At 43.8% G+C, this 57671-nt stretch carries 57 protein-coding genes, 1 tRNA gene and 2 pseudogenes (2 of these 60 cut by a window edge); 48 read left to right on the top strand and 12 right to left on the bottom strand.

What is annotated here, in order from left to right; translation table 11 throughout:
- The 3 genes in view from H8R94_RS07035 to rsmI are tightly spaced (at most 51 nt apart) and all read left to right on the top strand, a layout consistent with a single transcriptional unit that may run on beyond the window.
- Nucleotides 1-115 carry the 3' portion of a PSP1 domain-containing protein gene (locus tag H8R94_RS07035; RefSeq protein ID WP_178009637.1) on the top strand. It extends 764 nt beyond the left edge of the window, so only the last 115 of its 879 coding nucleotides appear in the window; its start codon lies beyond the left edge, outside the window; its stop codon occupies nt 113-115.
- Nucleotides 115-855, top strand: a complete 741-nt coding sequence (locus H8R94_RS07030) for a tRNA1(Val) (adenine(37)-N6)-methyltransferase (protein WP_118280603.1) — start codon at nt 115-117, stop codon at nt 853-855. The genes H8R94_RS07035 and H8R94_RS07030 overlap by 1 nt, the downstream gene beginning before the upstream one ends.
- Before the next feature lie 51 nt (nt 856-906).
- Nucleotides 907-1743: a 16S rRNA (cytidine(1402)-2'-O)-methyltransferase gene (gene rsmI, locus H8R94_RS07025; protein WP_186854230.1), complete on the top strand. Its 837-nt coding sequence runs from the start codon at nt 907-909 to the stop codon at nt 1741-1743.
- On the opposite strand, the gene H8R94_RS07020 is transcribed toward rsmI, so the two are convergent.
- A complete protein-coding gene (locus H8R94_RS07020; RefSeq protein WP_186854229.1) occupies nt 1738-3495 on the bottom strand; it encodes a DUF885 domain-containing protein in 1758 nt (585 codons plus the stop codon). The genes rsmI and H8R94_RS07020 overlap by 6 nt on opposite strands.
- 115 nt (nt 3496-3610) lie before the next feature.
- Between H8R94_RS07020 and H8R94_RS07015 the strand changes: the two genes are divergently transcribed.
- The 8 genes from H8R94_RS07015 to rpsR all read left to right on the top strand — a co-directional run bounded on the left by H8R94_RS07015 (nt 3611) and on the right by rpsR (nt 6804).
- Nucleotides 3611-4198: a nucleoside recognition protein gene (locus tag H8R94_RS07015; RefSeq protein WP_118280600.1), complete on the top strand. Its 588-nt coding sequence runs from the start codon at nt 3611-3613 to the stop codon at nt 4196-4198.
- On the top strand, nt 4195-4719 hold the full coding sequence (locus tag H8R94_RS07010) for a spore maturation protein (RefSeq protein ID WP_186854228.1): 525 nt from the start codon (nt 4195-4197) through the stop codon (nt 4717-4719). The genes H8R94_RS07015 and H8R94_RS07010 overlap by 4 nt, the downstream gene beginning before the upstream one ends.
- Before the next feature lie 79 nt (nt 4720-4798).
- Nucleotides 4799-5272: a divergent PAP2 family protein gene (locus H8R94_RS07005; RefSeq protein WP_118280598.1), complete on the top strand. Its 474-nt coding sequence runs from the start codon at nt 4799-4801 to the stop codon at nt 5270-5272.
- A gap of 67 nt (nt 5273-5339) precedes the next feature.
- Nucleotides 5340-5413 (top strand) — tRNA-Met (locus H8R94_RS07000).
- A 61-nt stretch (nt 5414-5474) separates the two neighbouring features.
- A complete protein-coding gene (locus H8R94_RS06995) occupies nt 5475-5681 on the top strand; it encodes a DUF951 domain-containing protein (RefSeq protein WP_118280597.1) in 207 nt (68 codons plus the stop codon).
- Nucleotides 5682-5785: 104 nt separating this feature from the next.
- Nucleotides 5786-6076, top strand: a complete 291-nt coding sequence (rpsF, locus tag H8R94_RS06990; RefSeq protein ID WP_118280596.1) for a 30S ribosomal protein S6 — start codon at nt 5786-5788, stop codon at nt 6074-6076.
- Nucleotides 6077-6096: 20 nt separating this feature from the next.
- Nucleotides 6097-6531, top strand: a complete 435-nt coding sequence (locus H8R94_RS06985) for a single-stranded DNA-binding protein (protein WP_118280595.1) — start codon at nt 6097-6099, stop codon at nt 6529-6531.
- 21 nt (nt 6532-6552) lie between these two features.
- Entirely contained in the window at nt 6553-6804 is a 252-nt protein-coding gene (gene rpsR, locus H8R94_RS06980) for a 30S ribosomal protein S18 (RefSeq protein ID WP_118280594.1), read from the top strand.
- Nucleotides 6805-6888: 84 nt separating this feature from the next.
- Here rpsR and H8R94_RS06975 read toward each other — a convergent pair whose 3' ends face one another.
- The gene (locus H8R94_RS06975; protein ID WP_186854227.1) at nt 6889-7221 is read right to left on the bottom strand and encodes a winged helix-turn-helix transcriptional regulator; all 333 of its coding nucleotides are present in this window, start codon (nt 7219-7221) and stop codon (nt 6889-6891) included.
- 223 nt (nt 7222-7444) lie between these two features.
- Between H8R94_RS06975 and H8R94_RS06970 the strand changes: the two genes are divergently transcribed.
- The 3 genes from H8R94_RS06970 to H8R94_RS06960 all read left to right on the top strand — a co-directional run bounded on the left by H8R94_RS06970 (nt 7445) and on the right by H8R94_RS06960 (nt 9603).
- Complete coding sequence (locus tag H8R94_RS06970) at nt 7445-7840, top strand: pyridoxamine 5'-phosphate oxidase family protein (RefSeq protein WP_178009244.1); 396 nt, start codon at nt 7445-7447, stop codon at nt 7838-7840.
- A gap of 33 nt (nt 7841-7873) precedes the next feature.
- On the top strand, nt 7874-8647 hold the full coding sequence (locus tag H8R94_RS06965) for a protein-ADP-ribose hydrolase (RefSeq protein WP_186854226.1): 774 nt from the start codon (nt 7874-7876) through the stop codon (nt 8645-8647).
- Between the two features lie 65 nt (nt 8648-8712).
- Entirely contained in the window at nt 8713-9603 is an 891-nt protein-coding gene (locus tag H8R94_RS06960; RefSeq protein ID WP_118280591.1) for an SIR2 family NAD-dependent protein deacylase, read from the top strand.
- 8 nt (nt 9604-9611) lie between these two features.
- Here H8R94_RS06960 and H8R94_RS06955 read toward each other — a convergent pair whose 3' ends face one another.
- Nucleotides 9612-10895 (bottom strand): cytidylate kinase family protein, encoded by a 1284-nt coding sequence (locus H8R94_RS06955; RefSeq protein WP_186854225.1) that lies wholly within the window; start codon nt 10893-10895, stop codon nt 9612-9614.
- Nucleotides 10892-11335 (bottom strand): MarR family winged helix-turn-helix transcriptional regulator, encoded by a 444-nt coding sequence (locus H8R94_RS06950; RefSeq protein WP_186854224.1) that lies wholly within the window; start codon nt 11333-11335, stop codon nt 10892-10894. The genes H8R94_RS06955 and H8R94_RS06950 overlap by 4 nt, the downstream gene beginning before the upstream one ends.
- A 145-nt stretch (nt 11336-11480) precedes the next feature.
- On the opposite strand from H8R94_RS06950, the gene H8R94_RS06945 reads away from it, so the two are divergent.
- From H8R94_RS06945 to H8R94_RS06925, 6 genes are all read left to right on the top strand, one after another.
- Complete coding sequence (locus H8R94_RS06945) at nt 11481-12017, top strand: GNAT family N-acetyltransferase (RefSeq protein WP_118280589.1); 537 nt, start codon at nt 11481-11483, stop codon at nt 12015-12017.
- A 142-nt stretch (nt 12018-12159) separates the two neighbouring features.
- On the top strand, nt 12160-12807 hold the full coding sequence (locus tag H8R94_RS06940) for an L-2-amino-thiazoline-4-carboxylic acid hydrolase (RefSeq protein ID WP_186854223.1): 648 nt from the start codon (nt 12160-12162) through the stop codon (nt 12805-12807).
- 114 nt (nt 12808-12921) lie between these two features.
- Nucleotides 12922-13566 carry a DNA-3-methyladenine glycosylase family protein gene (locus tag H8R94_RS06935; RefSeq protein ID WP_178009248.1) on the top strand — a complete coding sequence of 215 codons (645 nt, stop codon included), beginning with the start codon at nt 12922-12924 and terminating at the stop codon, nt 13564-13566.
- 305 nt (nt 13567-13871) lie between these two features.
- Nucleotides 13872-14006 carry a hypothetical protein gene (locus tag H8R94_RS12285; protein ID WP_279286813.1) on the top strand — a complete coding sequence of 45 codons (135 nt, stop codon included), beginning with the start codon at nt 13872-13874 and terminating at the stop codon, nt 14004-14006.
- Between the two features lie 371 nt (nt 14007-14377).
- Entirely contained in the window at nt 14378-15007 is a 630-nt protein-coding gene (locus tag H8R94_RS06930; protein ID WP_186854222.1) for a hypothetical protein, read from the top strand.
- Entirely contained in the window at nt 14983-15522 is a 540-nt protein-coding gene (locus H8R94_RS06925; protein WP_186854221.1) for a hypothetical protein, read from the top strand. The genes H8R94_RS06930 and H8R94_RS06925 overlap by 25 nt, the downstream gene beginning before the upstream one ends.
- A 349-nt stretch (nt 15523-15871) precedes the next feature.
- On the opposite strand, the gene H8R94_RS06920 is transcribed toward H8R94_RS06925, so the two are convergent.
- Nucleotides 15872-16213 carry a transposase gene (locus H8R94_RS06920; protein WP_186854220.1) on the bottom strand — a complete coding sequence of 114 codons (342 nt, stop codon included), beginning with the start codon at nt 16211-16213 and terminating at the stop codon, nt 15872-15874.
- 379 nt (nt 16214-16592) lie between these two features.
- On the opposite strand from H8R94_RS06920, the pseudogene H8R94_RS12445 reads away from it, so the two are divergent.
- Together H8R94_RS12445 and H8R94_RS06910 are read left to right on the top strand one after the other, a co-directional pair.
- Nucleotides 16593-16781: pseudogene (locus H8R94_RS12445) on the top strand (class I SAM-dependent methyltransferase); the annotation flags it as partial.
- 122 nt (nt 16782-16903) lie between these two features.
- The gene (locus tag H8R94_RS06910; RefSeq protein ID WP_186854219.1) at nt 16904-18010 is read left to right on the top strand and encodes a Fic family protein; all 1107 of its coding nucleotides are present in this window, start codon (nt 16904-16906) and stop codon (nt 18008-18010) included.
- 108 nt (nt 18011-18118) lie between these two features.
- On the opposite strand, the gene H8R94_RS06905 is transcribed toward H8R94_RS06910, so the two are convergent.
- Together H8R94_RS06905 and H8R94_RS06900 are read right to left on the bottom strand one after the other, a co-directional pair.
- On the bottom strand, nt 18119-19276 hold the full coding sequence (locus tag H8R94_RS06905; RefSeq protein WP_186854218.1) for a sensor histidine kinase: 1158 nt from the start codon (nt 19274-19276) through the stop codon (nt 18119-18121).
- A complete protein-coding gene (locus tag H8R94_RS06900) occupies nt 19273-19953 on the bottom strand; it encodes a response regulator transcription factor (RefSeq protein WP_022024520.1) in 681 nt (226 codons plus the stop codon). The genes H8R94_RS06905 and H8R94_RS06900 overlap by 4 nt, the downstream gene beginning before the upstream one ends.
- A 93-nt stretch (nt 19954-20046) precedes the next feature.
- Here H8R94_RS06900 and H8R94_RS12165 point away from each other — a divergent pair, with 93 nt between their 5' ends.
- The 3 genes from H8R94_RS12165 to H8R94_RS06890 are packed head-to-tail and all read left to right on the top strand — an operon-like array spanning nt 20047 to nt 22014.
- Nucleotides 20047-20190, top strand: a complete 144-nt coding sequence (locus tag H8R94_RS12165; RefSeq protein WP_009263530.1) for a CD1871A family CXXC motif-containing protein — start codon at nt 20047-20049, stop codon at nt 20188-20190.
- A complete protein-coding gene (locus H8R94_RS06895; RefSeq protein ID WP_186854217.1) occupies nt 20183-21070 on the top strand; it encodes a 4Fe-4S binding protein in 888 nt (295 codons plus the stop codon). Before H8R94_RS12165 ends, H8R94_RS06895 begins: the two co-directional genes overlap by 8 nt.
- Before the next feature lie 41 nt (nt 21071-21111).
- Entirely contained in the window at nt 21112-22014 is a 903-nt protein-coding gene (locus H8R94_RS06890) for a TlpA disulfide reductase family protein (RefSeq protein WP_186854216.1), read from the top strand.
- A 56-nt stretch (nt 22015-22070) separates the two neighbouring features.
- Here H8R94_RS06890 and H8R94_RS06885 read toward each other — a convergent pair.
- Nucleotides 22071-22214 (bottom strand): annotated as a pseudogene (locus H8R94_RS06885) (DUF6061 family protein); the annotation flags it as partial.
- 289 nt (nt 22215-22503) lie between these two features.
- On the opposite strand from H8R94_RS06885, the gene H8R94_RS06880 reads away from it, so the two are divergent.
- Nucleotides 22504-23052 carry a hypothetical protein gene (locus H8R94_RS06880; RefSeq protein ID WP_118534968.1) on the top strand — a complete coding sequence of 183 codons (549 nt, stop codon included), beginning with the start codon at nt 22504-22506 and terminating at the stop codon, nt 23050-23052.
- A gap of 75 nt (nt 23053-23127) precedes the next feature.
- Here H8R94_RS06880 and H8R94_RS06875 read toward each other — a convergent pair whose 3' ends face one another.
- Entirely contained in the window at nt 23128-23544 is a 417-nt protein-coding gene (locus tag H8R94_RS06875) for an Lrp/AsnC family transcriptional regulator (RefSeq protein ID WP_186854293.1), read from the bottom strand.
- 57 nt (nt 23545-23601) lie between these two features.
- Between H8R94_RS06875 and H8R94_RS06870 the strand changes: the two genes are divergently transcribed.
- The 4 genes from H8R94_RS06870 to H8R94_RS06855 all read left to right on the top strand — a co-directional run bounded on the left by H8R94_RS06870 (nt 23602) and on the right by H8R94_RS06855 (nt 28023).
- The gene (locus tag H8R94_RS06870; protein WP_186854215.1) at nt 23602-24945 is read left to right on the top strand and encodes an MATE family efflux transporter; all 1344 of its coding nucleotides are present in this window, start codon (nt 23602-23604) and stop codon (nt 24943-24945) included.
- Nucleotides 24946-25315: 370 nt separating this feature from the next.
- Complete coding sequence (mgtE, locus tag H8R94_RS06865; RefSeq protein WP_186854214.1) at nt 25316-26710, top strand: magnesium transporter; 1395 nt, start codon at nt 25316-25318, stop codon at nt 26708-26710.
- Between the two features lie 13 nt (nt 26711-26723).
- Nucleotides 26724-27566 carry an NAD(+) diphosphatase gene (nudC, locus tag H8R94_RS06860; protein ID WP_118280578.1) on the top strand — a complete coding sequence of 281 codons (843 nt, stop codon included), beginning with the start codon at nt 26724-26726 and terminating at the stop codon, nt 27564-27566.
- 1 nt (nt 27567) lies between these two features.
- Nucleotides 27568-28023: a GNAT family N-acetyltransferase gene (locus H8R94_RS06855; RefSeq protein WP_118280577.1), complete on the top strand. Its 456-nt coding sequence runs from the start codon at nt 27568-27570 to the stop codon at nt 28021-28023.
- Nucleotides 28024-28089: 66 nt separating this feature from the next.
- On the opposite strand, the gene H8R94_RS06850 is transcribed toward H8R94_RS06855, so the two are convergent.
- A complete protein-coding gene (locus H8R94_RS06850) occupies nt 28090-28755 on the bottom strand; it encodes a class I SAM-dependent methyltransferase (RefSeq protein WP_118280576.1) in 666 nt (221 codons plus the stop codon).
- A 246-nt stretch (nt 28756-29001) separates the two neighbouring features.
- Here H8R94_RS06850 and H8R94_RS06845 point away from each other — a divergent pair, with 246 nt between their 5' ends.
- From H8R94_RS06845 to H8R94_RS06830, 4 genes are all read left to right on the top strand, one after another.
- The gene (locus H8R94_RS06845; protein ID WP_118280575.1) at nt 29002-30186 is read left to right on the top strand and encodes an MFS transporter; all 1185 of its coding nucleotides are present in this window, start codon (nt 29002-29004) and stop codon (nt 30184-30186) included.
- A 149-nt stretch (nt 30187-30335) separates the two neighbouring features.
- Complete coding sequence (locus H8R94_RS06840; RefSeq protein WP_118534971.1) at nt 30336-31535, top strand: hypothetical protein; 1200 nt, start codon at nt 30336-30338, stop codon at nt 31533-31535.
- Nucleotides 31536-31733: 198 nt separating this feature from the next.
- Complete coding sequence (locus H8R94_RS06835; protein WP_118280573.1) at nt 31734-33596, top strand: AAA family ATPase; 1863 nt, start codon at nt 31734-31736, stop codon at nt 33594-33596.
- An 80-nt stretch (nt 33597-33676) separates the two neighbouring features.
- On the top strand, nt 33677-34288 hold the full coding sequence (locus tag H8R94_RS06830) for a hypothetical protein (protein ID WP_118280572.1): 612 nt from the start codon (nt 33677-33679) through the stop codon (nt 34286-34288).
- A gap of 91 nt (nt 34289-34379) precedes the next feature.
- Here the strand turns inward: H8R94_RS06830 and H8R94_RS06825 are convergent, their stop codons facing one another.
- A complete protein-coding gene (locus H8R94_RS06825) occupies nt 34380-35576 on the bottom strand; it encodes a helix-turn-helix domain-containing protein (protein WP_158575192.1) in 1197 nt (398 codons plus the stop codon).
- 153 nt (nt 35577-35729) lie between these two features.
- Between H8R94_RS06825 and H8R94_RS06820 the strand changes: the two genes are divergently transcribed.
- The 7 genes from H8R94_RS06820 (at nt 35730) to H8R94_RS06790 (ending at nt 47164) form a co-directional block, all read left to right on the top strand.
- Nucleotides 35730-37781, top strand: a complete 2052-nt coding sequence (locus tag H8R94_RS06820; RefSeq protein ID WP_118280570.1) for a hypothetical protein — start codon at nt 35730-35732, stop codon at nt 37779-37781.
- 29 nt (nt 37782-37810) lie between these two features.
- Nucleotides 37811-39190, top strand: a complete 1380-nt coding sequence (locus H8R94_RS06815; protein WP_118280569.1) for an MFS transporter — start codon at nt 37811-37813, stop codon at nt 39188-39190.
- Between the two features lie 35 nt (nt 39191-39225).
- Nucleotides 39226-39852 (top strand): MATE family efflux transporter, encoded by a 627-nt coding sequence (locus H8R94_RS06810; protein WP_118280568.1) that lies wholly within the window; start codon nt 39226-39228, stop codon nt 39850-39852.
- Nucleotides 39798-40571, top strand: a complete 774-nt coding sequence (locus H8R94_RS06805; protein ID WP_118280567.1) for an MATE family efflux transporter — start codon at nt 39798-39800, stop codon at nt 40569-40571. The genes H8R94_RS06810 and H8R94_RS06805 overlap by 55 nt, the downstream gene beginning before the upstream one ends.
- Before the next feature lie 113 nt (nt 40572-40684).
- The gene (locus H8R94_RS06800) at nt 40685-43090 is read left to right on the top strand and encodes a glycoside hydrolase family 3 N-terminal domain-containing protein (protein ID WP_118534973.1); all 2406 of its coding nucleotides are present in this window, start codon (nt 40685-40687) and stop codon (nt 43088-43090) included.
- An 8-nt stretch (nt 43091-43098) separates the two neighbouring features.
- Nucleotides 43099-44190 carry a family 43 glycosylhydrolase gene (locus tag H8R94_RS06795; RefSeq protein WP_118280566.1) on the top strand — a complete coding sequence of 364 codons (1092 nt, stop codon included), beginning with the start codon at nt 43099-43101 and terminating at the stop codon, nt 44188-44190.
- A 103-nt stretch (nt 44191-44293) separates the two neighbouring features.
- Nucleotides 44294-47164 carry an alpha-L-rhamnosidase gene (locus tag H8R94_RS06790; RefSeq protein WP_118280565.1) on the top strand — a complete coding sequence of 957 codons (2871 nt, stop codon included), beginning with the start codon at nt 44294-44296 and terminating at the stop codon, nt 47162-47164.
- 78 nt (nt 47165-47242) lie between these two features.
- Here the strand turns inward: H8R94_RS06790 and H8R94_RS06785 are convergent, their stop codons facing one another.
- Nucleotides 47243-49084: a family 43 glycosylhydrolase gene (locus H8R94_RS06785; RefSeq protein ID WP_118280704.1), complete on the bottom strand. Its 1842-nt coding sequence runs from the start codon at nt 49082-49084 to the stop codon at nt 47243-47245.
- Nucleotides 49085-49223: 139 nt separating this feature from the next.
- On the opposite strand from H8R94_RS06785, the gene H8R94_RS06780 reads away from it, so the two are divergent.
- The 7 genes from H8R94_RS06780 to H8R94_RS06750 all read left to right on the top strand — a co-directional run.
- Complete coding sequence (locus tag H8R94_RS06780) at nt 49224-50444, top strand: helix-turn-helix transcriptional regulator (RefSeq protein WP_118280564.1); 1221 nt, start codon at nt 49224-49226, stop codon at nt 50442-50444.
- Between the two features lie 60 nt (nt 50445-50504).
- Nucleotides 50505-51560: a class II aldolase/adducin family protein gene (locus tag H8R94_RS06775; protein WP_118280563.1), complete on the top strand. Its 1056-nt coding sequence runs from the start codon at nt 50505-50507 to the stop codon at nt 51558-51560.
- Between the two features lie 10 nt (nt 51561-51570).
- Nucleotides 51571-52506 (top strand): AraC family transcriptional regulator, encoded by a 936-nt coding sequence (locus H8R94_RS06770; RefSeq protein WP_118280562.1) that lies wholly within the window; start codon nt 51571-51573, stop codon nt 52504-52506.
- 252 nt (nt 52507-52758) lie between these two features.
- Nucleotides 52759-54111: an ABC transporter substrate-binding protein gene (locus tag H8R94_RS06765; RefSeq protein WP_118280561.1), complete on the top strand. Its 1353-nt coding sequence runs from the start codon at nt 52759-52761 to the stop codon at nt 54109-54111.
- Nucleotides 54112-54288: 177 nt separating this feature from the next.
- On the top strand, nt 54289-55110 hold the full coding sequence (locus tag H8R94_RS06760) for a carbohydrate ABC transporter permease (RefSeq protein WP_118280702.1): 822 nt from the start codon (nt 54289-54291) through the stop codon (nt 55108-55110).
- Entirely contained in the window at nt 55103-55933 is an 831-nt protein-coding gene (locus tag H8R94_RS06755) for a carbohydrate ABC transporter permease (RefSeq protein ID WP_178010200.1), read from the top strand. Before H8R94_RS06760 ends, H8R94_RS06755 begins: the two co-directional genes overlap by 8 nt.
- A gap of 57 nt (nt 55934-55990) precedes the next feature.
- Nucleotides 55991-57671: the 5' portion of a glycoside hydrolase family 2 TIM barrel-domain containing protein gene (locus tag H8R94_RS06750; RefSeq protein WP_186854213.1), read on the top strand. Its footprint extends 1340 nt past the window's final position; the window shows 1681 of its 3021 coding nt (coding positions 1-1681); its start codon is at nt 55991-55993; the stop codon falls past the right edge of the window.

Below are 57671 nucleotides of genomic sequence, written 5' to 3'. Positions count from 1 at the left end.
CAAGGAAGAGCGCGACTACGCAGTAGGAGACCTCAAATTCAAGGCAAAGCGCAAGAATATCAAGGTCACAAAAGAAGAATTAAAAGAGTTGGCAAAACTCGAGGATAATAAATAATGGCAGGATCATTTTTACATGAGGGTGAGCGGCTGGATGAACTGCAACGCAACGGTTACAAGATCATCCAGGATCCCAAGCGTTTTTGTTTTGGTATGGATGCTGTGCTTTTGTCCGGCTTTGCCAAGGTAAAGCGCGGAGAGGAAGTGCTGGATCTTGGCACGGGAACCGGGATCATTCCCATCCTTTTAGAAGCCAAAACAGAGGGGCAGCATTTTACCGGTCTGGAGATCCAGCCGGAGAGTGCTGACATGGCGGCAAGGAGTGTGGCTTACAATCACTTGGAGGACCGCGTTTCCATTGTCACAGGAGATATCAAAGATGCAACAAATATTTTTGGGGCATCTTCTTTTGATGTTGTGACCTGCAATCCGCCCTATATGACTGACCAGCATGGCATCAAGAATGACGGCGATGCCAAGACCATCGCCAGACATGAAGTGCTCTGTAATCTGGAGGATGTGGTATCACAGACGGCAAAACTCCTTCGTCCGGGCGGCAGATGTTACTTTGTGCACAGACCTTTCCGCCTGGTGGAGATCTTATCCACAATGAGCCGTTACAAGGTTGAGCCAAAGCGGATGCAGCTGGTCTATCCCTATGTGGATAAGGAACCCAATATGGTTCTGATCGAGGGGATGCGGGACGGAAAATCCAGGATCACGGTAGAAAAACCTCTGATCGTATATCAGAGTCCGGGCGTTTATATGCCGGAGATCTACGATATTTACGGTTATTAAATGCTTGCGGGATAAAAGTAGAGCAAAGATAACGGAAAGGAGTGCCGGAGTATGGCAGGTATCTTATATTTGTGTGCGACACCGATCGGAAATCTGGAGGATATGACCTATCGCTGTGTCCGCATTTTAAAAGAAGTGGATCTGATCGCTGCTGAGGATACGCGAAATTCCATAAAACTTTTGAACCACTTTGAGATCGACACGCCCATGACAAGTTATCATGAGTTTAATAAGATCGAAAAGGCGCATACATTACTGGCAGCCTTAAAAGATGGCAAAAATATTGCCGTTATCACAGATGCCGGGACACCGGGCATTTCCGATCCGGGCGAGGAACTGGTGGCAATGTGTTATGAGGAAGACATCGAGGTCAATGCCGTTCCGGGTGCGGCTGCCTGTATCACTGCGGTGACGAGTTCCGGACAGGCGTGTCGGCGTTTTAGTTTTGAGGCATTTTTGCCAAAAGACAAAAAGGAGCGCGCGCGTGTATTGGCAGAGATGCAGCAGGAGACACGCACCATGATCGTTTATGAGGCACCGCATCATCTGCGTGCGACCTTGCAGGAACTTTATCAGGCACTCGGCGACCGCAGCATCACGCTCTGCCGGGAACTGACCAAGCGTTATGAGGAAAAGAAGAAAATGACGCTGGCGCAGGCTGTGGATTATTACAGGGAAAATGACCCGCGCGGTGAATATGTCCTTGTCATTGCCGGTAAGTCCAAAGAAGAGGTCATGCAGGAGGAGCAGAGCCGCTGGGAAGATCTGAGCATTGAGGAGCATATGCAGATCTATCTGGATCAGGACTACAGCAAAAAGGACGCCATGAAAGCCGTAGCCAAAGACCGTGGCGTCAGCAAGCGCGATATTTATCAGGCGCTTTTATGATGTTCCAAGCAGGGCATCCCGCAGGATATCAAAAGGCGCAGGTCCGGTCTGTAATATCTTTTTATGAAATTCCATATAAGAAAAATCATCTTTTTTTGCATCCTTATAGTCTTTCTGTAGGGATGCAAAATTCATATAGCCTACATAATAATGCAGGTAATTTGCAGGATCTTCCACGATCAACTGGTAGATCTGATCGACGACATCTTGATCTTTGATCCCATAATTTTCTAAAAATTCCAAAAGACTGGAACGATCCCAGCCATAATAATGGATGCCAATGTCGGCAGAGGCATAGAGACTTAGGACAATGCTCTCATTGAGGGCTAGGACGGACGCAAGTTGATCCGGCAGTCCGGCGTATTGATAAGACATATATTCCACATAGGTAGCCCAGCCCTCGGTATATGCCGGAAAGGATAAAAGGGCGCGCACCGGTTCCAATCCGTACTGATAGGACATGGCGGTCTGGTAAAGATGACCGGGAAAACCCTCATGTGCCATGGTGGTAAAGAGGGAAGTCGTGTCGGCATTGCTGTCTGGATTGAAAAAAATATTGTGATAGCCACCAGAATCCAAAGGCGCGATCAGATAGTAGGCGGGCGCACTGGTCTGCCGCAATTGTGGCGCAATTTCATGGATGGTGACGGTAACATTTTCACAAGTAGGAAAGTCATTTTGTATAGAATCCTGTAAATGCTCGATCATGTCATCGGCTGTTTTTAGGGGGCAGGCATAAGAGCCCAGCATGGACGCTAAGGCAGGATTGTGGGCAAAGAGGTCAGCCATTTGGAACAGGTCTTCCTGACGTTTGGCAGCGATTTCTTGGAAAACCGTATAGGGACTTTCCTTTGTGCCGGTGTTTTTTCTGACCAGAAGGGCGTAGTATGTACGTCCTTTTTCTTTGACAGAAAGACTTCCATTATCGTCTGTTTTGTCAATAATCGACGATAATTGATTAGAAAGCGACAAATAAGACGGTAAAACGACATCATAAATGATCGACTGATTCCGGAAGATATAGGACGCTTTTTCTGCTTCATCTAAAAAGGCAGCGTTTTTTATGCGGTCGTCAAAAGAAGTCAGAAGCAGGTGGTCCGCCTGCACCTGTGAAAAAGAGGCACAAAAATCAATGGTCTGTTGCAACGAGTCTGTGTTTTCCATAAGCCCCAATTTGGTCTGTTCCGTAGCAAAGGCATAGATCTGTCCGAAGTAGATATCCATTTCTTCTAAGAGGGACAGGTAACATTCAATATCCTCGGTATCGTGAAAGGAAAAAGAGGACAAAAGAACCGGCAGGGAAGAAGGAATACCGGCGGTCGGCGAGAGCAGATTTTGATAGTAGTAGTAGTCGCCCAGTTTTTCCTCCAGACCATAGTAATCCTTCATAAGGTCATAGACCAGCCTTTGCCGGGCAGTCAGATTATTGCGGTCAATGTCCTTTAAACGGTCAAGCAGATTTTTGATCTCATCCATTTCCTTGATATGTTCTTCCATGGTCAGTGTGCAGAGCGTCTGGTCCGAAAAAGTGATATGATAGGCATCCGGGTTTTCTAAAGTAAAGTGGCAGGACATAGGATCGGCTTCCATCTGCCTGCAAAACCAATCGTCTGTCAGATCCTCAAAAGTATCTGCATCGCTGGTCTGACCCGCATCAAAAAGCCTTGCATTTCCCAGATCTTCTTTGCTGCAGCCTACCGCCGAAAAGGCGATCAGGATAGCAAGGATCAGACAAAGAAATCGTTTTCCCATAATGCCTCCCAAAGAAATACCATAGTTACAGTGTATGTACAATGAAAAAAAATATGATTTCCGGCATAGATTTTCCTTAAAATTCATACATATGAAAAAAAGTCTTGGAGTGCCTATGAATTATCTTTGGGCAGGCATGCTCTTACTTGGCATCGTCTATGGAGGCTTTCGGGGAGAGATGGCGGCAATCACGGAAGCGGCACTTTCCTCTGCAAAGGAAGCCGTTTCTCTTTGTATCACATTGCTTGGTGTCATGTGTTTTTGGGTAGGTATGATGAACATTGCGCAAAAGAGCGGACTATTGCGTACTCTGGCAGAAAAACTGGATCCCCTGCTGAACTTTTTATTTCCTACATTAAAAAAGGAGACCAAGGCAAAAGAATATATCGCGACCAATGTCATCGCCAATATCTTTGGACTTGGCTGGGCGGCAACACCGGCAGGACTTTCTGCCATGCAGGAATTAAAGAAGGTCAGCCGGCAGAAAGAGGGCGTGGCAAGCCGGGAAATGTGTACTTTTCTGGTACTTAATATTTCTTCCCTGCAACTGATCCCGGTCAATATGATCGCCTATCGCAGTCAGTACGGATCGGCAAATCCATCCATGATCACGGGTCCTGCCATTCTTGCGACCGCTATCAGCACTTTGGTTGCCGTGATCTTTTGTAAACTGGCATGTATGGGGCGGGAGGATCGGCTATGAAATTGCTTCTATATATATCCGATGCCATCATCCCCATTCTCTTGTTTATCATCCTTTTTCACGCCCTGCTTGGCAAGGGGAGGGTCTATGAGGATTTTCTGGAGGGGGCGAAAGACGGCTTTCACACCGTGATCGGCATTATGCCGACGCTGATCGGGCTTATGTGTGCGGTCGGTGTCCTGCGTGCTTCCGGCTTTCTGACGGATCTGGCAGTCTGGTTGGGAAAGATCATACCCGAGGAAGTCTTTCCCTCCGTGCTTCTTCCAGCGGCTATCGTAAAAATGTTTTCCTCCTCGGCGGCGACCGGACTGGTCTTAGATATTTTTAAAGAATATGGACCGGACAGCAGCAATGGGCTGATTGTATCTTTGATGGGATCTTGCACGGAGACCATCTTTTATACCATGTCGGTCTATTTTATGAGTGTCGGCATCCGAAAGACCAGATGGACGCTGGCGGGCGCGCTGGTAGCGACTTTGGCGGGGCTGATCGCCAGTGTGATCCTGGGGCAGATGCTATAGGAACTGTACAAATTTTCAAATTCGTAGTAATATAGGGAAACTTGGTGACATATATTATAGAAGATAAGGAAGAAAACAAATGAACATGCTCATGGATCTCATCACAAACCGTATATTTGTGGCAACGGCGGCTGCCTGGCTGGTGGCGCAAGTCTTAAAGGTTATCATTGACGCGGCAAAAAATGGTTTTTCCGCGGAACGTCTCACGGGAAGCGGCGGTATGCCAAGTTCACATTCAGCCACAGTTACGGGCCTGGTCGTTTCGACTGCTATCGTGGAGGGACTGGGAGGATTTCCTTTTGTTATGGCTTTGTTTTTTGCTATTATCGTGATCTACGATGCAGCAGGCGTGCGCATGGAGACAGGGCGCGAGGCGCAGTTGCTCAACCGTCTTTTGGAGCGGGATAAAGCCGAGGGCAGAGAGCCTTTGTACGAAGGAAACTTAAGAGAAAAGATGGGGCATACCATACCGGAGATCATCGTCGGTATGATCTTAGGCGCGGTCGTGGCAGTCATTGTCTGTAGTATCATGCAGGGGCTGATCGCATACTGATGTCAGATCTTGTCGATGACAAAAATTTGACAATCCGGGATAAGAAGCCTATAATAAATAACGTTGACGCGGGATGGAGCAGTCTGGAAGCTCGCCGGGCTCATAACCCGGAGGTCATAGGTTCAAATCCTATTCCCGCAATTTTTTAGGAGATGTCCGATAGGATGTCTCTTTTTTACATCACAAACCAAAGGAAAAGCGTATGGAGAACAAGTGGGATTTTCAGGTAAATGATATTGTAACCATGAAAAAGAAGCACCCTTGTGGGAGCGACCAGTTTCGCATCCTGCGTGTGGGAGCCGATTTTCGTCTGGCATGTCTGGGATGTGGGCATCAGATGATGCTGCCGCGCACAAAAGTGACCAAGGCATGCAAAAATGTTTTGCACGAAAATGTAAAAAAGGCTTGAAAAAGAGGGAAAATCATGGTATCATATCAACTCGTGGTATATTAAAATATCCTTGCTTTGCCGTATATTGGCAAGGCCAAAAGACCAAAAGGAGGTAAAATCGCATGAACAAGTATGAATTAGCACTCGTTGTTAATGCTAAGATCGAAGATGATGCGAGAGCAGCAGTCGTTGAGAAGGCACAGGGTTACATTACCCGTTTCGGCGGCGTTGTCAGTGAAGTAGAAGATTGGGGTAAGAAGAAGTTAGCTTACGACATCCAGAAGATGAGCGAAGGTTATTACTACTTCATCCAGTTCGAAGCAGAAGCTGATGCACCTGCTCAGATCGAAGAAAACGTTCGTATTATGGATAATGTTCTTCGTTTCTTATGCGTCAGAAAAGACGAGGCATAGATAGTAGATAAGGAGTAGGAATGAATAGACTGATTATGATGGGTCGCTTGGTAGCAGATCCGGAAGTAAGATATGGGGCAGCCAATGGTTCTGCTGTAGCAAATTTTAGAATTGCCGTAGATAGAAGATTCAAGAGAGATGGAGATCCGGATGCAGATTTCTTCCGTATAACTGCTTTTGGACGTCAGGCAGAGTTTGCTGAGAAATATCTTAGAAAAGGTACCAAGATCTTATTAGAAGGTGAAATCAGAAACAACAATTACACCGGAAAAGATGGGAACATGGTATATTCCGATCAGATCATTGCGAATTCCATTGAGTTTGCAGAGAGCAAGAATGCTCAGTCAAACAATGGATTTGGCGGCGACATGGGAACTCCGGCACCGAATACAAACGCTGGAGACGGTTTTATGAACATTCCGGATGGTATTGAAGAAGAATTGCCATTCAATTAGCATTGATTAGGAGGTAGCGTCATGGCTTACAATAAGACAGCAGATGGTTCAAGAAGAAGACCAATGCACAGAAGAAAGAAAGTCTGTGTATTCTGTGGTAAGGACAACGTGATTGATTACAAGGATACAGCAAAGTTAAAGAGATACATCTCAGAGAGAGGTAAGATCCTTCCTCGTCGTATCACCGGTAACTGTGCAAAGCATCAGAGAGCTTTAACTGTAGCAATCAAGAGAGCTCGTCACGTAGCACTTATGCCATATGTTTGCGAATAAGATTCGTAGATAAGATATAGTATTCCAAAAGGAGCATTTCCGTAGAGATATGGGAATGCTCCTTTTTCTGTCGTGTATGTTTATTTATTCCTTTAAAAAGGACTCCTTGTAGGCGGTGCCCCATTCTGCCATTGCCGTGATGATGGGGCGCATGGACTCGCCCAGATCGCTGAGGGCATATTCTACACGGGGCGGAACCTCTGCATAGACGGTGCGGGTGATGATACCGTCTTCCTCCATGGATCTGAGGGAATCAGTCAGGACTTTCTGGCTGATTCCTTCCAGATCCCTTTTTAATTCATTGAAACGCCAAGGGCGTGACATGAGGTTTCGAATGATCAGTATCTTCCATTTACTTCCGATCAGTTGCAATGTGGTTGCAACCGGGCAAGCCGGTAATTCTTCTTTGGTCAGCATCAATCTCCTTTTCTCCTTACAGGATCACAACAGTTCAAATTAGAATGCTACATTAGAAATAAATCTTATATCAAATTATAGTATGCCCTTAGGATCTGCGCAATAGTTACCTTTTGGTAACTAAGTAATAGATTTGTGCGTACTTTTTTTCTGCCTTTTTCCATCATAAAATCATAAGCAGGAACAGGAAATGTTCAAAAAAAGAAAAATGGAGGAAGATTTCATGGAAAAAGTAGTAGAATTTTTACAGGAAAATCCTGTACAGTATTTAGCAACCGTAGGTCGTGATGGAAAGGCAAAGTGCCGTCCTTTTATGTTTGCGGGTCAGATGGATGGCAAACTTTGGTTCTGCACCAACAACACAAAGGATGTCTACAAGGATCTGCAGGAAAATCCGCAGATTGAGATCTCCGTATCCAGCCCAACTTATGCATGGATCCGTCTGCATGGAAAAGCAGTTTTTGAGGACAACATGCAGGCAAAAGAAATGTGCATCGCCAATCCTATTGTCAAGAGCCAGTATGGGACCGCGGATAACCCAATTTTTGAAGTATTTTATTTGGAAGATGCGCATGGTGTGATCGCGGACTTTTCAGGAAATCCACCATATGAATTTTAAAACAGTGATGAGATAAACAGGAGGAGCAGCCATATGAACCAGAGTGAGCGACGTATGTATTTGATCAAAGAATTGTTAAAAGAACAGCCGGGCTATAGAGATATGGAGATTCCGGCAAATGCTGACGCACAAAGGCGCTTGCTGCGTTCGCTTATGAATGTGCGTATGGCGGCGCCTGTGGATGATGGATTTTTGCAGATTCAGGATGCTTATCTGCAAGAGGAGAACAGGAAAAAGGGTTTTGTGACACTGGCGGATATGGAAGAACTGCAGGAAGATATCTATTTTTGGCGGGGAGATATCACAAGACTTGCGGTGGGAGCAATCGTCAATGCGGCAAATAGTGGCATGACGGGCTGTTATCAACCATGCCATAACTGCATTGATAATTGTATCCACACCTATGCGGGGATGCAGCTACGATCCTTTTGTAGTGAAATGATGGTAGAACAGGGCTACGCTGAACCGACCGGGCAGGCGAAGATCACACCTGCGTATAATCTGCCCTGCCAATACGTGATCCATACAGTTGGACCGATCGTGCAGGGAAAACTGACGCAGAAAGACCAGGATCTCTTGCGCTCCTGCTACCAGTCCTGTCTGGATCTGGCAGAGGAAAAGGGAATTGAAAGTATCGCCTTTTGTTGTATTTCGACCGGTGTTTTTTGTTTTCCGAATGCGCGTGCGGCAGAGATCGCTGTTGAGACTGTGAAAGAGCATAAGGCGCAGACCGGATCGGATATTAAGGTGGTTTTTAACGTCTTTAAAGAGGAAGACGAAGGGATCTATCGGAGATTATTAGGTTAGGATGAGCAAAATCGCGGATAGGGCATGAGAACAGCAAGCAGAAAAAGAAGTATGGAGCACAGAAGATGAGAGAGCAAGCGGACAAAATAGAACTTATCAGACAAAAAATTGAGGATGCAGATGCCATTGTGATCGGTGCCGGTGCGGGACTTTCCACGGCGGCAGGCTTTACTTACAGTGGCGATCGCTTTGAAAAGTATTTTTCAGATTTTGGGAGCGCGTATGGCTTTTCCGACATGTATTCCGGTGGCTTTTATGATTATGCCACGCTTGAGGAGTATTGGGCGTATTGGAGCCGCTATATTTATATCAACCGTTATCAGGATGTGGAGAATGGCACATATCGGAATTTGTATGCGCTGGTAAAGGATAAGGACTACTTCGTGCTGACGACCAATGTGGATCATCAGTTCCAAAAGGCGGGATTTGCAAAGGAAAGACTCTTTTATACCCAGGGCGACTATGGACTTTTTCAGTGCGGCAGACCCTGTCATGCTAAGACATATGATAATGAAAAAACTGTGCGGGATATGGTTCTGGCGCAGGGGTATGCCATTGCGGAGGATGGGGCTTTGTATCTGCCGGAGGGCGTAATGCCTAAGATGAGCGTTCCCGCTGAACTTGTTCCGCGCTGTCCTAAGTGCGGCAGACCTATGAGCATGAACCTGCGCGCAGACAATACCTTTGTGGAAGATGCGGGCTGGAAAGCGGCGTCCGCATCTTATGTGCGCTTTATGGAAGAGCATATGCGAAAAAAGATCGTCTTTTTGGAACTCGGCGTAGGTTATAATACGCCAGGTATCATCAAGTATAATTTCTGGCAATATGCGGCAAACTGGCAGAATGCCTTTTATATCTGTATCAATCAGGGGCAGGCATACCTGCCGGAAGATATCGAGGACAAAGGGCTGGCGGTCAATGCGGATATTATGCAAATACTTGAGGGGCTATTATGATGCTACAATCATAGTCCCATTTTTTTCTGGAAAAGATCGCCGATGATCTGGGCAGTTTCTGCCACACCAAAATCGTCGGATTTGATACAAAGATCGTAATTCTTTACATTGCCCCAATCTGTCTTGGTAAAGTGTCTGCAGTGGATGGTACGCTCATGGTTGACCTTTTTCACCTTTGCAGCGGCAGATTGCGGAGAAATATTGTCACGTGCTGAGACTCTGGCAGCCTCGGCATCCAGATCTGCACTGATGAAAACATGGTAGGCTGTCGGCATATCTTTTAATATGTAGTTTGCTAAACGACCTACGATGATGCAGGAACCCTTCTGGGAAAGTTCGTGGATCAGAGCAGATTCTTTTGCAAAAAGTTGGTCGACCATTGGCAGGTCAGTCTGCTCTAAAGGTCCGGCATACCAGGCAAAGAAATCATGCAGAAGCGGGTTTTTCAAAGTCTGTTCATTCTGCTCTATATATTCCGGTGAGAAACCACTTTTTTCTGCGGCAAGGCGGATCAGTTCGGAATCATAGTAATGAAAACCGAAACGCTCAGCCAGAAGTTTTCCGATCTCACGTCCGCCACTACCAAATTCACGGGAAATGGTGATGACATAACTGGAGGAAGTTTCTTCTGAGACAGCAGTCTCATCCTCTTTTCCAAGTAACTTATCGCGCTGCTTGCCAAATGCCCGGTTGAGGATACCGACCAGCGTGCCGACTAAGACAGCGGCAATAATGGTACCGGCACCAACACTTCCCAGTGTGTGCAATAAACTAAGACAGGTGACGGCTGAGATCAGGACCATGGTACAGTCAAAGCCGATCTTAACCTTGGAAAATTCAACATGGGTTACAGAGGATACCGCCTGCATACAGCCTTCTCCGGCGAGTGGGATCAGGTTTGCCGGCAGGTATAAAAAGATACCCAGTGCGACAAACACCGTGCTGGCAAGTACCATGACGATACGGATGCCCAGATTTTCCGGCGTTGGCAGGAAGGATACCAGATAGTTACAAAACGTCGTGAAGTAACCGAATACGACACCGATCAGAACCTGTAACCACTGAACGGGTTTGAAATTTTTTCGCAATAAGAGGATCTGGATCAGAACCAGTACGATATGGAAAAGGATGGTTGCCTTGCCCATCTCAATGCCCCAGACGCAGGTCATGGTGTAAGGGATGGAACTGACGGGTGATACACCCAGATTTGATTTTACGGAAAGCGCAATGCCGATGGTCATTACGAAAAGTCCGATAAAATGCATAGGGATTCTAGTTTTTAAATGTTTCATTTATTTGTGCCTTCTTTCTTATAAGTAGTTACCATGTTGTCATATACGCGACCGAGCAAGTCCTGTAATTGTTGCTTTTCTGCCGGGGTAAAGCCCTCTAAAGCCTGGGATTCGATCCGGGCAAATTCCAGATTGAGACGGTCAGCATACTTTTTTCCGCTTTCCGTGAGATAGACATGGAGAGAGCGGCGATTGCTGTCGGCAGTCTTTCGTTTGATATAACCTTTGTTTTCCATGCCATTTAAGATGGCGGTCAAAGACGCCGGCTCAATGTGGCAGAATATGGCGATTTCTTTTTGGATTGCCCCATCATGGCGGAGCAGATAATCGAGAACTTTTGGTTGTCCTGAGGTCAATCCGGTATCTTTGACACTGGAGATCAGGGCTTTTTGTATCATCAGATGATCAGACATCAAAAGATAATGGAATGTTTCCTGCATGATTGCCTCCTTAGTTAGATTTCTAATTGTTAGAAACCTAACTAAATATATACGAAGGAAGGGAGATTGTCAAATGAAATGGAAAAAACATTGGAAATATAGTAATATGGGGAAAAGAAATTTTTCAAAAGAGTAAGGGGTAAAAATGCTGGAGACAGAAAGATTATTATTGCGAAAATGGACAGAGGCAGACGCGGACAGTTTATATACATATGCAAAAGATCCGGAGGTGGGTCCGGTTGCGGGATGGCCGCCACATAAAAACGTGGAGGAAAGTAAAGAGGTGATCCGAAATGTCTTTAACGGACCGGAGTGCTACGCGATCTGTGAAAAGGAAAACAACATTGCGATCGGGGCTGTCGAGCTGAAACTGAAGGGACATACAGACATGACAGACCGGGACGATGAATGTGAACTGGGATACTGGCTGGGACAAAAATTCTGGGGCAGGGGTTATATGCCGGAAGCCGCAAGAGAACTTTTGCGCCATGGATTTGAAGATCTTGGAATGAAAAAGATCTGGTGTGGCTATTATGACGGCAACGATAAGTCCAAACGTGTGCAGGAAAAATTGGGCTTTGTTTATCATCATACCTGCGAGGATGTGCCGGTGCCTCTTTTACATGAGGTTCGCATTGGGCATACAAATCTAATGACAAAAGAGCATTGGGATGCTTTGTGATTTGGGGTTTAGAAATGAAGAAAGTCGTTATTTTTGGAGCAACAGGACATACCGGAAAATATATATGATCACTATGGTGGAAATGACATTTCGCATTACCCGTAAAAAATAGCGAAAAATGTATTTTAGGAAGGGCTGACCTATGATGGCGTACACGGATAAATATTGGAAATTACTGATCCCTCTTATGAAAAAGGAACTCAATAAGCGATATGGGAAGGAATATACGAAAGCGCTGATAGCAAAGGCGGATGGTGTATATCGGGATATGCTGGATCGTGTAGATGATGTGGGCGAGGACAATCCTATGGCATCCAATATCTATGAATGTCTGGTCGTTTTGGCGATCTGGAAGGCTGCCGATGGGAAAATATCCGTCAGTGATCTGCGGGAAATGTGTACGGCTATTCTGTCTATGCCTGTGCTGAAAATAGTAGGTTTATTTGTGAATGGAAATAAGGAAAGCGGTGTCAGAAAGTTCCGTAAGATGATAGAAAAAGATGCGGCATGGCTGGACGAGCACCCGGAATACAAGGATGTTTCCTGGGATTTCCATATTGATGATACAAAGCATCAAGAGGGATTTTACTATCATTTCACGCAATGTCCGCTCAATAATTTTGCTAGGAAAGAAGGCTATCTGGAGGTTTTGCCGGTCATGTGTGATGTGGATTTCCTCACAGCGAAACTCATGCACTTTACATTACATAGAGAGCATACGTTGGCAGGCGGAGGAGAAGTCTGCGATTACTGGTATGTGGGAGACGATTCAAGAAATACAAAGTCTTAAAGCAGAGAATAAAAGAAACGCAATAAGGGTGACTGGGGAAAGCAGTATACTGTTTGTAAGTTGGTAGGATGTCGGTGTGGAAAGAAAGTACAACAAAAAGCACGGAGGTGGGATATGTATTTTGCATATGGAGAAAATGAAATTTCATATCTCAAAAGTAAGGATGAAAAACTTGCGGAAGTGATTGAGAAGATTGGTATGATCGAAAGAGAAACGGATACAGACCTGTTTTCTTCGGTCATTCATCATATTATCGGGCAACAGATATCCACAAAAGCACAGGCAACTATCTGGCAGCGGATGCAGGAAGGTCTGGGAGAAGTAAATGCGGAAACGATTCTGGCGACGGATATTTCCAAATTGCAGTCTTATGGCATGACCTTCCGAAAAGCGGAGTATATCACGGATTTTGCAGAAAAAGTTCATAATGGGACTTGCAATCTGGATGCAGTCTGGCAAATGTCGGATGAGGAGGCTATCCGGGAATTGAGCAGTTTAAAAGGTATTGGTGTCTGGACCGCGGAGATGATCTTGCTCTTTTGTATGCAGCGTCCAGATATTTTTAGTTATGATGATCTTGCGATCCAACGTGGATTGCGGATGGTCTACCATCATCGTAAGATTGACCGCAAATTATTTGAGAAATATCGTCGGCGTTTTAGTCCCTATTGCAGCGTTGCAAGCCTGTATTTGTGGGCGGTGTCAGGTGGGGCGATTCCAGAGATGAAGGATTATAAACCGAAAACAAGCAAAAAATGAAAGTAATATTTGTAGGATAAGAAGTAAATCAGAGTTTGATGGAATATAAAGTCAATCGTAAATATACTTTCACCAGATAAGTTAGATATAGAATATAAACGGAAGATTTTGCAAAATGCAGACTTCCGTTTTTTTTGATAGAGCAGAAGATCGATTTTGTGGATACTCGCTACCTGAAAATGAATATTTTTTAAAAAGTGGGAATAGGCTAATGACAGAAGATACAGATCGTGTTAATATGTGTTTGTAAACCATATTACCGAAAAATGAATAATTTTTAGAAAGTGGAAATAGGAGATGGCGCCATGCAACTTATCGTAAGAAAAAAGTATTTAGAAGAGTTGATCGAATTGTATGGAACACCAGACATAAAAGTTATCACGGGGGCATACGTTAAAATAGGACTAAATCAAGAGAAACCTTATAAAACAAGGGTTTGAATGATTTAAGTCCTATTTTTTTAATACCAATTTTGAGGTAAGGATTAGGACGGCGCCGAATGAATCAATACCTACAATGTCATATTATCTGGCTGATTACTGGATAATGGGAAGATTGTGAGGTGAACTATATAATTTTGAGATAGGACTTAGTTTATGCCTGAATTTTATGTTCAGGTGTAATCTGGGTCCTATTTTTTTAAAAAGTCCACGAGAGAATATGTTTTTGCAAAAAAAGTCCGCGAGAGAATATTCTGTAATTTCAAATAATGAGTTAGACTGAATCGCATAGGCACAGGAAATGTGGTATACTGTGCCTATGTAAAAAAGAATGTGTTTTGCAAATCGGAATTTGTGAGGAGAAATTATTGATGGAGTACTTAAAAATATTTATATCTGCATTCGGAGGTGGAGCAACAATAGTAGTGTCAACTATATTATTTGCAAAAAATAAAATAGAAAAAATGATAGATAAAAAAATAGATTATTATTTTGATATGAAGATTGAAAATGAAAAAGGTATTATTGAACAGAAAATATATGTTAGCCAGCATAAGTTTGATAAAGAGTATGCAATAATTCAAGAATTAATGGAAAAGGCATTTGACTTCACATACCTTTCTCGGGAGGTATATTTTACTATTGGAGAACCAGAAAAGAATGATAGCGCTGTTAAGAAATATAAAAAAGCATGTGATGATTTCACTATATTTTATATGAAAAACTGTGCGTTTATTCCAGAAGAATTGGCTAAGCCATTTGACTTGTTTGTAAAGAAAATTAACGAATTTAGATTGACAGTTCAAAAGCATAATAAACTACTAGTTAAGGTGTTAAATAAAGATAGTACATCAAATAATGAGTCTATGTTATTGCAAACGTTGTTACTGCTAGAACCTAATGGTGGTGTTCATAGGAGTGTGAAGTTAAACTCTTCTGGTAACTTCACTTACAGCTTAGGAGGAGGAAGTAATGCATGGAAATATACAAGAAGGTTTTAGCTGTTTTGGTTTGTGTCTTTACAATTCCTGTGGTGCTTTTTCTAGGAGGATGTCATGAAAGGTCTGCATTGGAGGAAAAAAAGGAGATAGAATTTCCTGTGAATGAAAGAGGATATCCGCAAAACAATATTGTAATTATCAATGATACGTCTTATCCTATAGATATTGTAGGACATTCACATATAGATTCTAAAGTGGATTCTGAAATTGAGATTAAAATGGAGAAAAAGAGTAATATCGTTGAAATCGTTCTTCCCCAGTATCTTCCTATTAATAATTGGAGCATTGAGGAAAAAGAATATGTGAATTTGATTTCATACAATAAAACGGATTTTCCAATAAAAGATGGGGATATGATTGAAGGAATATCAACAGCGGTACAAAAATTTAAAATTCAAGTCTCAACGGATGAAACTACGGAAATTCTACTAAAGTGGGCAAATATAAATGAAGTAGATAAGCTATTTAAGGACAAAAAAGAGGACTATCTACTAAAAATATCAGTGTCTTATTAGGTAAAGCATAAACAAAGCATATCCCACAAAGGATTCGGTAAACAGCCAAATGTCATTTAGATAAGGATTGCTTTATAGTCAGAAATTCTTATACAGCGGATAAACATTTTGTTTATCTGCTGTATTTCTATCTTATAACACTTTTAACATAATAAATTTGCACAACAAACAGACAGATGCTTTCATCTGCCTTAAAAATGGTATATACTAATATTTGTTTAAGCTGCTCTATATAAAAAGCTTATCACAGACTGGGGCTTGACTTTGTGAGGGTCTGTTCTCCCAGAACGTATAGGAAGAAGCTCATGTCCGATTAGATATTCTACATCGGGTGGAGCTTTTTCTTTTTTTATTGATAGAAAGTAACAGCAAATCCGAATCGCTCGGTATAGTTGAGCTGATATGTATGTTTGTAGCCTTTTTTCTCATTTATAACAACATTAGTTGCTATAATTTCACAGAAATTATACAGAGCTATTCTTGACCATATTTCCTGCATAATATATTCTGGTTTCTTTGAATGAAAACGTGTTAGTCCTAAGGTATATTTCAATTCTCGAAAAGAGGTTTCTATTCTCCAACGTTTTGCATATAACCGTTTGATTTCATCAGAATTAAATTTATCTTGTGGCAGATTTGTAATAATGCATTCATAAGAACCTTGAGGTATTGGAAAACGTATCACTCTCATTTTCATTTCGTAAAAATTATTAAAATGCAGATCAAGATAATCAAAAGGCGTTTTCTTATCAATAACTCAGTATTTTTGGGGATTTGCTTTTACTTCATTTGTCTGCTTTTTAGTAAGCGTAACATTAACCCATTCATCAAATTCCCCACTCTCTGGAAGCATTGTAAGTTTTGAAGTTATACCATTACTTGTTATATCTTTGACACGAATTAAATAATACATTCCTTGGTGCATTGCAGGCGGCTGAAGGCGTTACAACCGAATTAATTACAAACCTGAATTCCGTTAATTTTGGTGACGCAACAACAAATGCATTTCCGGGTACATTACAGAATGGACAAAATTCAGCAAAATATGTACCATTTAATAAAATTGCACAATATTCCTGATTTGTAACGAGAGTGACGGAACGAATGCCGCAGATGAAAAATGGACAAAGATGATCAATGGTATGAAGATTTACACATCTAAACAACTTGTTGCCGCTTTGAAAGAAGCGGGTTTTACAGAGATCAAAACGTATTCAAATGCAAAAAATCATTGGATAAGTATTGTTGCAACGAAATAGCCAAATTCCAGCTTGTATATGAGATTTACAGATAGTGAAAAATAGTGTAAAAATAGTGAAATAATAATGGAAAAAAGTTTTTCTTTTGAATATAATAATATTGAAAAGGAGGACTTTTTTTCATGATTAAGGTAACTTTAACGAACGAAATATTAAAGTATATTACGGAAATCGAGCAAAACCGATATAAAGTATCTTCGATCAAGCTGTCCCAAACCGTTATGAATAAGCTGCGCAAGAACTCAAAGAAAAAAAGTACTTATGCTTCAAATAAGATAGAAGGCAATCCTTTATCAGAAAAACAGGTGGATGAGGTGATTGAGAATGATGAAAGAAAGCATTATTTGAAACCGGAGCAGGAAGTCCGGAATTACTTTCTCGCATTGAATTTTCTGGAACAAAAGATAACTAGAAAAGAGAAATTCTCTAAAAAACTTATTTTAGATGTACAGAAATTGGTAGAAAAAGGGGCATCCAAGGAAAAAATCGGTCTTAGAGGATCTATGCCGCCGGGAGTGTTATTTGCCGTATATGACTCTAAGACAGGACGGCCGGATTATATTCCCCCGGAATATTGTGATATTCCAGATCTGCTGGACGAATTGGTAACGTATGTAAATACGACAGACGATCATCCACTAATCGTAGCTGCAGTGGTACATTACCAATTAGTAACCATACATCCTTTTGAAGACGGCAATGGCAGAACCGCAAGATTACTTTCCGGTTACATTATGGATTTAAACGGATACGGATTTAACGGAATCGGGTCGTTGGAAGAATATTTTGCCTATGATATCGATGAATATTACGAATCCATCCAGATGGGACTTCCTGCATTATATTATTCCGGAAGAGATAATCCGCCCCATCCGGAAATCTGGATCAACTATTTTCTGAGGATGGTAAAGTTATACTCTGGAAAGGTTTGTGATCTGCAGATGGCTTCCAATGAGGAAGATGTTGCTGCAAGTTTATCGTTCCTGAAAGGAAAGGAAAAGGAACTTTTGAGACTTTTGATCACGGATTATAAAGGGAAATTTACACCGATTGAAGTCAGCAGGAAACTGTCAGTCACGAACAAAACAATTATTAACAGATTAGCTGTTTTGGTGAAAAATGGTTTTGTAGTTCCCATACTGGTCAACCAGAGGATCCGATCTTATGAATTAAGCAAATTTACCAGAGACAATGAAGAAGAAATCATGAAAGTTATTTTTTGCAACTGAAATAAATCGGAATTTGTGGAGAGATTTCCTGAACTTTCCTCCTGCCATTCATATGTTGTCGTGGACATAGATGGAAAAATATTAGTTGTAAATGGGGAAAATGGAACGCTACATTGAATGCTGTGCAAAAGTCACCTCGAAAATCGTTCCCCCAGTCTTGCCTGATTTGATACAAATACTGCCATCATGTACTCTAACGATTTCACGAACAAAAGCAAGACCTAGCCCTACGCCACCCAGCTCCCGGCTTCTGGATTTATCCACACGGAAGAATGGTTCGAACACTCTCTCCATAAACTCCTTTGGTATTCCGCTTCCCGTATCTTCTACAGACAGACAAACATGCTTGTTTCTCTGATATGCGGTTACTGTAACCTGTCCGAGCGGATGATTATATTTGATGGCATTCTCAACCAGATTGTATACAAGCCTGTAAATAAGGATATCACTGCCTATCATAGTGGCATCCTCACATTTTCCAATCAGCTTTATATTCTTTTCCACGGCAAGAGGCTCAAGGTCTGCCAAAACCTCTTCAACAATGGCATCCAATATAATTTTATCATCCCTTCCCACCGTCTGAAGTTCACTCATGTCAAGAAGAGTCTTTACCATCCTGTTTAATTTATCATTTTGTTCCGTAACCATTTTTATGGTCTGCAAAGTGTCTGCATCATTTCCCGGGTGAGAGGCAGAATTATATGAATCAAGCTGTACCTGCATTAACGCTAATGGAGTACGCAGCTCATGTGCTGCATTTGCAGTAAACTGTCTCTGTATCTCAAATGCTTCCGACAGACGCTCAAGCATCTTATTATAAGAAATACCCAGCTGGTTCAGTTCCTTAACATTGTTTTCCTCTATTCTTGAATCAGACAGATTCTGAGCCTGTACCTCTTCAATTTTATCTGAAAACTCCCTGATTGGTCTGAGTGCATGCCCGCTTATAAAATAAGTGACGACACCTCCCAAAAGCGCCAGCAAAACCGTGATTATCAGACTGTTTCTTTTATAGTCGGCCTTATTATTGTATACCTGAAACGAAAATTCATCCGCAAACTCATCCCACTTATCGTCCGGTATGTTGATATATATTTCATCTGATTTGTTTCCTTTTTCATCCCCCTGTGACTCTACCACATCCTGCAGAGAATCAATGTAATGCACACCATTTTTATAGACAAACATAGTCAGGCAGCCACATATAATAGCAATACACAATGTAGTAATGCACGTAAGTCTCCACTGTAGCGACATTCTTTTCATCTGTCAGACTCCTCCCGTATTTTATAGCCTTCACCTACCTTGTTCTGAATGGGATCATATCCCAGCTTCGCCTTAAGCTTTTTTCTAAGTGAAGACATATGTACCCTGATTGCTCCGCTAAAGCTGTCTGCCGTGGCATCCCACACATGCTCTATCAGCTCCTCCTGACTCACCGGCCTGCCTATATTGATAAGTAAATATTCCAAAATACCATTCTCTTTTCTTGTCAGTGGAACCGGCTCTTCCTTTGCATATGCCTCGCGTTTAATCGTATCAAACTTTATTTCTCCGCATTTAAGACATATATCATTCTGTACAAATTTTCTTCTTGTCAGGCTTCTGATACGTGCCTCAAGCTCCTGCAGATGGAATGGTTTTTCCATGTAATCATTTGCTCCTGCATCCAGTCCCTCTACCTTATCAGCAATCTGACCTCTTGCAGATAATATCAAAACCTTAGTTTCATCATTGTATTTTCTAAGCTCCTTAAGAAGTTCCATGCCATCCATCCCCGGCAGATTCAAATCCAAAACTATCAGATCATAATTCTCCGACAGTATACATTCAAGAGCCTCTTTCCCATCATAACAGGTATCCACCTCATAACCGGCAGCATACAGACTCTTTGCAACCATATCACATATTTGTTTCTCATCCTCAACAATTAATAATCTCAAAATGTTCGCCTGCTTCTTAACAATAATTTTACAACCTATATTTTATAATACCAAAGTCAGCTGGTCAACAATACAACAAAAAGGAGCAACATTATGTTGAAATACCAAAAAACATGTCAAATCATTCTGCTTATCCTTGGTGTATCCATGATAAGCTATGGTGCAGTCAGAGGTGAGGCGGCTACAGTGCTTGGTAAAGCAATAAAACTATGTCTGGAGTGTGTCGGAATTGGATAAGGAAAAGAAATTACTATCAAGAAAACTGGCAAAAGTACGTGGCTGGATACAGGCCGTAGCAACGCTGCTGACCAATATTCATATTCCAAATTTATTTAAGGGTAAAATATATCAGGGCAATGCAAAAACAGTATGCGTACCCGGATTAAACTGCTACTCCTGCCCTGCCGCGACAGGAGCCTGTCCAATAGGGGCATTTCAGGCAGTTGTCGGATCATCAAAATTTAAGTTTTCATACTACATAACCGGATTTTTTATTTTACTCGGTGTAACTCTCGGCAGATTTATATGTGGTTTTTTGTGCCCATTTGGATGGTTTCAGGATTTACTTCATAAAATCCCCGGGAAGAAATTATCCACAGCCAAACTAAAGCCTCTTAGGTACCTAAAATATGTCATTCTTATTGTTTTCGTTATACTTCTTCCGATGCTTGTAACGAACTCTATAGGAATGGGAGACCCGTTCTTCTGCAAATATATCTGTCCTCAGGGTGTTTTAGAGGGTGCTATACCGTTATCTATTGGAAATGCTGCTATCCGTTCTGCGCTGGGAAAGCTTTTTTCTTTCAAGTGTATGATTTTAATTGCAGTGATTGTACTAAGTATCTTATTTTACAGGCCCTTCTGTAAATGGATTTGTCCGCTTGGAGCAATCTACTCATTATTTAATAAGGTCAGCCTGCTCAAAATCACCGTTGATAGCAGTAAATGTGTCGGATGCGGTCAATGCTCAAAGGCATGTAAGATGGATGTGGATGTGTGTGAGACACCGGATCACCCCGAGTGCATACGCTGCGGTGCCTGCATAAAGGCCTGTCCGAAGGACGCCATCTGCTACCGGTTTATGGGAAAATCATGTCAAAAAAATGACAACAGATAACTATTAAACATTTTACTATTATTTTAAAGGAGAAATTACTCATGAAAAACAAATTATCATTTATTTCTATTTTTACACTCTGCATAGCATTATCACTTACAGCATGTGGCGTAAAGCAAGCTTCCACAACAGATTCTAAGAACACTCAGACTGAAGCCGGCTCAGAAGCATCCGGCAAATCAGATTCCAAGCTTGATGATTTATATCAGCAGGAAAATCAGCTTTTTGCAGATCACGCTGATGTGTGGAACAAGGTATTTGGCATGATGAACAAAAGTGATGCCGACCCAAACGGAAATTATGCTGATTATCTTGCCGGTACCGTAGAATCAAACAAGAATTCATTCACAGATGATGAGCTTAAAACACTTAATGAGGATATTGAAACCATACGAAAAATCGAGGAACAGATAGCAGAGCTTGAAAACAAAAATACATCATCAGACGATAACAAGAAGGACAGCTCTAATGCCTCATCTGTATTCAGTGATTTTTCCGGTGAGGATTTTGATGGCAATAAGGTTGATGACAGCCTGTTTTCCGGTAATGCAGTAACAGTCGTCAATTTCTGGTTTACCGGCTGCAAACCATGTGTCGCTGAATTATCCAAGCTTAACGAATTAAATGATGCTATCAAATCAATGGGCGGAGAAGTTGTTGGCATCAACACTGAGACCTTCGATGGCAATAAAAAAGCTATCAAAGAGGCTGCCTCTGTTCTTGAAAGCCAGGGTGTCAAATATCGTAATCTGTCAATTGACTCCTCTAGTGCTGCCGGTAAATATGCCTCAGAAATCATGGCCTTTCCAACAACTATACTTGTTGACAGAAATGGCAATATTGTAGGCGAACCAATGCTCGGCGGAATTGATAACAAGGACAACTATGATGCCCTTATGAAGCAGATTCAGTCTGTAATTGATGCAGACAGCACAAATAAATAGAGGTCTACATATAAAAAGCTCCTGTGCATTGCACAGAGAGCTTTTTTTGAACATTACTATAATGTCAAGGAATCTTCTGCATCTACCCACATCTGTAAATTCCCATCAAGATACAGTCTCGCATATTCTAGTGGTTCATCAATGGCAAGTGTGTTTAATGCACAATCTGATCCGGGTGTGGTTCTCAAATTCTTTTCTGCAAATATTGTTCTCATCGTATCTTATCTCCTTATCGTTCAATCAATTATTTGCTACAAAAATCAGAAGCATTTCAATCAGTTCACCATGTCACTTTTATTTTGTGTTATACTGTTTTATAGATTTTTCTTGGTCTCCGCTGCCGCTTCGGTCGGCACAGAGCAGATGTCCACCGGACATCTTGTGCCCTTGTATTTTCCCTTATCAGAGTTCGTAAACACTGGTGGGACGATATAACACAAGGGAAACAATAAGGGAAAGCTCAATCGGTATTTATGGAGGTAAAATAAAATGATGAAACTTGATAATTTTATTGGTATGATGACGGGACATTTTGATAATAAAGAGCAGTTTAGTATGATGCAGGCAACAGGAAAAATATATCCTTATGCTAAGCATGTAAATACAGTCTGCAATGACAAAATAAATAATATTCCTCAAGATTTTAATGGAAAATTTATTGTTGAAGAAAGTTACTATGAGACAAATGGTAACCGTCATGCATCACCGCACCTTTTCCTTATTACAGAAAATGAAGATGGAATTTTACTTTCCTCCTATGAGATTCCGGAAGGAGAAGACAAAAATACATTTTCATATGATTCTATGAAAAATGTTGATTATAGTGAACTGAAAAAATCTAAAAAGTTTAAGCCGGCACTTTATCATGAAAATGATGGCATCTGGGAGGGAGGTAGCACAAGTCAGTTTTCACCAGTAATGACCTTTAAGCTTTGGGAAAAGTTTTCTGATAGTTGTTTGGAAGTATCTGAAATTATGGAAGTTAATGGAAAGCGGACTTTTGGATACGATGATCCCATTATTTACAAACGTGTATAAGTTAAGGCGGAATTTCAGCATTAACGTATGAGTTGATTAAGTATTTGCAGTTAAATATGTGTCTTGTTCTGACTTCTATAGCCGCAACCCTTTAATATCTTTAATACGTGATAAGATCATATTGCAGCTGCAGCTGATAACGCCGGGAAGTGTATCAATGACTGTGTGCAGGAAGTGTTCCATTTCATCACTTGATGAAGCAACGGCATGTACATGCAGCTTGTCTCTTCCTGTGACACGGTAAATCTGCGTGACGGTATCATTGTTATGTAATATATCTGTCACCTGCGACAGATGGTCTGGTTTTGTCTCGATTTCAAAATAGCATGAAACAGCACCGCTGATCTTTTGAGGGTTTATTATAGTTGTATATTCTTCAATTATGCCTTTTTTCTCCAGAGCCTGAATTCGGGCTTTTACTGCCACTCTGGAAATACCGGTTTCTTTACCGAGATCAGAGTAGGAAATACGCGCATTTTGAAAACATAGAATAAATTCTGATGAAGGAAAGAATAAGTGAAATTATAAAGGCTGTGGAGGAATATGATAATGTCAAAAGATGAATATCTGATCACAGATACGCCTCTAAAAGCGTTGACGGTTTTCGCAATGCCAATGATTTTGGGCAGTTTTTTTCAGCAAATATACAATATGGCTGACTCTATCATCGTCGGCCAATTTGTTGGCTCCTCTGCACTTGCAGCTGTCGGAGCCTGTGCAGCGCTGACCAATGTTTTCATTTGTGTGGCACTGGGGGCAGGTGTCGGAGCCGGTGTGCTCGTGAGCCGTTATTTCGGTGCCAGGGAGTATGGAAAAATGAAGACCATCGTGTCAACGTCCTTGTTTAGTTTTTTAATTCTAAGCATAGTTCTTGGTGTTTTTGGCTTTTGTTTTTCACACTCGATGATGAGGGCATTACAAACCCCTGGCGATATACTGAATGATGCAGTGTTATATCTACGGGTTTATTTTGTGGGCTTTCCGTTCCTGTTTATGTATAACATTCTTTCCAACATGTTTACTTCCATTGGTGAATCAAAAATTCCATTGGGACTTCTGGTATTCTCGTCAATCTTAAATATTTTTATGGATCTTTGGATGGTGGCAGGACTTGGTCTAGGTGTGTTTGGTGCAGCCCTTGCAACTCTTATAGCACAGGGGATTTCGGCGGTGTTTTCACTATTCCTTTTCCTTAGCCGGATGCATCGATATAAAAGTCGCTTTGATTGGTTCGACAGGCGGGAACTACATTCCATGCTTCAAATTGCTGTACCTTCGGTTCTTCAGCAGTCTACCGTGTCCATCGGTATGATGATCGTACAGGCTGTCGTAAATCCTTTCGGTACACAGGCACTTGCGGGGTATGCGGCGACGATGCGGGTAGAGAATGTTTTTTCATTGATATTTGTATCCATTGGCAATGCGGTTTCCCCATATGTTTCCCAGAATCTTGGTGCAAAGAAAATGGAACGGATCAAAAAAGGATATCACGCTGCACTGGTGTTAGATGTATGTTTTGCAGTTCTTGCTTTTATAGTCATTGAAACATTGCATACGCAGATTTCCTCGCTATTCCTTGGTAAAGATGGAACTGCCCTGGCTTATCAGGTATCTGAGGGTTATATGAGATGGCTCGGTTACTTCTTCATCTTTATGGGAATCAAAATGGCAACCGATGGGGTTCTTCGTGGTCTTGGAATCATGCGCCCGTTCCTTATTGCAAATATGGTGAACCTGGCGATCCGCTTGTCGGTTGCTTTGATTTGTGCACCTCGTTTTGGTATTGTATTTGTCTGGCTTGCTGTACCAGCAGGTTGGTTTGCAAATTTTTTGATATCCTATGTGGCTCTTCGGAGAGCATGGCCAAATGATAAAGAAGTGCAATCCCGATAGCCTAAAGTAATTTAAAATCGGAACTTGGAGGAGATTCTTATTTATGAAAAAAGGAATAAACAAATCAATCTTATTCATCTAAAGGAAAAATAACTTGAACTGGGTCCGGGATGGTGCTATAATCAGCGCGGAAAAGTTTATGAGTTAAAGGAGGCGAAACATATGGACAGTTGTGATAGTCGAAGTTCAAGTACATATAATGATGGATCTGGACTTACACGCTATTTCAAATGTCTGTAGGTGCGCCATTTTTGAAATACAAGATAAGCCTTGATCCATCGTCAGAACGAAATCACAACTTTAGTTTGTGTAACGTCTGAGTTACGATGGATTTTTTATGCCCTTTTTTAGGGGAAGAAGGAGGCTTATGATGAGAAAAGAAGTATTAAAAGAACCAACTTTTGAAAAAGAGATTGCCGTTATGATCCGGGTATCCAAGTCTATGGATGAAATGCGGGAACAACTCAGGGCTTATCATGATAATGATATAGCGCAGAGTCTGAAATACCTAAACCGCGCAGAGCGCAATCTTTTATACAGCGGGCTGGATGCCAAGTGGCTGGCAGAGATCATGTCCTATGTGGATGATCCGGCACCTTATATCGAGGAGATCGGCATAGACAAACTGGCGGAGATCATCAATGAGATGGAGGCGGATGATGCCGTTGATCTCTGGGAAGACATTGACGAGAGCGTAAAGGTCAAACTCCGTCCTATGCTGGATGATGAGAAGACAATGGATATCCTTCTCATCAATTCCTATGATGAGGATGAGATCGGAAGCCTGATCACGACCAATTATATCCGCATCAAACAAAATCTCAGTATCCGTCAGGCTATGCACGAATTGGTGCAGCAGGCAGGGGAAAATGATAATATCACGACCCTTTATGTGGTAGATGACCGGGGGCGTTTCTGTGGTGCGATCGACCTCAAAGACCTTATCGTTGCGCGGGAAAACGTGGCGCTGGATTCACTGATCAGTTATGCTTATCCCTATCTGCTGGACCATGAAAAGATCTCCGATAGTATCGAAAAGATCAAAGATTATGCGGAGGATTCCCTGCCGGTCTTAAATAAGGATAAGAAGATCATTGGTATCATCACGGCGCAGGATGTAGTCGAGGCTGTGGATGACGAGTTGGGCGAGGACTATGCAAAACTGGCTGGTCTGTCCGCAGAGGAAGACTTAAACGAGAGCACCAAAGAGAGTATTAAAAAACGTCTGCCATGGTTGATCATCCTTTTGTTTCTTGGTATGGGTGTATCCACAGTTGTCGGAGCCTTTGAGGGTGTCGTCGCCGTCCTGCCGGTCGTGATCTGCTTTCAGTCCCTGATCCTTGACATGGCGGGAAATGTCGGCACGCAGTCGCTTGCGGTTACGATTCGTGTCCTGATGGATGAACAGTTGAGCGGCAAAGATAAGATCCGCCTGATCGGCAAGGAAATGAAAGTTGGATTCTGCAATGGGTCTTTGCTGGGGATCATGGCTCTGGTTTGTCTGGGAATTTACATCAGCCTGTTTAAAGGCTATCCGTTTGCGATGGCAATGCTCATTTCCGGCTGTGTTGGTATCGCACTGATCGTAGCGATCGTGATTTCCAGTCTGGTGGGAACGCTGGTGCCGATCCTTTTTCACAAGATCAAAGTGGATCCGGCAGTGGCATCCGGTCCGCTCATCACGACGGTCAATGACCTGGTGGCAGTAGTGACTTACTATGGTTTGGCATGGCTTTTGCTCTTGCAGGTATTTAAAATAGCATAAGATCGGAGAATTTATGATACAGGATATTTACCCACATCAATTAAACAACCATTATGATCCGGGCGTACAGACGAAAAAGGAAGATACGCTGCTTTGCATTGTAAATGGCAGGATCTTAGTGGAGGAGACTTGTTTTGAGGAAAACGAGTTGCGGTTTCCAAGAGTCAAGGATCTGGCAGACGAGTATGTTGCTGACATTCGCTATCTCTTTGCCATAGATGATAGCAGGTATTTTCTGTGCGACCATCTTTTGGAGCAAAAAGACATACCGGAGGGCTATGCCTATGTGGATGAAAAGAGTCTGCGAAAAGAGGGCATAGGACCGGACGAGGCACTTTTTGCAGCAGTGACCGGCAAGCATCTGGCAGACTGGTATCGGGACACGAAATTTTGTGGAAGATGCGGGCATGAGATGCAACATTCCAAAACGGAGAGAGCCATGGTCTGTCCTGCCTGCCACTACACCGCCTATCCGCGCATTATGCCGGCGGTGATCGTTGGGGTGACCAATGGAGACAAATTGCTCATTACCCGCTACCGAACCGGCTTTCGCTACAATGCCCTGATCGCGGGCTTTACGGAGATCGGCGAGACCATGGAGGAAACCGTGCAAAGAGAAGTGATGGAAGAAGCAGGCATCCGGGTCAAAAATATCCGCTACTATAAGTCGCAGCCGTGGGGAACCGCCAATGATATCCTGCTTGGCTTTTACTGTGATGTGGACGGAGACGACAGAATCACCATGGATCCTGAGGAATTAAAGTACGCCGAGTGGGTGCAAAGAGAGGACATTGTCTTGCAGCCGGGCGAGTTCAGCCTGACTAATGAAATGATGAAGAGGTTTAAGGAGAATTAACATGAATGATACACTGGAAATCCGTGAAGCACGGGCGGATGAGATCGCTCTGGTGCAGGAACTGATCCGGGAGATGGCAAAATATGAAAAGCGCCCGGAAGATATGACGGGGACACAGGAATCCTTGTCTTACTGGCTTTTTGAGCGAAAGATCGCGACGATCCTGCTCTTGGAATATGAGAAAAAGGTCATCGGCTATGCCATCTATTATCCGGTCTTTGGATCCTTTGCTGCCTGTGGCGGCATACATTTAGAAGATCTTTATATCAAGGCAGAATACCGTAAGCATGGATTTGGCAGATACTTTTTTGATGCGGTCGCAAAGAGAGCAAAGGCGGAGGGCTATAGCAGGATGGAGTGGTCCTGTCTGGATTGGAATACGCCATCGCTCGCTTTTTATGAGAAACTGGGGGCAGCCTATGATAGCGGAAGAAAGTATTTAGAACTGCCTTTGTGATTTTTCCATCTTTTTGAGTTCCGGTAACACGGTACAGAGCATGGTGATAAAGCCCGCGGTTCCTAGTTATGGTTCCGTTTCAAAGTCAATGCGTTTCATTTTGCGTGCGACTAAGTGAGCGCGGAAGCCTTTTTGTTTTTCCATGGTAAGAACCGTAAAACCGGCGTTTTCAGCCATAGCGGTAAATTCGGTAGCCTTGAGGATTTTCACATCGCCATGTCCGCACAGATTTGCCAAAGGCATTTCGATATGGTTCATGAGCCAGACCACAAAATCAGAGGAAGTATAGTCCCGCAAGATCAGGCGACCGCCCCTGCGCAGGACGCGGTAGGCGCTGCTGAAAAAGTTCTGCGGGTTCGGGTAATGATGGAAGCTATTGGAGCAGATGATCGCATCAAAAGTTCCTTCATCAAAAGGCAGATTTTCACTGTCGCCGACCAGAAACTCCGTGTTGGAGAGATTTTTTGCCTGTGCGACATGGATCATCTCAGGCGTAAGATCCAGTCCGACATAGTGTTTGTCCGGGTATTTGTCATGGAGCAGTTCGAGCATGGGACCGGTGCCGCAACCGCAATCGAGGACATCTGTAAATGCCTCCTTTTCCAGTTCTGCCAGGATCGGAGGATAATCATCCTTGCACATTTCATAAATACCGGCGTGTCCGCTGTCATAGACTTTGGCTGCCTCAGTAAATTCTTTGATGGAAAGTTTCTTATATTCTTCCGGTGTCATCAGACCATCTCCTTATGCATTCTTTTGGTTAGTCATTACTAACTAAAAGTAGCATAGTTTTTCCCAAATGTCAAAAAATGCTTATATTATATAGGGAATATCTGCCGGATGGAGTCCAGTGGGTGTTCCGGGTCGCTGGAAAGGGCAGCGCGCATACATGAACGGACTGACGACAGATTCTGTTGTTAATTTTAAATTGCGGTTCTTATTTTAAAATGATAGGATGTTTGCGAGGAGAAAACAGAAATGAAAGACAAATATCAAAATACAATGTATGCCTGCTTTGTGGGATATATCGTGCAGGCGATCGTAAATAACTTCGTTCCCCTATTATTTTTAACTTTTGAAAGTTCTTATGGAATACCTTTGAGCCAGATTACTATGCTGATCACCTTCAATTTCGGTATCCAACTCTTGGTGGATCTTTTATCGGCAAAGTTTGTCGACAAGATAGGATATCGGGTGTCGATCGTAATGGCTCATATTTTTGCTGCGCTTGGTCTGGCAGGACTGGTGGTATTGCCGGATCTTTTGCCAAATGCCTTTGCCGGGCTTTTGATCGCCGTGGTCATTTATGCGATCGGCGGCGGTCTGATCGAGGTTCTGATCAGCCCGATCATGGAGTCCTGTCCGAGTGAAAATAAGGAAAAGGCAATGAGTCTTTTACATTCCTTTTATTGCTGGGGGCATGTCGGCGTGGTACTGCTATCCACCCTCTTTTTCTGGTTTTTCGGCATTGCAGACTGGAAGATCTTAGCCCTTTTATGGGTCATTATTCCGGTCTGCAATGGCATCCTTTTTTGCAAGGTGCCGATCGCGCCATTGATCGAAGAAGGGGAAATAGGTATGTCCCTGTGGGAACTGTGTAAAAATCGTATCTTCTGGATCTTGATGCTTATGATGATGTGTGCCGGGGCCAGTGAGCAGGCGGTCAGTCAGTGGGCATCCACCTTTGCGGAGCAGGGCTTGGGCGTGAGCAAGGCGATCGGAGATCTGGCAGGTCCGATGTCATTTGCCATCCTGATGGGAAGTGCCAGAGCATTTTACGGCAAGTTTGGTGACCGGATCGATCTGGATAAATTTATGCAGGCGAGCAGTCTGCTTTGCATTGTTTCCTACTTGTGCATTTCGCTCTCACCGTCGCCACTCTTTTCTCTGATCGGCTGTTCCTTGTGTGGACTGTCTGTCGGTATCATGTGGCCGGGGACTTTCAGCAAGGCATCCGCGGCATTGCGAAATGGCGGAACTGCCATGTTTGCCCTACTGGCGTTAGCGGGTGATGTCGGCTGCTCCGGTGGTCCGACACTCGTCGGTTTTGTCACAGGTCTGGCTTCGGATGATCTGAAAAAAGGAATTCTGGCGGGGATCATCTTCCCGATCCTGCTCATTGTGGGGATTGTTTCCTTGAAGAAGGCGAAACGCTATGCTTAAGCATTTAGGATAAAAAGGACATAGACAACATGCCATGGTTGGGATAGAAGCAGACGGAAAGAACTTGCAAGGATCCCGGGTTAATGAAATCGCACCATCCGCCGATATGTATGTTACAGAGAGAGGGAGCGGAAAGGCGGTGCGAAAATATGAGGATAGCAAGCAGCAATGTGGCGATGGCATCCAGCCATCAGGAAACAAAATTTTCCTACAAACAGTCTATGACCATGGAGGCGGCAGCATCCAAAAATCTTGCAGGGGCAATTTTTACAAAATCCGAGGAAATGGACGGGGCAGATTACCGGACCAGTATGCTGGAATATAAAAAGCAGCAGGAGCAGGAAGCCGCGCAAAAGCGCAAAGAAAATGAAGAACGTTCCGCAAAGGAGATGCTGGAGCGGACCAAGAGCACAAATAGGACCAACGGAAGCGGACGCTTGGAAATGTCTGATCAGTACAAGATCAAACTGGAGATGATCAAGCGGATGTTTGAACTTTTGCGTCAGGGCAAGAGCCTTATGGATTCCGGGCTTGCCACTTCGGATTCCAACAATGTATTGGATCTGCGTTCTCCATTTTACCGCAATCAGGATATGGAAAGTTCCTGGAGTTCAAGCGGCAGTGATGGTAGCAGTATGGGATCAGAACTTCCGGTGATCGGGACGACGGGCAGCGGCACCATCTGGCAGAGGGTGACGGCGACTTCCGGTTTCTATACCGAGGCAGAGTCTACGACCTTTGCAACCAGCGGAATCGTGCGTACAGTAGACGGCAGGGACATCAATTTTAATATGGAGGTCTCCATGTCGCGGGCATTTACGGCAAGTATCAACAGTCTGGAAGTGGAGTCTTACATCAAGACAGATCCTCTGATGATCAATCTGGATACGGATATCGGCAGTGTGTCCGATCAGAAATTCTTCTTTGATCTGGATACGGATGGCAAAGAAGAAGAGATTTCTTTTGCGGGCAAGGGCAGCGGATTTCTGGCATTGGACCGCAATGGCGATGGAAAGATCAATGATGGATCCGAATTATTCGGAACCAAGAGCGGAGACGGCTTTAAGGATCTGGCAGCCTATGATGCGGATGGCAATGGCTGGATCGATGAAAATGATGCCATTTTCTCCCAGTTAAAGATCTGGACAAAAGATGAGGACGGCAAGGACAAACTGATCAGTTTAAAGGATGCAGATGTTGGTGCCATATATCTTGGAAATGCGGATACACAGTTTTCTTTAAAGGATGACGACCATAAGTTAAATGGCGAGATCAAAAAGACAGGAATTTACCTCCACGAAAGCAGTGGCGAGGTAGGCACCGTTAATCACGTAGATTTGATTGTATAACGTATTCCAAAATGGAATGAGAGGAGGGCAAAGAGAATTGCTCTCCTTTTTTGGCGATCATGATGTTATATTTCGCAAACCGCAAACTATAATGATTATTCCGCAAACTGTAAATTGATATATTGCGGAAAGTGAGGTATAATTTGCGATATAAGGATATAAACTAGTGTTATATAAGATTGAGACGGAGTGAGCATTATGAAAACCTGCAAGGAAATTGCAAAAGAATGGAAGATGTCGGAGCGTAGCATAGCAAATTTATGTAAACAGGGACGTATTGCTGGTGCTGCAAAAGTCGGTAAAAGTTGGCAGATTCCAGATGATGTGGTTCGACCTGTAGACTTGCGTCGAAGGGAAACAACAGTAGAAAATAATGGCAAATCTTACAGGAAGAAACCTCTTCCTATCGGCATTTCTGATTATGTAAGAGCACAGGCAGAATATTATTATGTCGATAAGACCATGCTGATTAAAGAATTTATTGATCGTAAGCCACTTGTTTCGTTGTTTACCAGACCAAGGAGATTCGGAAAGACCTTGAATATGGATATGCTTCGTGTTTTCTTTGAAATATCAGAGGAGGATACAAGCATTTATTTCAGGGACAAGGAAATCTGGCAGGCAGGAGAAGATTATACCAAGTATCAAGGGAAATATCCGGTGATTTTTCTGACCTTTAAAGATGTTAAATTTGATTCATGGGATGCCACGATGGATAAGATCCGCGGACTTTTACAGGATGAGTTTGGAAGACATAGTCAACTTCTGACAAGTGAAAAACTAGAGGAATATGAACGTGATTATTTTCGGGCAGTTTTACAGGGGACAGCAGGAAGCGTGGAATTGACCGCAGCATTGGAGAATCTTTCCAGAATGTTGCATAAGCATTATGGCATTGCCCCAATCATTATTATTGACGAATATGATATCCCGATCCAAGAGGGCTATGCTAAGGATTTTTATGAAGATATTGTTGGCTTTATGCGCAATTTCTTCTCTGGGGCTTTTAAGGACAACAGGAATCTTTCATACGGATTTTTGACAGGAATTTTACGGATTGCGCAGGAGAGTATCTTTAGCGGACTCAATAATCTGACAGTCAATTCTGTGATGGATACAGAATATGATAGGTTCTTCGGCTTTACGGAAAGTGAGGTTGACAAGATGCTGTCATATTATGATGTGGCGGAGAAAAAGACTGAGTTACAGGAATGGTATGACGGCTATCTGTTTGGTGATACAGAAATCTACAATCCATGGTCGGTCATTAATTATATTGCAAAGGGATGCAGACCACAGGCATATTGGGCAAATACAGGTAAGAATGAGATACTTGCGGATGTTTTGCGGGAAGCAACAGATGATATTACGGAAAGATTGTTTGCACTTTTGCAAGGAGAAACGGTATTGGCATGTATCAATCAAAATGTTGTCTATCGTTCACTAACGGAAGAGCCGGCGAATGTCTATAGCCTGTTGATGGTTGCCGGATATTTAAAGGCGGTCAAAAAGGAATTACAACCGGACGGAGCATTTATGTGTCAGATTTCGATTCCCAATAAGGAAATTGCAGCGGTATATAAAGGAGAGGTTCTTTCACATTTGCTACAAGTGGGACTTATTACACAGTCTACAGCAAATAAAATCGCAGAAAGTCTGTATGTAAATGATATGGCGAAACTGCAAACCGCAATTATGGAATACATGAAAAAAACGATCAGTTTCTATGATGCAGGGGCAGAAGGGTTCTATCATGGCTTATTATTAGGCTTGATGGCTTTATTAGACAATCAATACAAGATACGTTCCAACCGGGAAGCGGGTGAAGGTCGTTATGACATCGGGTTGATTCCAAAAGAGAAAAAGTATCCGGGCATTATCATGGAACTCAAATGGGCAAGAGATCTTTCAGAGAGGGAATTACAAAGTCTTTCGGAAAAGGCATTAGTACAGATTGATTCGAAACATTATGCGGATGAAATGAGAAATGAGGGAACGAAGGAACTGATGAAATTAGGAATTGCTTTTTCTGGGAAGAAAGTTATAGTAACTGCAGGGTAAAACGGACGGTAAACTACATTTTTCATGCTTTCTGCCGATATAAAAGGTAATGACACTATAATCGGCAAAAAGGAGAAGGTATGGAATTAGGAATCAACGACATCAGAAATACGCAAAACATTCAAAATTTAAAGAGCGCAAAGCGGCAGGACGACAGTTTCGCAGATACGATCCAGTTGCCGAACCGCGATATGAGCGGCGGACATGCGCCATATGATTATCTGGCAAAAGATGGAGAAATCAATTACAATGGCGTTATCTTCCGTCTGGATACGAAGCAGAACCAGTTGCATCTGGGAGATACGTCGGATAAGTCTAAGTGTTTAAATATCCAATTATCTGGTGGGGGATATTTGGTTGTTAATAAAGATAATTTAGGGCAGTTGTCTGATGTGATCGGCATGTTTAATGCCAAAGACCAGTTCCTGATCTTAAATGCCCTTATGATGGAAAGAAAGATTAAGGAAACCAAGGGTGAGATCGAAGAAGCAGACTCCATCATGATCGGTGGAAAGGCTTATACGCAAAAAGAGTGGGATCAGACCATCGACCGTTTTGATGAAGCCGAGGAGAATTTGCAAGAGCAAGTAGATCAGGCGGAGGAAGAAGCCGCACAAAAGGCAATGTCCGAAAGTGATATCCATATCGCCTATGAGCGCATGAGAAAACCGAGAAGGGATAAGACAGCATAGAAATCTATATAACAGTAAAAAATTATAATCTTCCATAAAAAAGTGCATCCATATCAGGGTGCACTTTTTGTATCCAGTAAAAATGAGTTTCTTAGATAGCCTCCTGCTTATTCTTCCACTCCAAGGGTGTCATGCCACTGTATTTTTTAAAAGTATTACAAAAATAGGTAACGGATGAAAACTGTAGCATATCCGAAATCTCCGTTGCAGAGTATTCTCCGCGTTCCAAGAGATATTTAGCTTCATTTATCTTGCAAGCGGTCAGATGCTTGGTAATGGTGGTGCCGGTGGCTTTTTTGAATTCGCTGCAGACATAAGAATTACTAAAGCCAAGGGCATCTGCAATTCGCGTGGTGGACAGTTTTTCGTAAATATGTGATTGGATATAGGCGTTGACCTGATTGGCGATCATGGAATTGGTGTGCAGGGTCTTTAATTTACGTACTTCTTCCGTGTAGTGAGTGGAAAACTGGTAAAAGAGATAGTTCAACTCATTGACATTCTTTGCGTGAAGCAGTTGATCAATATAGTAGTCGGATATGGTATTGACAGTTGCAAGATCTGATCCCTCAGCGCGGGCAACGCGGGATAACATGGTGTTGGCACCAAAGATGTAACCCCGGCGGAGTTCCAGGTCAAAGTTATCCGGTTCATTGCCGGAGGAGTCCAACAGGATAGCATTAAAAAAACCAACCAGTTCATCTGTCTTGCCATGTCTTACACAATCTACAATATGGTCTTCTACATAGGCAGATTGTGCTGCATTTTTGTCTTGATCTTCGTCGTTTAAAATTACCGGGAGTTGTGCTGGGACGAGATGTTCCCAAGTAAAAGAAATGCTGGAAATTTCCGGCGCAGTACAATGGTTTAGCAGCAAATACAAAAGAGATACATGGTGCCGCAGTTGTGGCACGTCAATATGTTGGATCAAGTTCAATTGCTGACGGAAGTCCATGGCATCTCTTTTTTCTTGTCCTAAGCGCGCCAAGATGGCTTTTGCCTGTTTTAGGGTGCAATCTGTAAGCAGGAAGGGACCAAAAAGTAGAATTTCACCGGTTTCTTGAATTCGCAGTCCTCCAAAATAAAGATTTTCTCTTGTTGTAGTAATCCAGGTATCCGGGAGTTCCTTTGGCAGACTGGACAAAAGATAGAGAGGAAGATTATATAACTGGATCTGTGCGGCAATATTGGAACTGTAGCGGATCTCCTGCTCATAAAAGATATGGATGGGGATGCCGGTGGCAAGCGTATATTCATCTAATTCCTGTCTGGTCAAATTTTCTAACATATGGGTGCCTTCTTTCCATAGCGCTTTTTCTTGGAATATATCATAAAAAATTATCAACAACAAGAAAAAAATGACATAATCAAAAATTTTCATATGCTATCTTTTTTTTACAAGATAACGTTATTGAAAACCATTTCAAAGGAGTGAAGAAAGATGGAAGATAAATTATATGTACCGGCAGAAGATCCGTATTTCAGAGATCCATACATTGATGTTGAGGAATGGCGCGATACGCCAGTTCGTCATTATTATGTGCATGGTGGATTCCATGGTACGGATATCAATGGCGAAAGTGAGGCGCGATTTGCCTTATATTTCCCGGAAAAAGAGAAATATGAGGGTAGATTTTTCCAGTATTTGTCTCCGGCACCGGAAAGTGAAAATGCGACAGAAAGTCAGACGGGCGAGGATAATAAAATTGCCTTTGCACTCACACATGGAGCATATTTTGTGGTTTCCAATCAGGGCGGATTTATGTTAGGAGGAGACTCCAGCCGCCTTTATAAGGTCAGTGCAAATACGGCAGAGTTTTCGCGAAAAGTTGCAAAACGCATTTATGAGGCAGAGGAGAGACCTTATGGTTATGTCTTTGGCGGCAGTGGCGGGTCTTTCAAGGTTATGGGCTGTATTGAGGGAACGGATGGCGTTTGGGATGGAGCGGTTCCTTATGTGATGGCAAATCCAATGGCAGCACCAAATGTCTTTGCACCGCGTATGCGTGCAGTACGTCTGCTCGGCGAAGAAGGTATGCAAAAAGTCGTTACAGCGCAGGAGCCCGGCGGGAGCGGTGACATCTATGAGGGCTTAAACGAAGACCAGAAGCAGGCGTTAAAAGAGGCGACCAGCATGGGATTTCCACCCAAAGCATGGTTTGATTATCCATATATGGGAGACGGTGCACTCATGGTACTGGTTCCGGCAGTTTATCAGATGTTTCCTACTTACTTTAAGGATTTCTGGGAAAAGGAAGGCTATGAAGGGGCAGACCCTGAGAGTAATGAGGCTAGAGCCCATATGAAACTTGTGACGACAGTGGAGCATTTGGACTATGACTATGCGGAACCGGAATTATCAGAAGAAGAAAAAAATACGGTGGATACCAGTTGGCTTAATACAATCCTTGGTGGAGAAAAATTACCGCATATATATTTGAAGGATGCAATACCGGCAGATACCTATACCTATCATTGTCGTTTTAAAGTCTTAGATGGTGCATGTGCAGGAAAGGAAATCAATATTAGCAGTATAGATGGGAATATGCTGGAACTCCATCCGGAGAACGACGGCAAGCATGAAAATCCTTTCAAAGAGTTGAAGCCGGGAGATCAGGTTATGATTGACAATGGCGATGCTATTGCCATGCAGTGTTTCCACAGACATCAGTTGCCGGACGAGACTTATGATGTGTATGATCAGTTTCGCAATGAGGACGGCAGTCCGAAATACACACAACTGCCTATGCTGGTGGCACCAATGACAGCCATCAGTGGTGCAGGACTGATGCCGACGGGAAATATCCATGGCAAGGTAATCGGCATATGTTCCATGATGGACGAAAGTGCCTGCCCATGGCATGGAGACTGGTATCGCAAGGCGATCGGACGCTGTGGTATTGATGAGCAGGACCATTTCCGCCTCTACTATCATGACAATAGTATCCATGACGATCGTGCGGGTTATCTGGACGATCCGCAAAATCAGGTAGATTATTTAGGAACTCTGCATCAGGCACTCTTGGATGTGGCTGCATGGTGTGAAAAGGGGATCGAGCCGTTTGATACCATGAATTATACCTATGCAGACGGACAGATTACTTTGCCAAAGGGGGCAAAAGAGCGTGGCGGCATGCAGCCGGTTGTATCAGCAGTAGTAGAAAATGCAGCAGGACAAAGCGACTATGACGGCAAGGTGACCAGAGCAAAAGTCGGTGAAAACATATGCTTCAAGGCAGTGATCGAAGTTCCGCCCAAGGCTGGAAAAGTAACACATGCAGCATGGGATTATGAAAAGACAAATGACTGGTCCAATGATGAGGTCATCGAGGCAGTGGATGATACTACATACAAGATTGAAGCAGACCATGTATTCACCAAGCCGGGTATCTATTATCCGGTTATCAAGGTGGCAAGCAACCGTCATGGCGATGCCGGCGACATCTTCACCCAGTGCAAGAACTTAGATCGTGTGAAGGTCATTGTAGAGTAGATTTACCATAAGAGAAGGAAGGGTTAAGAATGGGAACAGAAATGAAAGAAGAGAAAAAGGGAAAAGTTGGAATATTAAAATTCTGGACATGGAACTTTAGAACTATGTCCGCCGGTATTCAGGCAGTGCTGATCGGTTATATCGTATTTTATTGCACGGATGTTTTAGAATTAAATGCAGCCTTAGTTGCAACACTGCTCATGGCATCCAAGATCTTTGACGGTGTGACCGATATTTTGGCAGGTTATCTTGTTGATAAGACACATACCAGGTTGGGCAAGGCAAGACCTTACGAATTTGCTATTATTGGTCTTTGGGTCGCAACATGGGCGGTATTTTCTGTGCCAACATCTTTGTCAACGGTGGCAAAGTGTGTTTGGGTCGTTGTGGCATATACTATGGCACAGTCAGTATTTAATACTTTACTAAATGCAAATAACACAGCCTATATGGTAAGAGCATTTAATAGTCAGCAGACCTATGTCAAATTGAGTTCCATCGGAGGTTTGGTAACGGTCGCTGGTGTTGCAGTCTTTAATGTGGTATTCCCGACTATGATGGCAAATGCAGGTACAGATGCCGGAAAATGGAGCCATATGATTCTTATGCTTGCAGCACCACTTGCTATTATTGGAATCCTCCGCTTCTTCTTTGTACCGGAGAAATATGATGTGGATGCCGGAAGTGCAAGTGTTAATTTCAAAGAAGTTATTACTCTTTTAAAAACGAATAAGTACATCTATTTTGTAGCGCTGGTTACTTTGGTGGCACAGATTATATCTGGTTTTGGTGTATCGGTTTACTATTTTACCTATATTGTAAAGAACTTAAGCCTGATGGGAATTATGTCACTCTTTACGGTTGTTGCCATGCTTACCATGATTGCATATCCGGCTATGTTGAAGAAAATGAGTGTAAAAAACCTGATTCAGTTAGGATGTGTTTTCTATATCGTAGCGGGTCTTGTTTTATTCCTTGCAAAGGATAATATGGCGTTGTTGGCAACCGGTAATATTTTGATGGGAATGGGAACTTTACCGATTTCTATGATGGGACCGCTTCTGATCATTGAGTGTGCAGATTACAATGAATGGTGTGGCAGACCTCGTATGGAAGGAACACTGGGAAGTATAAATGGTTTTGCCAATAAGATCGGTTCTGCTATCGGAACCTTCCTTTGTGGGGTACTTATGGCTGCATCCGGTTACGTCGGAAGTGCTGGAGATACAGCAGTTTTACCGGATTCTGCCCTTATGATGATCCGTTTGCTTTACAGTTTGATTCCTGCGGCTTTCTTTGCCGTGGTTCTTTTCTGCTTGAAGTTCTATACTCTGGATAAAAAGATTGATGGTATGCGAAAAGAAAATGAGGAACGCAGACAAAATGCAGAAGTAATGGAAGAAGCATAAAAACATATAAATACACAGAATGAGGAGGCTATAGAGTGAAATCAAGCAAGACCATACATATGACCGAGGGCAATGAGGTGATGCAGATTCTGCGATTTATGCTTCCCATGCTGGTCGGTGCGGCCTTTCAACAATTATATACTTTTGTCGATTCCATCGTGGTCGGACGCTATGTTGGCCCTGTAGCCCTCGGTTCTGTGGGAGCCGCGGCAGGTATTGTCAATCTCTTTATGGCACTTTGCGTCGGATTGTCCGGCGGTGTCAATATCTGCGCTGCCCAGTCCTTCGGTGCCGGGGACGAAAAGAAATTAAAGCAGGTGGTTGCAAATTCGGTTTATGTGACATTGGCATCCGGGCTTGTTATGGGACTGATTGGCTTGATCCTAGCCCGTCCTATCCTGCTTCTTATGGGAACACCGGCAGAAAATCTGACCTACGCATTGGTTTATATGCGACTGGTCTGTGGGGCTATGGTGATTACAGCCGCCTATAACACGATTTCCCAGATTCTGCGTGCTCTGGGAGATTCGGTCACACCCCTGATCTATATTGTCATATCCAGCCTGATCAATGTAGGGATGGATATTGTGCTGGTCTATATTTTTCTATGGGCGTCGCAGGTGTGGCGATCGCGACTGTTGTGGCACAAGGTGTATCTGTGATTGGTCTTTGGCTGCACGGCAGGAAACATCTTGCCTGTATGCAGTTACAGGGGCAGGATATGCAACCGGACTGGCATCTGATCCAGAAAATTTGTGAATTAGGGATCCCCTTGGCATTGCAAAACGCCATGGCATCCATTTCGGGAGTGGTATGTCAGGGAATTGTCAATTCCTTTGGCAGTCAGGTCATGTCAGCCTATACGATTGTATGTCGTTTGAATGAATTTTTTATGCTGCCATTTGGCTATTACGGCATGGCGATGGCTAATTTTGCCGGGCAGAATACCGGCGCAGGAAAATACGATCGTATTTACCGGGGCTGTCGGCGTAGTTTATACATCACAAGTATATATTCCCTTGTCTGCATGGCTATCATTCTTGCCGGCAGACAGATTTTGGTAGCGATGTTTGTGGGTGATGCGATGATTGCTGGATTGGCAATCCCGGGATTGCTGATCAATGGCGCATGTATGTTGATCCGTCAGATTATCTATATTTTTAAGGCGACGCTCAATGGAGCAGGCGATGCCTTTTTTACCTTGTGGAATGGAGTGGTTGAGGTTGTTGCCAATATCCTCTTTATGTTTGCCTGTACAAGTTGGCTTTCTTTGGGGCATATGGGTATCTGGTATAGCATGATTCCGGCAGCGGTTTTGTCAGCCATGTTGTCGGCGGGGCGTTTTTACAGTGGAAAGTGGAAGCAGAAGCGGATTTTTTAAGTTAGATTCTGCCTATCGGATTTCGGATAAAAAGTATCGGAATGCTGGATAGAGTGATTTAAAGTAAGCAGATAAGATAAAGATATCATGATGAAATGAGTGAGGTTATGTATATGAGTGAAAAATATTTAGATTCATCCCTGACACCGGAAGAAAGGGCAGAGGATCTGCTTGGGCGTTTGTCAGTAGAGGAAAAAGTGTATCAGGTTTCCGGTATTTGGGCACAACAGGTGGATGAACCGGGACAGATTGACTATGGTATCGGACAGGTATCAACACTTGAGATGCGCCAGAAAAAGACCATGCGTGAGTGTGTGGACTGGCAGATAGAAATACAAAAGAAAGTCATGGAAAAAAGTCCACATCATATCCCTGCAACTTTTCATATGGAGGGGCTTTGCGGAGCCTTTATTCAGGATGCCATGAGTTTTCCATCAGGCATTGGCAGAGGTTCCTCTTTTGATGTGGAATTGGAAGAAAAAATCGGGAAAATCGTCAGTCGTCAGGAACAGGCAGTTGGAATCACACAGGTTTTGGCACCGGTTCTGGATGTCACACAGGATCCGAGAATGGGACGCGAGGGCGAGACTTATGGTGAAGACCCGACGCTAAATGGCATTATGGGGGCATCCTATACCAGGGGCATACAGGATCATGTAGACGCGGACAATGGCAGACGTTGTGATGCCTGTGCCAAGCATTTTATGGGATTTCACAAGTCGACTGGCGGTATCCATGGTGCAGATGTATCTGTGAGTGACCGGGAAATGATCGAAAAGTTTGGAAAGCCATTTCAGATTGCCATCAAAGACGGTAATCTGCGTGGTGTCATGCCTTGCTATTGCACTTCGGGTGGCAGTGCATCTTCTTCCAATAAAAAGATGCTGACACAGGTCTTGCGTGAGGAGATGGGTTTTGACGGGGAAGTTCTGGCAGATTACGGTGCAATCGGAAATCAGCATCGTTTTCAGGGACTTTATGAGACCATGGATCAGGCAGGTTATGCATCTATCCGTGCCGGCATGGATGTAGAATTGCCGATGCGAGAGGCATACAATGATGACTTTATCGCCAAGTTCAAGTCTGGGGAATACGATATGCAGTATCTGGATCGGGCGGTAAAACAGGCTTTGACCGCCAAATTCCGTCAGGGGCTTTTTGAACATCCTTTTGCCTACACCGGTCAGGAATTAGAGAAAAAATTTTATGGCAATACAGAAGAAGATAAAAAGATTTCCCTACAGTCTGCCAGAGAGTCTATGGTACTTTTGAAAAATGATGGCACATTGCCGGTCAAGAATCATACAAAGAAGATCGTGCTAGTTGGTCCGCAGGCAAAAAATGCCCGCTTTTTCTTTGGAGGATATACCCATCTTTCCATGGCTGAGGCACCATTTGCGGCATACAATGCCATGGCGGGCGTGGATATTGAAACAGCAATTACAAATGCCGGATATCAGTTGATCCCGGGAACCAATATCCAGAGTGATGATATTGAGGAAATGGACAATCTGCTTCGTTTGCAGAAACCGGATTGTAGGAGTCTGTTAGAAGAAATGCAGGAAATGATGCCGGAGACAGAAGTCGTATGGACCTATGGCTATCCGATAGCCGGGGATGACTGCTCCCATCATGCGGAGGCGTTAAAGGCTATGGAAGGAGCAGATCTGGTCATCTTTATGCTGGGCGGCAAGCATGGCTCCTGCTCGGTATCTTCTATGGGCGAGGGCGTGGATGGAACAAATATCAATCTGCCGATCTGTCAGGATGTTCTGATCCAAAAAGCGGCAGAATTAAAGATTCCTATGGTCGGCGTGCATATGAATGGACGACCGATCTCCAGCGATATTGCAGACAAATACTTAAATGCCATCATTGAGGCTTGGAATCCATCGGAGATGGGGGCACAGGCGATTGCGGAGACTTTGCTTGGTATCAACAATCCAAGTGGAAAGATGCCGGTAACAACAGCAATTCACGCCGGACAGTTGCCGCTACAGTATAATCTGTACAATGGCTCTGCCTGGAGTCAGGGGGATAGTATCGGATTTAAGAATTATGTAGACTGTTCCCACAGACCACGTTATGCGTTTGGCAGAGGGCTATCCTATACGACCTTTGAATATTCCAATCTTTCCTGCAATAAGGAAGAAGTCGCACCGGATGAGACAGTGCAACTATCTTTTACCCTTACCAATACAGGAAATCTTGCAGGAACCGAGATTGTACAGATCTATGGCAAGGATGTCTATGCATCACTGGCAAGACCAATGCAGGAATTGATCGGTTTTGCCCGTGTGACATTGCAGCCACAGGAAACTAAGAAGATTCAGGTGGAGGTTTCTCCGTCCCAGATGGCATTCTTAGACGAGGATATGCAGTGGAAGATAGAAAAGGGCGAGATCAGACTACGGATCGGATCATCTTCTGAGGATATCCGCCTGGAAAGTAGTTTTTCTGTGACAGAAGATGCATTTATAAAGAGCAGAGATAGAGTTTTTGTGGCTCGCGTTGAGTAGGAGGGAATATGTACGATTCTTTTAGACCGGGACAAGTATGGCTGGATACCGAGGGAAAACGCATTCAGGCTCACGGCGGTTCTGTCATTTATGTTGATGGCATTTATTATTGGTACGGAGAAAACAAGGAATTTACGGATGGAACAAATGATGTCTGGACCTATGGTATCCGTTTTTACAGGTCAAATGACTTATATAACTGGGAGGATCTTGGCTTAGTGATTCCTCCGGATACGGAAGATGAGAACTCGCCTTTAAATCCCACGAATTGTATGTTGGATCGACCGCATATTATCTATAACGAAAGAACAGAAAAATACGTTTGTTGGGTAAAGATCATGCACAAAGAGGGACATCAGGATGAAGCCGTATTAACGGCAGACAAGATTACTGGTCCCTATACGCTCGTGAATCAGGGGATTCGTCCACTTGGTATGAGTGCGGGGGATTTTGATCTGGCTGTTGCAGAAGACGGAAAGGCCTATTATTATTTTGAACGTGTACATTCTGAGACGATCTGTGCGGATCTTAATGAGGAATATACAGATGTAACAGGTTTTTACAGTGCACATTTTCCACATCCACATCCTCCATATGTCAGAGAAGCAACAGCCCATCTGTTCCATAAACACAAACATTATCTGCTGACATCCGGAACAAGTGGATATCTGCCAAATCCGTCAGAGGTGGCTGTGGCAGATAGTTGGCACGGTCCATATATGGTGCTGGGAGATCCGCATCCTGAGGATGTTTCACATACATCCTTTCACTCTCAGATCTCTTGTATCTTCAAGGTGGAGGGAACAAAAGATTTATATATTGCGGCGGCAGACCGTTGGTGTCCGGATTGCATGGATTTAGACTACGAATTCTATGCAAAAGTTTACGATAAATTATTTTCCGGGACCGAGGAAGAAAAAAGCCGCATACGTCAGATGCCGGAATTTTCGCGAATAGATGATATGGGAAGAAATACTTCCATTGCTGATTATGTCTGGCTGCCAATTCGATTTGTAGAGGCGTGTGAGGAATACCCACAGGGGATGGTTTTTATCGACTGGAAGGATGAATGGCGTTGGCAGGATTATGTGGGAAAATAAGAGGTTTTATATCACCATATTTTTCCGACTGTATTAAAGATAGTATGGGTAGTGTCTTCTGTGCTATATTAAAAGAAAAGTAGGACAATTGAGGAGGTAAGCCATGGAAATTTATGCATTACAGGTCAATCACCTGAGTAATCCATTGGGGTATGCATTGGGAAAAGGGAAACTGTCCTTTTCGTGGAAAGTAAAAGAGGCCAAAGGAAAGGCACAAAAGTATGCCAGGCTGCGCATTGCGGCAGATGAGGTCATGCAGGAGATTTTGTTTGATTCGGGGGAAGACAGGGAGGCAAATAGTCTGGGTTACAAGATCGATTTTAAGACAGAGCCGCGGACGCGCTACTACTGGACTCTTGAGTTGGCATCTGATGCGGATGAAGTGACTGTTAGTGCGCCGCAATTTTTTGAGACAGCAAAAATGGACGAGGCATGGATCGGAAGATGGATCACTTGTGCCGCTGAACAGGCCAGACATCCTTATTTTGTACAAGACATTGCTGCCAAAGAAGAGGTCGCAAAAGCGAGACTCTATGTGTGTGGTCTGGGACTTTATGAGGCGTATTGGAATGACGAAAAGATTGGCAACGAATATTTAACACCATATCAGAATAACTATAACCGCTGGGTTCAGTATCAGACTTATGATGTGACTGAGCAGGTAAAAGATGGAGGAAAACTGCGTATTCTTTTGGGAAACGGCTGGTATGGCGGACGTTTTGGCTTTAGCGCACATGAGGAAAAAGGTTATTTTGGAAACGCTAAAAAGTTAATAGCGGAAGTGGTAGTTACCTATGCGGATGGTACAGAGGAGATCATTGGAACGGATGAGACCTGGCAGATCGAAAGAAGCCGGATCACATATGCATCTATCTATGATGGTGAACAGGTGGATCAGACACTGGAAGATCTTGCAGTAGAGCCGGTTATCCTTTGTCGTACTTTTGAAGAACTTGCCGCAGCAGGAAAGACGGACGGACAGATGGTAGATGATATCAGTCAGCCGGAGAAAGATGAGCAGATTCCAAGAGGGCATCTGACTGCCCGGTATAGTCTTCCGGTTGTGGTTCATGAGCAGATGCAGCCGCAAGAATTGATTCACACACCAAAGGGCGAAGAGGTCTTTGACATGGGACAGAACTTTGCAGGTATCTTTACCTTGCGTGTTCATGAAGCCCGGGGAACCAAGATTCATATCCAGACAGGTGAGGTTCTGCAGGATGGATGCTTTTATAATGAGAATCTTAGAACCGCAAAGTCGGAATATATTTATATCTGCGGTGGCGGCGAGAAAGTCATACAGCCGCATTTTACTTTTTATGGCTATCGCTATGTCAAGGTCACAGGAGTCAGCAATCTGAAAACAGAGGATTTTACAGGGCTGGCACTCTATAGTGATGTGGCTTATACGGGTGACATCACAACCGGGCACAAACTTGTCAACCAATTGATTTCAAATGTTCGCTGGGGAATGAAAGGAAATTTTGTGGATGTGCCTACGGATTGTCCGCAGAGAGATGAGCGTATGGGTTGGACCGGAGACACACAGGTCTTTTCGCCGACAGCGACATTTTATGGAGATACCTATGCATTTTACCGCAAGTATCTGCATGATATGTATACGGAGCAAATAGATCTGGAGGGCATGGTGCCAGATGTGGTGCCATCGGTCGGTGTGCATACCTGTGCCTGCGTCTGGGGAGATGCAGCATGTATCATTCCATGGAATATGTATAAGTTTTATGGGGATGAGCAGATCCTTGCAGATCAGTATGAAAGCATGAAGGCCTGGGTCGAATATATCCGACGCCTTGACGGTGATGATCACGGATGGCGCCATGTATTCCACTATGGCGACTGGCTGGCACTGGATAATCCGTCAGGCAAGGCAGATGAGGTCATGGGCGGTACGGAAGAAGGCTATATCGCAAATATCTACTATGCTGCGAGTGCTGAAATTGTAGCAAAAGCCGCAGAAGTTCTTGGAAAAGAAGATGATGCAAAAGAATACAATGAACTTGCAAAACGTGAGTTTGCTGAAGTGAAAAAAGAGTACTTCTCACAGACGGGCAGATGCTGTATCAAGACGCAGACAGGTCTTCTGCTGGCATTGAAATATGGGCTTTCCGATAATGTCGCGTTGACGCGTGATATGTTGAAAAAATTATTTACTGCAAACGATAATAAATTACAGACCGGATTTACAGGTATGCCGATCATGTGTCCGACACTATCAGATAATGGCATGAATGATCTGGCTTACACTCTCCTATTAAATGAGGAATATCCGGGCTGGTTACATGAGATCTTACTGGGAGCAACAACCGTATGGGAACGTTGGAACAGTCTGGATGAAGAAGGGCATATCTCAAGTACGGGAATGAATAGTTTGAACCATTATTCCTATGGATCTGTAGTGGAGTGGGTCTACCGCTATGTGTTGGGATTTCGTGTGGATGAAGCAGATCCTGGTGCAAAACATTTGAACATCGCTCCATCCTATAACTGGAATCTGAAGGAAGCGGCAGGAAATTTTGACAGTGCAGCAGGTAATTATAAAGTGGCATGGAAGATTGTTGATCCGACGCAGGTAAGCCTTTCTGTGCAAGTGCCATTTGATGCAAGTGCTGACATTGTACTTGCGGATGCGGTAGAAGACACTTATGCGGATAAGGAAAATCCTTTATTTGCAGATGTATGTGATGGTGTATGCCATGTGGGCTCTGGTACGTATGAGATAACGTATCAGGTAAAGACAGCGCTTAAGAAGTCTTATAGCACCTATTCCACAGTGCGTGAATTGAGATCGAATGCAGCGATTGTTAAAGATTTGGGTGAGAAAATGGGATTGGATCGTATGCCAACGCAGATGATGGATATGAGCCTGCGCGATATAATGGAAAAATATGCGGGCGCTGCCGGAATGGGAACAGAAATGCTGGATCAGTTAGATCAGGTGTTGGCACGGTTCTAGAAAGACAGATATTGCTATTGGCGGTTTTAAAGTTTTGTAGGCCTCACTTGCGTGAAGCCTACATTTGCCAGTATGAATTTAACGAACCTTTAAGATGTCGCCTCTTGTGATGCCGCTTTCGTTAAAGGCATCCACGCGCAGGAAGAGTGACTGGTCTTTGATAAGTCCTCCGATTTCTACGGAGTCATCAAAGGTCATATAAGAGTGGTAGAGTTTATCTGGCGCATAGCCCCAGTTGATGACATGACCGCTGGCATCATCCGATGCAGCCCAATTTACCCAAAGATCAAGAGCCGTCGTAAGTTCAAAAGTAACTTCGGCGGTTTTTTGCGGTTTTGGGCTATCTCCCAGGCCGAAGATGCGGAGACCGCTGATGGCAGGAGTCTGATCGTATGGCAGTTCTGTGACGGTCAGACGGATAAAACGCGCCTCTATGCCATCCTCGGAAACGATCAGATCATGCGGTAGGTCTGTATTTGCATTTCGTTTGTCTGTGATGGTGAAAAAGTGCGTGCCGTCCACAGAGCCTTCCAACAACCAGCGGGTCTTTTGCGGATCGGTATCAATCCAACGCTGCTGCATGAGGGCCTCATTTAAATGGAAGTCGTCCGGCAAAGGATCCGGGGTAAAGGCATCATCTGCAAAGTTGATCTGGATGGCATGGATATCATAGACCTTTCCCAGATCGATCTGCAGCCAAGGTTTTTCATCCTCTGATGCGGCTTTCCACCAAGTCTGGACATTTTCATCCGTGGCATTTGCCGGAGCATAATCTGTGACGATCTCAACCGTCTTTCCCATTCTCTGTGCCGTAGGATCCGGTTCGATCTTTTTCTCTGAAACAGAAGAAGCAGAAGCCCCGGCTCCATAGGATAAGAGCATCCACTCTGGATCCGCCCAAGGATCTGCTTTCAAGGCATCCATATCCTGTGGCCAGTCGCCGTATCTCTGGTTGCAGAAAAGATCGCCGTTGGCATCGTATCCGGCAGACCATAGACCGATACGGCGTTCAAAGTTATGGTTTTTGCAGATACGCATGGTAGAGGTGTGCCAGATGCGGCCTTCTTCATCCTCCATGGTAGAGCCGTGTCCGGCACCCGGTAAAAATCCGCCCGGCTTGTAGGAATAAGGATTGTTCTGTGCCAGAGCATAAGGACCGAGTGGCGCATCACTGATATAAACAGCGTCGTTATAAATATTATGACCGGAAGAAGGCGTAGCATATTGTAAATAATACTTTCCGGCATGCTTATTGACCCAGACGCCTTCCATATAAGGCAGTTCCAGCAAGTAGTTCTTTGCGGCTTCCTTCATGCTTTCCGGCATAGGCTGGCTTTCGATCATGGCAAGGATGCCTGCCTGCTCCTCCGGTGTATGGCTTGGCTTGTGGTTTTCTCCGTTTCTCTCAAAGCCTTTGATCTCGGTATCAATCTCACAGAGTGCCTGTTTTTTCCCGATCGGCTGCATGCTGGCAGGATCCAGTTCTACCCCATACAAAGGCTCCGAGGTTGAAGATCCCCAGAAAAAGTAGAATCTGCCGTCATCATCTACAAAGAGATTGGGATCCCAGAAAGGAAAGGCTCCGTCAAATGTCTCATAAGTATCAGAAAAAGGATCGGTGGTGCGATAGTAGATACCCTTGTCGTGGCTGGATGCGCAGAAATAAAGATAATCGCCACAAACGCGGACATCCGGTGCATAGTCGTAGATCGGCAGATGGGTCGTTGTAAATAATTCCCAGTTTACCATATCTTTGCTATGCAAAAAGCCGGCGGTCATGGAAGGGAAGATATAGTAGGTTCCCTTAAAGTAGATCATGGATGGATCCGCAGCCTCACGCGAAGCAGTCACGCCATTCTTCTGTGTGCCGTTGAACTGATAGCGGTATCCGAAATTGATAGGATTACAATAAATGTTCATGTGTAAACACCCCACTTTCTTATCATTCTTACCCTTATCATAGATGCAAAATACATAGTCGTACATTCGTATTTTTGCGTTTGCTATCATATTTTGGTAAAATATATCATATTCTGTGAAAGGAAAGAGAGGAGCCGGCATGGCAATGACAACAAAAGATTTTCAGGAACTTCTTTGTGCGGTGGAGCATTTATATTATTGGCAATGTGACGTGAACGGAAATATACTTGAGACCAACGCGCCCCGGAATATCCGGCAAGGGATCCATTCTCTTTTTATACAAAGTGATTTTCCGCAAAAGGTAGAGATTTATAGCAAGGATGCAGATACACCCTATGCCCTCGGTATGTATATGGGCTTGGAATGGTTTGTTGTTATCGAAAAGAAAAATGGTAACTTAGAGCAGATGCACCTGCTCGGACCGGTCTTTTTTTCGCCGGTCGATGAGGAACAACTGGAGGACTTTTTGCGGGAGTATGAAGGGCAGGGGATGGCTTTCCACAGCAGGCATCTTTTGATCCGCAGCCTAAAAGAACTTCCGGTCATCTTTCAGAAATATTTCACCCAGTACGCCCTCATGCTGGATTTTGTGGTAAATCATCGTCATCTGTCCTATGAAGATGTCAATTTTCATGTCAAAGATCCGGTGGATGAAAATAAGGAGACAAGACCTAGACTTTATCGGGAGAGTCGTATCTTTCTTGCAGAGATGCTGGGACGGCTTGCGATGGGAGATTTGTCTGTCTTGCAGGATAAAAAGATGAAACAAGGTATGAACTATGCCATGCTTCCGACAAATGCGGCGGCGATCACGAAACCCGGTCGCACCTTAAAAGATGCGGCTTTGATTTTTACAGCAAAATGTGCTGATGCTGCTGTCTCAGGCGGCATGAGCCCGGAGATTGCCGATGCCCTGGCAGACTCTTATATGGGACAGATCGAAAAAGACCTATCCGGGGTGGAACTCATGCGTCTGATGGGAAGGATCTACGAGGACTATCTGCGGCGCGTGCATGCGATCAAGGAGGAGGCAGGAAAATATTCGGAAAAGACGCAGGCGTGTATGGATTATATTGATCTGCATATCAAAGAAAAGATCAATGTGACGACCATAGCCCAGACCAGTGGCTATTCTGTCTATTATCTGTCACGTCAGTTTTACCGGGAGACAGGGGAACACCTGCCGGCATACATACGGCGGAAAAAGATAGAATATGCCGCAATGTTATTGCGTACGACAGACTTAGAAGTTGCCCGGATCGCGGAGGATCTGTCCTTTTGTTCGGCAAGTCATTTTTCGGACTGCTTTCATAAGACTATGGGATGTTCGCCCAGCGCATATCGGGCGCGCATAGAGTAGCCAGTTTGCGGAAAACCTGTTATACTTTGAAACAGAAAACGTTTTGACAAGGGGGAGCGTATGGCATATAGCAGAGAAGAAGCGGCAGAACTTATCATAAAAGCCGGCTATGCCTTAGTGGAAAAGGGGCTGATTGCCCGTACCTGGGGCAATATCAGTGCCCGGCTTTCGGATACAGAATTTCTGGTCACGCCAAGCGGCATGGGCTATGACCGCCTGACACCGGACAAACTTGTGGTCTGCAAGATCAGTGACTGTTCGTATGAGGGGGAGATTAAGCCGTCCAGTGAAAAGGGTGTCCACGGTGAGGCATACAAATACCGACCGGATGTGAATTTTGTCATCCATACCCACCAGTTATATGCGACTGCGGTCGGTACGACGGGAAAGAGCCTGTCGGCAAGGACTGCGGAGGAAGAAAAGATCCTGGGGGCGGATGTCATCAGTGCAAAATATGCGATCTCATCCACCAGGCATTTGATGCGCAATGTTTCGGATGCCATTCAGAAAAATACCGCAAGCAATGCCTTTTTTATGCGTTATCATGGGGTGCTTTGTCTGGGAAGGGACTATGACCATGCTTTCGCTGTCAGCGAGACCTTGGAAGATATCTGCAAGGACATTATTTGCAGGAAAGACCAGTTGATCGTGGACGAAATACGCATGACAGATCCAGGGACCATCGCACAAAGTCTGGGGATAAGTCTTGACGACTTACAGGCTTTGGTGGATAAGACCGGAAAGAAAAGCCTGCTCTTAGATACTTCAAAAGTGGTAGAGGACATAGCGGGAACCGAGACAAAGATCTATCCTATGATCGATGACATGGCGCAGATCGCAGGCGTGCGTTTCTTATGTCTGGCTCCTGCGGATGGGACATTCCTTACAAAGGCAGAAAGCCAGTTGCAAAAGAAGACCTGTGTCTTTATCCGGGGGATCGGCGCGCTCTGTCTGGCATCGGATCCGGAAGAAGCAGAAGCGGTCGCTATGGTCTTGGAGAAAAATTGTCTGGCATATGCCTATGGGCGCAGACAGGGAGAGTACGCGCATCTGGGACTTTTGGATGCAGCCTTACAGCGCAACACCTATGTGAAGAAATATTCCAAATTGAAATAGAGGGACGGACATGGCAAAGAAGAAAAAGCGGATGGAGTACCGCTACTATGAGATCCCGGCAGACACCTATGTACTTCCCCTGCTCGGAAAAGGCTGGGAGCAGGAGTACGGCGTAGGCATTCGGGATATGCTTCATTTTCATAATTATATGGAGATCGGCTATTGCTATCATGGGGACGGGGAACTGATCATTGAGGACAGGACCTATCATTATTCGGGCAAGCAGTTTACTATCATTCCTGCCAATATCCCCCATACGACCAACAGTTCACCGGGGCATATCTGTAAGTGGGAGTATCTTTTTGTGGATATTGACCGCTTTGTAAGGACGGAAATGCATCTGGATGCCTTGTTAGAAGACCGTGTGCTTAGTGTCATTAACCGGCGGGGTACGATGAAAAGCGAGCAAAATCACGGCATCATGGCACGCCTGATCCTAAATATCATCCGGGAATACCGGGATAAGACCATCTATTATGAGGAGAGCGTGCGCGGTTATCTCTATGCCCTCGTGGTCGAAATGATGCGGCTTGCAGAGGAGCGCGACCGTTCCATGCATACGCATCGTGTCAACGAATACATCCGCGATGCCTTAGAATATGTAAATACGCATTACATGGAGCAGGTGCGTGTGGAGGATATTGCCGAGGCGAGTGGACTGAGCGAGAGCCATTTCCGCCGTGTCTTTGAGGATGCCATGCATATGAAGCCGTTGGATTATGTGAATCTGGTGCGCGTAGATAAGGCGTGCGGGCTGATGGCAAGGCAGGACATTTCCATGGAGGAAGTTAGTTTTCGCGTGGGCTACCAGACCCAGTCGACCTTCAACCGCAACTTTAAGCGTTTGACGGGCTATAGTCCAAACCAATGGAAGCATAAAGAAAATTATCAAGAGGGTATTCTGAAAAATTATCAGATCAGTGCATTAAAGGGCTGGGAAGCATGACTTCCCGGCTTTTTCTTATTTTGTGCAATATGTTCAAAATTTGGGAGTAAAGTTCCTGCAAATTGTTCAAAGAGGGAAACGAGAAATGTGAAAATCGTTTCTGAATGGTTGATTTTGCAAAAAAGAGGCGCGTTTTTAATCACAAATAATCAAATGGCTAGGTATAATAGATTTATATTCAAGCAAAGGAAATCTCAAAGACATTCACTCACACGGATTTCCAAATAAGCGATGTTTAAAGGAGGATTTTTAATGAAGAAGAAAGTCGTTTCTTTATTGCTGGTTGGGGTACTGGCAATGTCTACATTCGTAGGATGTGGAAGTAAGGGAAGCAGTGATGCAACGTCAGATGACTCAAGTTCAGATGACAGCAGTGCAGCAGCAATGTACACCTCAGATGATGAGAACACATTGACCGTTGCAGCATGGGATGCAAGTTTCAACATCCCGGCAATCGAGGCAGCAGCAGAGGCATACAAGGAAAAGAATCCGGATGCCAAGATCGAGATCATCGAGCAGTCTCAGTCAAAGGATATTGAGAATGCAGTCACAACAGCAGCAGAGGCTGGAGACTACAGCAACTTACCGGATATCGTATTATTCCAGGATCATTACATTCAGCAGTATCAGGCAAACTACCCGGATGCATGGCAGGATGTAGATGACGCAGACATCGATTGGAGCGATTTCGGATCAGAGAAATTATCATTCTCTACCATCGATGGCAAGCACTATGGTGTTCCTGTAGATAACGGTACAGTCGTATTTGCATACAGAGTTGATCTTTTACAGGAATGTGGCTACACATTAGATGATGTTACCGGAATCACATGGGACAAATTCATCGAGATCGGTGAGCAGGTTTACAACAAGACAGGCAAGTATCTTCTTTCAATGGACGGTAGTGGAAATGACCTTCCTTACATGATGCTTCAGGCAGAAGGCGTTTCACAGTTCAAGGATGGCAAGGCTAACTTAGTTGGCAATGAGACATTAGAGAAGATCTTAGACGTGATCGAGAGAATGCAGGAAAAGAACGTATTACTTCTTGAGAACGACTGGGATGGTTACACCAACGATATCCAGAAGGATAAGGTTGCAGGTGTTATGAATGGTAACTGGATCATTCCTACCATTGAGAAGGTTGATGAGAACTCTGGTAAGTGGGAGATCACTTCTATGCCTACACTGAGCGGCGAAGAAGGATATGCTTCTAACGGTGGTTCTTCACTTTACATCACAGCAAACTGCAAGGGTGACAAGGTTGATCTTGCAAAAGACTTCTTAGCATACACCTTTGGTGGTGGTGAAGGCGCAATCGATACATACGACAATGCACTTCGTAACGGTGGTGTTATCACAACATGTATCTCAGCTGGTAAGTCTGATGTTTACCAGGAAGGCGTTGCTTACTTCAACGATCAGCCAATCTACGCTAAGATCGTAGAAATGGGAGCAAACGTTAAGACTGTTGAGCAGAGTGATTACCACTACACACTTCGTGAGAAGTTGTCAGCAGCAATCACAAACATCCACAATGGAACATCTATTAAGGATGCAATTCAGCAGACACAGGATGATATCGACTTTGCAATGGAAGAGTAATTCCATACATTATATTTAAAAAAGCGGGGAATCGGATCTTCCGACTCCCCGTTTTCCATAAAGAAACCTCAATGAAATCGAAAAGGGGGGCTTAACTTGAGCAAGCAGCATAAGAGTTTGAACATACAGGGTAAACAACAAAGAGCAGGCTGGTTCTTCTTGGCGCCTGCAGCGATCATGATCGCAGTCTTTAGTTTTTGGCCGATGGTTCAGGCTTTCATTACATCATTTACAACAGGAACCGGTGTCAACCAAAAGATGGCGGATCCTATATTTTACAACTACACACGTATGTTTGCCGACAGGACATTCCTTCGTTCTGTAGGTAATACATTCCTTTATCTGGCGATCGAAGTGCCGGTCATGTTAGTTCTGGCAATTCTTTTGGCACAGTTACTGAACAACCGAGACCTCAAATGTCGTGGACTTTTCCGTACCATGGTATTCTTACCATGTGCGACATCACTCGTATCTTATGCATTGATCTTCAAATCACTCTTTGCATTAGATGGACTGATCAACACGATCTTTGTCAATCTTGGTATCCTTGAGACCAACTACAACTTCCTTGGAAATACCGGAAGTGCAAGAGCCATCATCATTATCGCACTGATCTGGAGATGGACGGGTTACAACATGGTATTCTATCTGGCAGGACTTCAGAATATCGAATATTCCGTATACGAGGCAGCCAAGATTGACGGTGCCAACGGATGGAAGACTTTCTGGAAGATCACAGTTCCGCTTTTGATGCCGACCATCGTTATGACCGTTATCATGTCAATCAATGGTACCTTACAGTTGTTTGATGAATCTGTAAACTTGACACAGGGTGGACCTGCATATTCAACCATGACCATGTCACATTACATTTACAACAATGCATTTGGTCAGGGTGTTGGTAAGTTTGGATATGCATCAGCAATGTCCTTCTTCATCTTTATTTTGGTTGCTATCCTATCTGCAATCAGTATGAAAGTAGGTGATAATCGTGACTAATAAAAAGAACTCTTCCGCTATCCAGCGTAGATTGATACCAACTTATATTTTTCTGATTATCGTATCCTTTATTTCGGTATTCCCGTTATACTGGATGATCGCAGCAGCAACCAACCGTTCTGTCGATGTTGCAAGAGGTAAGATCACTTTTGGCTCTTATGCCTTAGAGAACTTCCAAAATCTGACATCCCAGACAGATCTGTGGGGAGCACTTGGAAACTCTTTCCTTTATGCGATCGTACAGACAGTCGTAGCACTTTTTATCTGCTCTTTGGCAGGATTTGGTTTTGAATTGTACCACGACAAAGGTAAGGATAAAGTATTTTCTATCCTGCTTCTTGCAATGATGATCCCACAGGTGGCAACCATGATCCCACTCTTTAAGATGATCTCATCTGCAGGACTTTTGAATACGGTATGGGCATTTATCTTACCAAGTATTTCCACACCGTTTTTGATTATGATGTTCCGCCAGAACTCACGTAACTTCCCGATTGATATCATGGAGGCAGCGCGACTGGACGGATTGTCAGAGTTTCAGATCTACTTCCGCATGTATATGCCGGTCATGAAGTCAACCTATGCAGCAGCAGCGGTTATCACCTTCATGAACGCATGGAACGCTTATCTTTGGCCAAAGGTTGTTATGGCTGATACCAGAGCACAGACCATGCCAATGTTGATCGCCAACCTGGCAAGTGGATACACAGTAGATTATGGAATGCTTATGATGGGAGTATTGTTCTGCTCCATCCCAACCATGATCATCTTCTTCGTATTGCAGAAGCAGTTCGCAGAAGGTATCACAGGTTCTGTAAAATAAGTTTGGCAAGTCATACTTGCTATGATGTTTGATTAAAGTTAAGTGAAGGTAATGAATATGGCAGAATTTCGATATAGTATCATAAAAAATCCTGAAATCTTTATGGAAAATCGTTTGCCGGCACATTCCGATCATGCATATTATCGCAGTGAGGAAAGTGCCCTGGCAGGATGCTCTGATTTCAGGGAATCATTAAACGGTATCTGGAAATTCTCCTATGCAAAAAACATCTCATCTGCGATCGTAGGCTTTGAGAAAGAGGACTACGATTGCAGGACTTGGGATGATATCCGATTGCCGGCACATATTCAGATGGAAGGATATGACACACCGCAATATGCCAACACCCAGTATCCATGGGATGGAAGACAGGCAGTTCTGCCGGGAGAGATTCCGGAGGAATTCAATCCAGTAGGGTCATATGTCAAATATTTTGAAGTGCCGAAGAGCATGGAGAATGGTCCGGTATATATTTCTTTCCAAGGTGTAGAAAGTGGTATGGCATTGTGGCTGAACGGCCATTATGTTGGATACAGTGAAGATTCTTTCACACCATCTGAATTTGAACTGACACCGTATCTTACAAAGGGCACCAACAAATTAGCCGTACAGGTCTACAAGTGGACGGCAGGTTCTTGGTGTGAGGATCAGGATTTCTTCCGATTCTCCGGTATTTATAGGGATGTTTATCTCTATACGATACCAAAAGTTCATATTCGCGATATGAAGTTAAAGACTGTCCTTGACAATGAGTACAAGGATTCTGTCTTACAATTAGATTTAGAGGCTACCGCAGATGGCAAGGCAGAGATCTGCCTGTCAGATGATGAGGTAGAAATGGTCATGACGGGGAACCTTACCAGGGGATCCAACCACATGGAAATGCCAGTTAAGAGCCCGTCTCTTTGGAGTGCAGAGGATCCTTATCTGTATGATCTGACCCTCCGTGTCACAGATCCGGCAGGAACTTTAGAGGAAGTGGTAAAAGAACGGGTAGGCTTCCGGAAGTTTGAAATGAAGAACCGTATGATGCATATCAACGGCAAACGTATCGCATTTTACGGTGTCAACCGTCATGAATTCAGTGCAGACCGTGGCAGAGCCATCACGGAGGATATCATCTTAAAAGATATCATCACCATGAAGCAGCACAATATCAATGCAGTCCGTACCTGCCACTATCCAAATCAAAGCGCATTGTATCGTCTTTGTGATGAATATGGATTGTATGTGATCGATGAGACCAATCTGGAAACGCATGGAACATGGAATGCACACCAGATGGGACTGGTTGACAGAGATTTTGTTGTACCGGGCGACAGACCGGAATATCAGGAGTTGATCTTAGATCGTGCCAGAAGTATGTTCGAGCGCGACAAAAATCATCCGTCTGTTGTGATCTGGTCTTGTGGTAATGAGTCCTTCGGTGGCAAGGATATCTTAGAAATGAGCAAGTCCTTCCACAAATGGGACGACACTAGACTGGTACATTATGAAGGTGTCTGGTGGGATCCGCGTTATCCGGAGACAACGGACATGGTAAGTTCCATGTACACACCGGCAGCAGAAATTCGGGAGTATTTAAAGAAGCATCGTGACAAGCCGTATATTCTTTGCGAATATACACACGCTATGGGCAATTCCTGTGGTGCGATGCACAAATATACAGACCTTATGGAAGAGGAGCCTCTTTTCCAAGGGGGATTTATCTGGGACTATATCGACCAGTCGCTGACAA

The sequence above is a fragment of the Roseburia lenta genome (assembly GCF_014287435.1).
Classification (GTDB): Bacteria; Bacillota; Clostridia; order Lachnospirales; family Lachnospiraceae; genus Pararoseburia; species Pararoseburia lenta.
The sequence above is the reverse complement of the archived record's forward strand: the minus strand, read 5'-3'. Positions and strand labels throughout refer to the sequence as shown.

Bases quoted from the DNA above. Each gene is read 5' to 3' on its own strand.
- H8R94_RS07030 (WP_118280603.1), top strand. From the start codon at position 115: ATGGCAGGATCATTTTTACATGAGGGTGAGCGGCTGGATGAACTGCAA.
- rsmI (WP_186854230.1), top strand. From the start codon at position 907: ATGGCAGGTATCTTATATTTGTGTGCGACACCGATCGGAAATCTGGAG.
- H8R94_RS07020 (WP_186854229.1), bottom strand. From the start codon at position 3,495: ATGGGAAAACGATTTCTTTGTCTGATCCTTGCTATCCTGATCGCCTTT.
- H8R94_RS07015 (WP_118280600.1), top strand. From the start codon at position 3,611: ATGAATTATCTTTGGGCAGGCATGCTCTTACTTGGCATCGTCTATGGA.
- H8R94_RS07010 (WP_186854228.1), top strand. From the start codon at position 4,195: ATGAAATTGCTTCTATATATATCCGATGCCATCATCCCCATTCTCTTG.
- H8R94_RS07005 (WP_118280598.1), top strand. From the start codon at position 4,799: ATGAACATGCTCATGGATCTCATCACAAACCGTATATTTGTGGCAACG.
- H8R94_RS06995 (WP_118280597.1), top strand. From the start codon at position 5,475: ATGGAGAACAAGTGGGATTTTCAGGTAAATGATATTGTAACCATGAAA.
- rpsF (WP_118280596.1), top strand. From the start codon at position 5,786: ATGAACAAGTATGAATTAGCACTCGTTGTTAATGCTAAGATCGAAGAT.
- H8R94_RS06985 (WP_118280595.1), top strand. From the start codon at position 6,097: ATGAATAGACTGATTATGATGGGTCGCTTGGTAGCAGATCCGGAAGTA.
- rpsR (WP_118280594.1), top strand. From the start codon at position 6,553: ATGGCTTACAATAAGACAGCAGATGGTTCAAGAAGAAGACCAATGCAC.
- H8R94_RS06975 (WP_186854227.1), bottom strand. From the start codon at position 7,221: ATGCTGACCAAAGAAGAATTACCGGCTTGCCCGGTTGCAACCACATTG.
- H8R94_RS06970 (WP_178009244.1), top strand. From the start codon at position 7,445: ATGGAAAAAGTAGTAGAATTTTTACAGGAAAATCCTGTACAGTATTTA.
- H8R94_RS06965 (WP_186854226.1), top strand. From the start codon at position 7,874: ATGAACCAGAGTGAGCGACGTATGTATTTGATCAAAGAATTGTTAAAA.
- H8R94_RS06960 (WP_118280591.1), top strand. From the start codon at position 8,713: ATGAGAGAGCAAGCGGACAAAATAGAACTTATCAGACAAAAAATTGAG.
- H8R94_RS06955 (WP_186854225.1), bottom strand. From the start codon at position 10,895: ATGAAACATTTAAAAACTAGAATCCCTATGCATTTTATCGGACTTTTC.
- H8R94_RS06950 (WP_186854224.1), bottom strand. From the start codon at position 11,335: ATGCAGGAAACATTCCATTATCTTTTGATGTCTGATCATCTGATGATA.
- H8R94_RS06945 (WP_118280589.1), top strand. From the start codon at position 11,481: ATGCTGGAGACAGAAAGATTATTATTGCGAAAATGGACAGAGGCAGAC.
- H8R94_RS06940 (WP_186854223.1), top strand. From the start codon at position 12,160: ATGATGGCGTACACGGATAAATATTGGAAATTACTGATCCCTCTTATG.
- H8R94_RS06935 (WP_178009248.1), top strand. From the start codon at position 12,922: ATGTATTTTGCATATGGAGAAAATGAAATTTCATATCTCAAAAGTAAG.
- H8R94_RS12285 (WP_279286813.1), top strand. From the start codon at position 13,872: ATGCAACTTATCGTAAGAAAAAAGTATTTAGAAGAGTTGATCGAATTG.
- H8R94_RS06930 (WP_186854222.1), top strand. From the start codon at position 14,378: ATGGAGTACTTAAAAATATTTATATCTGCATTCGGAGGTGGAGCAACA.
- H8R94_RS06925 (WP_186854221.1), top strand. From the start codon at position 14,983: ATGGAAATATACAAGAAGGTTTTAGCTGTTTTGGTTTGTGTCTTTACA.
- H8R94_RS06920 (WP_186854220.1), bottom strand. From the start codon at position 16,213: ATGAGAGTGATACGTTTTCCAATACCTCAAGGTTCTTATGAATGCATT.
- H8R94_RS06910 (WP_186854219.1), top strand. From the start codon at position 16,904: ATGATTAAGGTAACTTTAACGAACGAAATATTAAAGTATATTACGGAA.
- H8R94_RS06905 (WP_186854218.1), bottom strand. From the start codon at position 19,276: ATGAAAAGAATGTCGCTACAGTGGAGACTTACGTGCATTACTACATTG.
- H8R94_RS12165 (WP_009263530.1), top strand. From the start codon at position 20,047: ATGTTGAAATACCAAAAAACATGTCAAATCATTCTGCTTATCCTTGGT.
- H8R94_RS06890 (WP_186854216.1), top strand. From the start codon at position 21,112: ATGAAAAACAAATTATCATTTATTTCTATTTTTACACTCTGCATAGCA.
- H8R94_RS06880 (WP_118534968.1), top strand. From the start codon at position 22,504: ATGATGAAACTTGATAATTTTATTGGTATGATGACGGGACATTTTGAT.
- H8R94_RS06870 (WP_186854215.1), top strand. From the start codon at position 23,602: ATGTCAAAAGATGAATATCTGATCACAGATACGCCTCTAAAAGCGTTG.
- mgtE (WP_186854214.1), top strand. From the start codon at position 25,316: ATGAGAAAAGAAGTATTAAAAGAACCAACTTTTGAAAAAGAGATTGCC.
- nudC (WP_118280578.1), top strand. From the start codon at position 26,724: ATGATACAGGATATTTACCCACATCAATTAAACAACCATTATGATCCG.
- H8R94_RS06855 (WP_118280577.1), top strand. From the start codon at position 27,568: ATGAATGATACACTGGAAATCCGTGAAGCACGGGCGGATGAGATCGCT.
- H8R94_RS06850 (WP_118280576.1), bottom strand. From the start codon at position 28,755: ATGACACCGGAAGAATATAAGAAACTTTCCATCAAAGAATTTACTGAG.
- H8R94_RS06845 (WP_118280575.1), top strand. From the start codon at position 29,002: ATGAAAGACAAATATCAAAATACAATGTATGCCTGCTTTGTGGGATAT.
- H8R94_RS06840 (WP_118534971.1), top strand. From the start codon at position 30,336: ATGAGGATAGCAAGCAGCAATGTGGCGATGGCATCCAGCCATCAGGAA.
- H8R94_RS06835 (WP_118280573.1), top strand. From the start codon at position 31,734: ATGAAAACCTGCAAGGAAATTGCAAAAGAATGGAAGATGTCGGAGCGT.
- H8R94_RS06830 (WP_118280572.1), top strand. From the start codon at position 33,677: ATGGAATTAGGAATCAACGACATCAGAAATACGCAAAACATTCAAAAT.
- H8R94_RS06825 (WP_158575192.1), bottom strand. From the start codon at position 35,576: ATGTTAGAAAATTTGACCAGACAGGAATTAGATGAATATACGCTTGCC.
- H8R94_RS06820 (WP_118280570.1), top strand. From the start codon at position 35,730: ATGGAAGATAAATTATATGTACCGGCAGAAGATCCGTATTTCAGAGAT.
- H8R94_RS06815 (WP_118280569.1), top strand. From the start codon at position 37,811: ATGGGAACAGAAATGAAAGAAGAGAAAAAGGGAAAAGTTGGAATATTA.
- H8R94_RS06805 (WP_118280567.1), top strand. From the start codon at position 39,798: ATGGGCGTCGCAGGTGTGGCGATCGCGACTGTTGTGGCACAAGGTGTA.
- H8R94_RS06800 (WP_118534973.1), top strand. From the start codon at position 40,685: ATGAGTGAAAAATATTTAGATTCATCCCTGACACCGGAAGAAAGGGCA.
- H8R94_RS06795 (WP_118280566.1), top strand. From the start codon at position 43,099: ATGTACGATTCTTTTAGACCGGGACAAGTATGGCTGGATACCGAGGGA.
- H8R94_RS06790 (WP_118280565.1), top strand. From the start codon at position 44,294: ATGGAAATTTATGCATTACAGGTCAATCACCTGAGTAATCCATTGGGG.
- H8R94_RS06785 (WP_118280704.1), bottom strand. From the start codon at position 49,084: ATGAACATTTATTGTAATCCTATCAATTTCGGATACCGCTATCAGTTC.
- H8R94_RS06780 (WP_118280564.1), top strand. From the start codon at position 49,224: ATGGCAATGACAACAAAAGATTTTCAGGAACTTCTTTGTGCGGTGGAG.
- H8R94_RS06775 (WP_118280563.1), top strand. From the start codon at position 50,505: ATGGCATATAGCAGAGAAGAAGCGGCAGAACTTATCATAAAAGCCGGC.
- H8R94_RS06770 (WP_118280562.1), top strand. From the start codon at position 51,571: ATGGCAAAGAAGAAAAAGCGGATGGAGTACCGCTACTATGAGATCCCG.
- H8R94_RS06765 (WP_118280561.1), top strand. From the start codon at position 52,759: ATGAAGAAGAAAGTCGTTTCTTTATTGCTGGTTGGGGTACTGGCAATG.
- H8R94_RS06760 (WP_118280702.1), top strand. From the start codon at position 54,289: ATGATCGCAGTCTTTAGTTTTTGGCCGATGGTTCAGGCTTTCATTACA.